Source organism: Kribbella sp. NPDC051718, assembly GCF_040681515.1.
GTDB lineage: Bacteria > Actinomycetota > Actinomycetes > Propionibacteriales > Kribbellaceae > Kribbella.
Genome location: NZ_JBFAYZ010000002.1, coordinates 679,990 through 735,981 on the forward strand (window position 1 = coordinate 679,990; position 55,992 = coordinate 735,981).

The 55,992-nt window shown below is 67.7% G+C and carries 56 protein-coding genes (1 of these 56 only partly in view); 26 read left to right on the forward strand and 30 right to left on the reverse strand.

All coding sequences use genetic code 11. The annotated features are described in order from the left end of the window. The 9 genes from AB0M15_RS09835 to AB0M15_RS09875 all read left to right on the forward strand — a co-directional run. On the forward strand, positions 1–642 hold a 642-nt coding region (locus tag AB0M15_RS09835; protein ID WP_363815859.1), incomplete at its 5' end, for a hypothetical protein. Further along, complete coding sequence (locus AB0M15_RS09840; protein ID WP_363815861.1) at positions 635–1,339, forward strand: carbohydrate-binding family 9-like protein; 705 nt, start codon at positions 635–637, stop codon at positions 1,337–1,339. The genes AB0M15_RS09835 and AB0M15_RS09840, both read left to right, overlap by 8 nt. A gap of 104 nt (positions 1,340–1,443) precedes the next feature. Then, the gene (locus AB0M15_RS09845; RefSeq protein WP_363815863.1) at positions 1,444–1,695 is read left to right on the forward strand and encodes a hypothetical protein; all 252 of its coding nucleotides are present in this window, start codon (positions 1,444–1,446) and stop codon (positions 1,693–1,695) included. 1 nt (position 1,696) lies between these two features. Beyond that, on the forward strand, positions 1,697–2,380 hold the full coding sequence (locus tag AB0M15_RS09850; protein ID WP_363815865.1) for a hypothetical protein: 684 nt from the start codon (positions 1,697–1,699) through the stop codon (positions 2,378–2,380). Between the two features lie 91 nt (positions 2,381–2,471). Beyond that, a complete protein-coding gene (locus AB0M15_RS09855; protein ID WP_363815867.1) occupies positions 2,472–3,797 on the forward strand; it encodes a hypothetical protein in 1,326 nt (441 codons plus the stop codon). Between the two features lie 137 nt (positions 3,798–3,934). Then, entirely contained in the window at positions 3,935–4,693 is a 759-nt protein-coding gene (locus AB0M15_RS09860; RefSeq protein ID WP_363815869.1) for a CoA transferase subunit A, read from the forward strand. Positions 4,694–4,696: 3 nt separating this feature from the next. Beyond that, positions 4,697–5,326: a CoA transferase subunit B gene (locus AB0M15_RS09865; RefSeq protein ID WP_363815871.1), complete on the forward strand. Its 630-nt coding sequence runs from the start codon at positions 4,697–4,699 to the stop codon at positions 5,324–5,326. A 75-nt stretch (positions 5,327–5,401) separates the two neighbouring features. Further along, positions 5,402–6,190 (forward strand): maleylpyruvate isomerase family mycothiol-dependent enzyme, encoded by a 789-nt coding sequence (locus AB0M15_RS09870; RefSeq protein WP_363815873.1) that lies wholly within the window; start codon positions 5,402–5,404, stop codon positions 6,188–6,190. A gap of 114 nt (positions 6,191–6,304) precedes the next feature. After that, complete coding sequence (locus AB0M15_RS09875; protein ID WP_363815875.1) at positions 6,305–7,189, forward strand: carbohydrate kinase family protein; 885 nt, start codon at positions 6,305–6,307, stop codon at positions 7,187–7,189. A 19-nt stretch (positions 7,190–7,208) separates the two neighbouring features. Here the strand turns inward: AB0M15_RS09875 and AB0M15_RS09880 are convergent, their stop codons facing one another. Beyond that, the gene (locus tag AB0M15_RS09880; protein ID WP_363815877.1) at positions 7,209–7,892 is read right to left on the reverse strand and encodes an NUDIX domain-containing protein; all 684 of its coding nucleotides are present in this window, start codon (positions 7,890–7,892) and stop codon (positions 7,209–7,211) included. An 86-nt stretch (positions 7,893–7,978) separates the two neighbouring features. Between AB0M15_RS09880 and AB0M15_RS09885 the strand changes: the two genes are divergently transcribed. Together AB0M15_RS09885 and AB0M15_RS09890 are read left to right on the forward strand one after the other, a co-directional pair. Next, the gene (locus AB0M15_RS09885) at positions 7,979–8,977 is read left to right on the forward strand and encodes an SPFH domain-containing protein (RefSeq protein ID WP_363815879.1); all 999 of its coding nucleotides are present in this window, start codon (positions 7,979–7,981) and stop codon (positions 8,975–8,977) included. After that, entirely contained in the window at positions 8,977–9,852 is an 876-nt protein-coding gene (locus tag AB0M15_RS09890; protein ID WP_363815881.1) for a hypothetical protein, read from the forward strand. The genes AB0M15_RS09885 and AB0M15_RS09890 overlap by 1 nt, the downstream gene beginning before the upstream one ends. Before the next feature lie 70 nt (positions 9,853–9,922). Here the strand turns inward: AB0M15_RS09890 and AB0M15_RS09895 are convergent, their stop codons facing one another. Then, positions 9,923–10,315 (reverse strand): hypothetical protein, encoded by a 393-nt coding sequence (locus AB0M15_RS09895; RefSeq protein WP_363815883.1) that lies wholly within the window; start codon positions 10,313–10,315, stop codon positions 9,923–9,925. A gap of 215 nt (positions 10,316–10,530) precedes the next feature. Between AB0M15_RS09895 and AB0M15_RS09900 the strand changes: the two genes are divergently transcribed. The 4 genes from AB0M15_RS09900 (at position 10,531) to AB0M15_RS09915 (ending at position 14,853) form a co-directional block, all read left to right on the forward strand. After that, positions 10,531–11,613, forward strand: coding sequence for a Shedu anti-phage system protein SduA domain-containing protein (locus tag AB0M15_RS09900; RefSeq protein WP_363815885.1), 1,083 nt, complete (start codon positions 10,531–10,533; stop codon positions 11,611–11,613). A gap of 13 nt (positions 11,614–11,626) precedes the next feature. Continuing rightward, a complete protein-coding gene (locus tag AB0M15_RS09905; RefSeq protein WP_363815887.1) occupies positions 11,627–11,947 on the forward strand; it encodes a hypothetical protein in 321 nt (106 codons plus the stop codon). Between the two features lie 178 nt (positions 11,948–12,125). Beyond that, positions 12,126–12,629, forward strand: coding sequence for a hypothetical protein (locus AB0M15_RS09910; RefSeq protein WP_363815889.1), 504 nt, complete (start codon positions 12,126–12,128; stop codon positions 12,627–12,629). A gap of 217 nt (positions 12,630–12,846) precedes the next feature. After that, positions 12,847–14,853, forward strand: a complete 2,007-nt coding sequence (locus tag AB0M15_RS09915) for a CocE/NonD family hydrolase (RefSeq protein WP_363815891.1) — start codon at positions 12,847–12,849, stop codon at positions 14,851–14,853. A gap of 39 nt (positions 14,854–14,892) precedes the next feature. On the opposite strand, the gene AB0M15_RS09920 is transcribed toward AB0M15_RS09915, so the two are convergent. The 15 genes from AB0M15_RS09920 to AB0M15_RS09990 all read right to left on the reverse strand — a co-directional run bounded on the left by AB0M15_RS09920 (position 14,893) and on the right by AB0M15_RS09990 (position 31,768). Continuing rightward, on the reverse strand, positions 14,893–16,053 hold the full coding sequence (locus AB0M15_RS09920; protein WP_363815893.1) for a glycosyltransferase: 1,161 nt from the start codon (positions 16,051–16,053) through the stop codon (positions 14,893–14,895). A gap of 31 nt (positions 16,054–16,084) precedes the next feature. Then, complete coding sequence (locus AB0M15_RS09925) at positions 16,085–18,694, reverse strand: glycosyltransferase (RefSeq protein WP_363815895.1); 2,610 nt, start codon at positions 18,692–18,694, stop codon at positions 16,085–16,087. Further along, positions 18,691–19,992, reverse strand: a complete 1,302-nt coding sequence (locus tag AB0M15_RS09930; RefSeq protein ID WP_363815897.1) for a nucleotide sugar dehydrogenase — start codon at positions 19,990–19,992, stop codon at positions 18,691–18,693. Before AB0M15_RS09930 ends, AB0M15_RS09925 begins: the two co-directional genes overlap by 4 nt. 25 nt (positions 19,993–20,017) lie before the next feature. Beyond that, positions 20,018–21,196, reverse strand: coding sequence for an acyltransferase (locus AB0M15_RS09935; RefSeq protein WP_363815899.1), 1,179 nt, complete (start codon positions 21,194–21,196; stop codon positions 20,018–20,020). Between the two features lie 4 nt (positions 21,197–21,200). Beyond that, positions 21,201–22,262: a UDP-N-acetylglucosamine 2-epimerase (non-hydrolyzing) gene (gene wecB / locus AB0M15_RS09940; protein ID WP_343967380.1), complete on the reverse strand. Its 1,062-nt coding sequence runs from the start codon at positions 22,260–22,262 to the stop codon at positions 21,201–21,203. Next, entirely contained in the window at positions 22,259–23,293 is a 1,035-nt protein-coding gene (locus AB0M15_RS09945) for a Gfo/Idh/MocA family oxidoreductase (RefSeq protein WP_363815901.1), read from the reverse strand. The genes wecB and AB0M15_RS09945 overlap by 4 nt, the downstream gene beginning before the upstream one ends. 2 nt (positions 23,294–23,295) lie before the next feature. Continuing rightward, the gene (locus AB0M15_RS09950) at positions 23,296–24,387 is read right to left on the reverse strand and encodes a DegT/DnrJ/EryC1/StrS family aminotransferase (RefSeq protein WP_343967689.1); all 1,092 of its coding nucleotides are present in this window, start codon (positions 24,385–24,387) and stop codon (positions 23,296–23,298) included. Further along, positions 24,384–24,995, reverse strand: a complete 612-nt coding sequence (locus AB0M15_RS09955; protein ID WP_363815903.1) for an acyltransferase — start codon at positions 24,993–24,995, stop codon at positions 24,384–24,386. Before AB0M15_RS09955 ends, AB0M15_RS09950 begins: the two co-directional genes overlap by 4 nt. Next, on the reverse strand, positions 24,992–26,215 hold the full coding sequence (locus AB0M15_RS09960) for a hypothetical protein (RefSeq protein ID WP_363815905.1): 1,224 nt from the start codon (positions 26,213–26,215) through the stop codon (positions 24,992–24,994). The genes AB0M15_RS09955 and AB0M15_RS09960 overlap by 4 nt, the downstream gene beginning before the upstream one ends. A gap of 4 nt (positions 26,216–26,219) precedes the next feature. Then, complete coding sequence (locus AB0M15_RS09965) at positions 26,220–26,993, reverse strand: hypothetical protein (RefSeq protein WP_363815907.1); 774 nt, start codon at positions 26,991–26,993, stop codon at positions 26,220–26,222. A 1-nt stretch (position 26,994) separates the two neighbouring features. Beyond that, positions 26,995–28,320, reverse strand: a complete 1,326-nt coding sequence (locus tag AB0M15_RS09970) for a glycosyltransferase (protein ID WP_363815909.1) — start codon at positions 28,318–28,320, stop codon at positions 26,995–26,997. Then, entirely contained in the window at positions 28,317–29,411 is a 1,095-nt protein-coding gene (locus tag AB0M15_RS09975; RefSeq protein ID WP_363815911.1) for a glycosyltransferase, read from the reverse strand. Before AB0M15_RS09975 ends, AB0M15_RS09970 begins: the two co-directional genes overlap by 4 nt. Before the next feature lie 2 nt (positions 29,412–29,413). After that, positions 29,414–30,229: an ABC transporter ATP-binding protein gene (locus AB0M15_RS09980; protein ID WP_328332501.1), complete on the reverse strand. Its 816-nt coding sequence runs from the start codon at positions 30,227–30,229 to the stop codon at positions 29,414–29,416. After that, entirely contained in the window at positions 30,216–31,082 is an 867-nt protein-coding gene (locus tag AB0M15_RS09985; RefSeq protein WP_363815913.1) for an ABC transporter permease, read from the reverse strand. The genes AB0M15_RS09980 and AB0M15_RS09985 overlap by 14 nt, the downstream gene beginning before the upstream one ends. 314 nt (positions 31,083–31,396) lie before the next feature. After that, positions 31,397–31,768: a hypothetical protein gene (locus tag AB0M15_RS09990; protein WP_363815915.1), complete on the reverse strand. Its 372-nt coding sequence runs from the start codon at positions 31,766–31,768 to the stop codon at positions 31,397–31,399. A 362-nt stretch (positions 31,769–32,130) separates the two neighbouring features. On the opposite strand from AB0M15_RS09990, the gene AB0M15_RS09995 reads away from it, so the two are divergent. Next, positions 32,131–33,123 carry a helix-turn-helix domain-containing protein gene (locus AB0M15_RS09995; protein WP_343967361.1) on the forward strand — a complete coding sequence of 331 codons (993 nt, stop codon included), beginning with the start codon at positions 32,131–32,133 and terminating at the stop codon, positions 33,121–33,123. Between the two features lie 97 nt (positions 33,124–33,220). On the opposite strand, the gene AB0M15_RS10000 is transcribed toward AB0M15_RS09995, so the two are convergent. Together AB0M15_RS10000 and AB0M15_RS10005 are read right to left on the reverse strand one after the other, a co-directional pair. Beyond that, positions 33,221–34,315, reverse strand: coding sequence for an aspartate-semialdehyde dehydrogenase (locus AB0M15_RS10000; protein WP_363815918.1), 1,095 nt, complete (start codon positions 34,313–34,315; stop codon positions 33,221–33,223). A gap of 5 nt (positions 34,316–34,320) precedes the next feature. Continuing rightward, the gene (locus AB0M15_RS10005) at positions 34,321–35,589 is read right to left on the reverse strand and encodes an aspartate kinase (protein ID WP_328332491.1); all 1,269 of its coding nucleotides are present in this window, start codon (positions 35,587–35,589) and stop codon (positions 34,321–34,323) included. Positions 35,590–35,847: 258 nt separating this feature from the next. Between AB0M15_RS10005 and AB0M15_RS10010 the strand changes: the two genes are divergently transcribed. Both AB0M15_RS10010 and AB0M15_RS10015 read left to right on the forward strand, forming a co-directional pair. Then, positions 35,848–36,192 carry a metalloregulator ArsR/SmtB family transcription factor gene (locus tag AB0M15_RS10010; protein ID WP_363815921.1) on the forward strand — a complete coding sequence of 115 codons (345 nt, stop codon included), beginning with the start codon at positions 35,848–35,850 and terminating at the stop codon, positions 36,190–36,192. Next, complete coding sequence (locus AB0M15_RS10015; RefSeq protein ID WP_363815923.1) at positions 36,185–36,694, forward strand: SRPBCC family protein; 510 nt, start codon at positions 36,185–36,187, stop codon at positions 36,692–36,694. The genes AB0M15_RS10010 and AB0M15_RS10015 overlap by 8 nt, the downstream gene beginning before the upstream one ends. Before the next feature lie 4 nt (positions 36,695–36,698). On the opposite strand, the gene AB0M15_RS10020 is transcribed toward AB0M15_RS10015, so the two are convergent. After that, positions 36,699–37,913 (reverse strand): MFS transporter, encoded by a 1,215-nt coding sequence (locus tag AB0M15_RS10020; RefSeq protein ID WP_363815925.1) that lies wholly within the window; start codon positions 37,911–37,913, stop codon positions 36,699–36,701. Between the two features lie 91 nt (positions 37,914–38,004). Between AB0M15_RS10020 and dinB the strand changes: the two genes are divergently transcribed. After that, positions 38,005–39,204, forward strand: a complete 1,200-nt coding sequence (gene dinB / locus AB0M15_RS10025; protein WP_363815927.1) for a DNA polymerase IV — start codon at positions 38,005–38,007, stop codon at positions 39,202–39,204. Between the two features lie 2 nt (positions 39,205–39,206). Here dinB and AB0M15_RS10030 read toward each other — a convergent pair whose 3' ends face one another. Beyond that, a complete protein-coding gene (locus tag AB0M15_RS10030; RefSeq protein ID WP_363815929.1) occupies positions 39,207–39,863 on the reverse strand; it encodes a hypothetical protein in 657 nt (218 codons plus the stop codon). A gap of 99 nt (positions 39,864–39,962) precedes the next feature. Between AB0M15_RS10030 and AB0M15_RS10035 the strand changes: the two genes are divergently transcribed. Next, positions 39,963–40,925, forward strand: a complete 963-nt coding sequence (locus AB0M15_RS10035) for a hypothetical protein (RefSeq protein ID WP_363815931.1) — start codon at positions 39,963–39,965, stop codon at positions 40,923–40,925. A 6-nt stretch (positions 40,926–40,931) separates the two neighbouring features. Beyond that, the gene (locus AB0M15_RS10040) at positions 40,932–41,900 is read left to right on the forward strand and encodes a hypothetical protein (protein WP_363815933.1); all 969 of its coding nucleotides are present in this window, start codon (positions 40,932–40,934) and stop codon (positions 41,898–41,900) included. A 9-nt stretch (positions 41,901–41,909) separates the two neighbouring features. Here AB0M15_RS10040 and AB0M15_RS10045 read toward each other — a convergent pair whose 3' ends face one another. From AB0M15_RS10045 to rfbA, 5 genes are all read right to left on the reverse strand, one after another. Next, the gene (locus tag AB0M15_RS10045) at positions 41,910–42,554 is read right to left on the reverse strand and encodes a DUF5063 domain-containing protein (protein WP_328332473.1); all 645 of its coding nucleotides are present in this window, start codon (positions 42,552–42,554) and stop codon (positions 41,910–41,912) included. Then, positions 42,547–43,146, reverse strand: coding sequence for a recombination mediator RecR (gene recR / locus AB0M15_RS10050; RefSeq protein ID WP_363815936.1), 600 nt, complete (start codon positions 43,144–43,146; stop codon positions 42,547–42,549). The genes AB0M15_RS10045 and recR overlap by 8 nt, the downstream gene beginning before the upstream one ends. Position 43,147: 1 nt before the next feature. After that, positions 43,148–43,675: a YbaB/EbfC family nucleoid-associated protein gene (locus AB0M15_RS10055; protein WP_363815938.1), complete on the reverse strand. Its 528-nt coding sequence runs from the start codon at positions 43,673–43,675 to the stop codon at positions 43,148–43,150. A 332-nt stretch (positions 43,676–44,007) separates the two neighbouring features. Beyond that, a complete protein-coding gene (locus AB0M15_RS10060) occupies positions 44,008–46,815 on the reverse strand; it encodes a DNA polymerase III subunit gamma and tau (RefSeq protein WP_363815940.1) in 2,808 nt (935 codons plus the stop codon). A 64-nt stretch (positions 46,816–46,879) separates the two neighbouring features. After that, positions 46,880–47,752 (reverse strand): glucose-1-phosphate thymidylyltransferase RfbA, encoded by an 873-nt coding sequence (gene rfbA, locus AB0M15_RS10065; protein WP_363815942.1) that lies wholly within the window; start codon positions 47,750–47,752, stop codon positions 46,880–46,882. 217 nt (positions 47,753–47,969) lie between these two features. On the opposite strand from rfbA, the gene AB0M15_RS10070 reads away from it, so the two are divergent. Then, entirely contained in the window at positions 47,970–48,743 is a 774-nt protein-coding gene (locus AB0M15_RS10070; protein ID WP_363815944.1) for a nucleotidyltransferase domain-containing protein, read from the forward strand. Here AB0M15_RS10070 and AB0M15_RS10075 read toward each other — a convergent pair. Both AB0M15_RS10075 and AB0M15_RS10080 read right to left on the reverse strand, forming a co-directional pair. Continuing rightward, positions 48,724–50,349, reverse strand: coding sequence for a long-chain fatty acid--CoA ligase (locus AB0M15_RS10075; RefSeq protein WP_363815946.1), 1,626 nt, complete (start codon positions 50,347–50,349; stop codon positions 48,724–48,726). The two genes, AB0M15_RS10070 and AB0M15_RS10075, sit on opposite strands and share 20 nt — an antisense overlap. Before the next feature lie 157 nt (positions 50,350–50,506). Next, entirely contained in the window at positions 50,507–51,514 is a 1,008-nt protein-coding gene (locus AB0M15_RS10080) for a Gfo/Idh/MocA family oxidoreductase (protein WP_363815948.1), read from the reverse strand. Positions 51,515–51,576: 62 nt separating this feature from the next. Between AB0M15_RS10080 and AB0M15_RS10085 the strand changes: the two genes are divergently transcribed. From AB0M15_RS10085 to AB0M15_RS10095, 3 genes are read left to right on the forward strand one after another with little or no spacing between them, the layout of a single operon-like run. Next, a complete protein-coding gene (locus tag AB0M15_RS10085; protein ID WP_363815950.1) occupies positions 51,577–52,383 on the forward strand; it encodes an N-acyl homoserine lactonase family protein in 807 nt (268 codons plus the stop codon). Positions 52,384–52,401: 18 nt separating this feature from the next. Beyond that, entirely contained in the window at positions 52,402–52,866 is a 465-nt protein-coding gene (locus tag AB0M15_RS10090) for a MarR family transcriptional regulator (RefSeq protein ID WP_363815952.1), read from the forward strand. Between the two features lie 6 nt (positions 52,867–52,872). Next, positions 52,873–53,265 carry a hypothetical protein gene (locus tag AB0M15_RS10095; protein WP_363815953.1) on the forward strand — a complete coding sequence of 131 codons (393 nt, stop codon included), beginning with the start codon at positions 52,873–52,875 and terminating at the stop codon, positions 53,263–53,265. On the opposite strand, the gene AB0M15_RS10100 is transcribed toward AB0M15_RS10095, so the two are convergent. Further along, positions 53,224–54,396: an acyl-CoA dehydrogenase gene (locus AB0M15_RS10100; protein WP_363815955.1), complete on the reverse strand. Its 1,173-nt coding sequence runs from the start codon at positions 54,394–54,396 to the stop codon at positions 53,224–53,226. The two genes, AB0M15_RS10095 and AB0M15_RS10100, sit on opposite strands and share 42 nt — an antisense overlap. A 56-nt stretch (positions 54,397–54,452) precedes the next feature. Between AB0M15_RS10100 and AB0M15_RS10105 the strand changes: the two genes are divergently transcribed. Further along, positions 54,453–55,325: an alpha/beta hydrolase gene (locus AB0M15_RS10105; protein ID WP_363815957.1), complete on the forward strand. Its 873-nt coding sequence runs from the start codon at positions 54,453–54,455 to the stop codon at positions 55,323–55,325. A 3-nt stretch (positions 55,326–55,328) separates the two neighbouring features. Here AB0M15_RS10105 and nadE read toward each other — a convergent pair whose 3' ends face one another. Continuing rightward, positions 55,329–55,992, reverse strand: partial view of an ammonia-dependent NAD(+) synthetase gene (gene nadE / locus AB0M15_RS10110; protein ID WP_363815959.1) — the 3' portion only. Its footprint extends 155 nt past the window's final position; the window shows 664 of its 819 coding nt (coding positions 156–819); its start codon lies off the right edge, out of view — the gene reads right to left on this strand; its stop codon occupies positions 55,329–55,331.

The following is a 55,992-nucleotide window of genomic DNA, read 5'->3' on the forward strand; positions in this document are numbered from 1 at the left end:
GTCGACGGAGTCGACGAGGCTTACGCCCGAGCCGACGAGGATCCGGGGCTGCCTACCGAAGTCGACGGAGTCGACGAGCAGGAGCCGAGCTCGGGCTGGGGTTCGAGCACTCCCCTCGACAGCAGCGAGGTTGCCGGAGGCGACGAGCCGGTTGTTTACGCCGAGGGCGAGGCGTATGGGATGCCGGAGGATCTTGAGGAGTATCTCGAGGAAGCTGATGAAGAGGCGGCTGGGGAGGGTGATGAGGGGCGGTACGACGCTCCGCCGTTGCCGCCGGTGCTGATTCTGGGGGTGGTCGGGTTGCTGGCCGGGTTTGTCACGGTTGCGCTTGTGTGGTTGAGCGAGCAGGGGTGTGATCGGGTCCGGGATTCGCCCAACTGCGGTGCGGCGGGGTTTCCGTTGCTGGTGCTTGCCGTGGTGATCACGATCGTGCTCGGGGCGATCACGCTGAGCCGGCTGGCGATGCCGCATCCCGCGCTGGTCGCGTTCCTCGGGGTCGGCTTCATGTTGCTGATCGTGCTCGCGTTCCTGTCGAACGACCTGTTCTCCACCTGGACCCTGGTTGTCGTCCCGGTGCTCACCGCCATCACCTTCCTAGTCGCAAACCTGATCGCCGGACGGTTGGAGCGAGCCGATGCCTGAACTGCCCCGCTACCCCTGCCACCGCACCACCACCCCTCTCCCACTCGACGGCACCCTGACCCACCCCGCCTGGGAGCAGGCCCCGTGGACCAGCGACTTCGTCGACATCACCGGCCCCGACGCGACCACACCGAGGTTCCGGACCAGGGCAAAGTTCCTGTACGACGACCAGTACCTGTACGTCGGCGGCCAACTCCAGGAGCCGCACGTCTGGTCGACGATGACCGAGCCGAACACCTGGCTCTACGAGGAGAACAACTTCGAGCTCTTCCTCGACCCGGACGGCGACGGCGAGAACTACTACGAGTTCGAGATCAACCCGCTCGGCACCATCTGGGAGCTCTCCCTCCCCAAGCCGTACTCCGCGGGCGGCGTCCCCGTCGACCCGGACAACCTGCCCGGCCTGCGTACCGCCCTCCACATCGACGGCACCCTCAACGACCCGTCCGACACCGACACCGGCTGGACGGTCGAGGTCGCCCTCCCCTGGACGGAGCTGGCGAAGTACAACAAGAACCAGACCCCACCGGGCCCAGGCGACGAGTGGCGGATGAACCTGATGCGGATCGAGTGGGACCACGAGGTCGTCGACGGCGAGTACCGCAAGGGCAAGGAGCAGGACTTCTGGGTCTGGTCGCCGCAGTACGTCGTGGACATGCACAAGCCCGACCAATGGGGCGTACTGAGCTTCGAATGACCTCTGGTCGCAGCGGGATGCCGGTGCCAGACTGCGAAGGACGGCTGTTGCCGGCTGGGGCGGATTGACAACGGCCCACGCTGCGACAACCAGGGGGAAACACCATGACTGCAACAGATCCAGTGGACACCTCCGAGTCGACGGAGGTGCTGGACGAGTCGACGCTGCCACCGTTGGCCGACTCACCAGGCATCCAGGCCGACGACCCGGAGCTGGACGACCCGGCCACCGAAGCCGCCTTCCAGGACCCGATCGCGGACACCGATCCGCTCGGGCCCGACGAAGAGCCCGGAGTCGAGCCCGGCCTCGACGACGGCCTCGACGTCGGCATCGAGCCCGGGATCGAGGTCAGGTGAGATGGCCGTCCGGATGGGCAAGGCCGCGGTCGACTTCGCCGCGGCGCAGGCGGCGCACGCGACCAGGGACTGGACGGGGATCTGCCTGATCTTCGTCCGCAACTGCTTCAACGTCGGCCCGCTGGCCACGGACGCGGCGTTGGGATACAAGGCGGCGCAGTTCAAGCACGGTACGGCCGGTACGCCGCCACTCGGCGTACCACTGTGGTGGACCGGCGCGCCCCACGGGCACGTCGCGATCAGCACCGGCGACGGGAGTTGCTTCAGCAGCGACATCCTCCGGCCGGGCAAGGTCGACAAGGTGCCGATCTCGAAGATCGCGCGGTCCTGGGGCAAGACCTACAAAGGCTGGAGCGAGGACATCAACGGAGTCCGGATCTGGCGGCCGGCCGCCCCGACGCTGCCCGCCGTCGACCTCGGCAACGTCCGTGAGGCGGCCGGCAAGGACCAGTTCCGGCCGCCGGGCCAGGGTCTGCACGAGCGCGACATCATCATCGTCGAGCGCGCGCTGCTCAAGCAGGGCCTCAAGGATCCGATGAACGTCGACGGGTTCGCCGGCAAGGACTTCCGCAAGGCCTACGCGCTCTGGCAGAAGGCGACCGTACCGCCGCCGTTCGACGGGATTCCGGGTATCCAGAGCCTCAAGAAACTCGGGGAACGACGCGGATTCCGCGTGATCAGCTGACCAGTACGCCGGAGGTGGTGCCCCGCGTGCGCTGGGCACCACGCCTGCCCCCGTCCGGTGTGCCGATCGCGGTCGGGTGACAATCAGTCATATGGAGTCCGCCAGTCACACCGGGCTCGCCGGTCCTGAGGGCGAGTCGATGCCAGCCGTCGAGCGCGTCGTCGCTGCCCGGCTGGGGGTGTTCTCGGGCGGGCTGACCGCTGAGTCGGTGGCGTCGGTGCTCGAGTTGCCGCAGCCGGTGGCGGGCCAGTTGCTCGATGCGCTGACCGAGCGATCGCTGCTGACTGTGAGCGACGGGCGGTACCAGGTGCTCAAGGCGATCCATCCGTACTCCGACGAGCTGATCACCAGCGCCGAGGCGGAAGACCTGCACGCGCGGCATGCGGCGTACCTGCTGGAGCTGGTACGCCGGGCCGACAAGCACTTGCGTGGACCCGACCAGTTGCACTGGGCAACTTCTGTCCGGCAGGAGAGCGACAATCTGCGCCGGGCGATCGAGTGGGCGACCGAGCACGACCAGCGGCTCGCACTGGAGCTGGTCGCCGGGCTGTCGACGTACTGGTGGATGCACGGGCTGCAGGACGAGGCCGGGCAGGCGGCGCAAGGGTTGCTGGGGATGCTCGGGCCGGTGGTGCCTGACGGGCTTGGTGAGGAGTACCTGCTCGCAGTACTGCATGCAGCCGGCTCCGGGCGGCCGGCTGGTGTTGAGCAGGCGCGGGTGATCGTGGAGGAGCTGGTTGAGCCGTTCCGGTACCCGGTGACGGTGCTGCTCTGGTCGATCGTGCTGGGACCGTTTGTGCCTGCCGAGCTCGTTGCCGACGTACTGGCTCGGCAGGAGCTGAGTACTGATCCCTGGACGCTGGCTGCGGCGCAGCTCTGCGGTACGGGCGCTGAGGCGGCTCTGGCGCAGTTCCAGGCGGTTGGGGACCGGTGGGGCTGTCTGTTGGCGCTGGACGAGCGGGCAGCACGTACGCCGGACTTCAAGAGGGCAGTCGAGCTGACTAGCCAGGCACTGCTGCTTGCTGATGAGCTGGGCGTCGATGAGGAGGCCGCGTCGCTGCTCTGTCGGCGAGGGGACCTCCGGCTGCGGATGGGCGACCTCCCTGCCGCTGCAGACGACTACCGGCGGACGCTGGCACGGGCGAAGCGGGCTGATCGACTGGACCTCTCCGCCGCCGCGCGGATCGGGCTGGCCAAGGCTGCCCGGTTCGGCGGGGATCTGGCGAAGGCGCAAGAGCTGGCGCTGGTGGCGTTGTCCCGCTGCCCGGCGGATTGGGACGAGGCCGACCTCGCCATGACCGAGGCGCTCGCCGAACTAGCCGCCATCGCCGCCGCAGCCGGGCGTACCGACGAAGCACACTCCTGGCGCCTCAAGGCCGGGCTGGCGCCTGAGCAATACCGCGCAGCGGGCCGGTAGCCGACCGGCGCAGGCGGCTCCGAGGCGGGTTGACCGAGCGCGGCCGGCTGTGGCTCTGGCCACAGTGGGTGGATCTCGCCGGATCTGTGGCTGCTGGTTAGAGTCGAGCGGACACCAACCTGCAATGGAGCAGCCTGATGGACAAGACGTACGACTCACCGCAGGCCGCGGTCGACGACATCGGCGACGGCGCGAGCCTCGCGGTCGGCGGCTTCGGGCTCTGCGGCAACCCGATGCAGCTGATCGAGGCGCTCCACGCCAAGGGCGTGGGCGGGCTCAGCGTCGTCTCCAACAACTGTGGCGTCGACGACTGGGGGCTGGGCATCCTGCTCGCCGACAAGCGGATCGCCAAGATGACCTCGTCGTACGTCGGGGAGAACAAGGAGTTCGCCCGGCAGTTCCTGTCCGGTGAGCTGGAGGTCGAGCTGACCCCGCAGGGCACGCTGGCCGAGAAGCTCCGGGCCGGCGGCTGCGGGATCGCCGCCTTCTTCACGCTGGCCGGTGTCGGGACGCAGGTCGCCGACGGCGGGCTGCCGCAGAAGTACAACACGGACGGCTCGGTGGCGAAGGCCTCGGAGCCCAAGGAGACGCGCGAGATCGGCGATACGACGTATGTGCTGGAGGAGTCGATCACCACCGACTTCGGCCTGGTGCATGCGTTGAAGGGCGACACCCACGGCAACCTGGTCTTCGACCGGAGCGCCCGCAACTTCAACCCGCTCGCCGCGATGGCCGGCCGGATCACCATCGCCACGGTCGAGGAACTGGTCCAGCCTGGTGAGCTGGACCCGGACGAGATCCACCTGCCCGGCGTCTACGTCCAGCGAGTAGTTGCCGTTGGCAAGGACATCGAGAAGCGGATCGAAAAGCGTACTGTCCAGCCGAAGGAGGCCTGAGCCATGCCACTCACCCGTGAGCAGATGGCGGCCCGCGCCGCCGCCGAGCTGGAGGACGGCTCGTACGTGAACCTCGGCATCGGCCTGCCGACCCTGGTACCGAACTACATCCCGGCCGGCGTCACCGTCGTCCTGCAGAGCGAGAACGGCATCCTCGGCGTCGGCCCGTACCCGGTCGAGGGTGAGGAGGACCCGGACCTGATCAACGCCGGCAAGGAGACCGTCACGACGTTGCCGGGGGCATCTTTCTTCGACTCGTCGCTGTCCTTCGGGATGATCCGCGGCGGCGCGATCGACGCGGCCATCCTGGGCGCGATGCAGGTCTCGGCCACCGGCGACCTGTCGAACTGGATGATCCCGGGCAAGATGGTCAAGGGCATGGGCGGCGCGATGGACCTCGTGCACGGCGCCAAGAAGGTGATCGTGCTGATGGAGCACGTGGCCAAGGACGGTTCGCACAAGATCCTGGCCGAGTGCGACCTGCCCTACACCGGGCGGGGCGTGGTCAACCGGATCATCACCGACCTCGCCGTCATCGACATCACCGACGACGGCCTGCAGCTGGTCGAGCTGGCCGAGGGCGTCACCTTCGACGAGCTCCAGGAGAAGACCGGCGCGCCCATCAAGCAGTGATCGGAATGTCTGGCCCCGTACGACGGTTGGTGCTGAGTGACCGCCGTACGGGGCCATTCTTCTGGAGGAACGATCTTGAGCAACGCCGACACCGCCATCGCCGCGCTTCGTAGCGGCTATGACGCGCTCGCCGAGCTGGTGAGGAAGTTCGACGACGAGACCCTGGCGGGACCGTCGGCGGCGACCGAGTGGGACATCGCGCAGGTGCTCAGCCACCTGGGCAGTGGTGCCGAGATCATGACCAACACGGTCCAGCTCGCCCTGGCCGGCGGACCCCGCGCCGACGGCGACTTCAACCAGACCGTCTGGGCCCGGTGGGACTCGTCGTCGCGCCGCGAGCAGGCCGACGGCTTCCTGGAGTGGAACGAGAAGCTGGTCGCGCTGTTCGAGTCGCTGACCGAGGAGCAGCGGGAGACCGTGCAGATCGACCTGGGCTACCTCCCGGCGCCGGTCGACATCAGCACCGTCGCCCGGATGCGGCTGAGCGAGTTCACCCTGCACTCGTGGGACATCCGCAGCGCCTCCGAGCCGGGCGCGACGCTCGCCGCCGAGGCGGTACCGGAGCTGCTCGCCCAGCGGACCCTCGACCTCAGCTGGGTCAGCAAGCCGGCCGAGCTGGACGGGAAGTACGCCGTGCTGAACGTGGTCACCACCGAGCCCGCCACCGAACTCACCCTGAACCTGAGCGACCCGGTCAGCCTCAAGGACGGCAGCACCGGCGAGGCCGACGGCACCCTCACGCTGCCCGGCGAAACGTGGCTGCGGCTGATCTCCGGCCGGCTCGGCCCGGACACTCCGGCCGGCCTGGAGCTGACGGGTCCGATCACGTTGGCGACTCTGCGCCGGGTGTTCCAGGGTTACTGATCGAGGTGGTCCATTGACCATGCGTAGAGCGTCCCGCCTGAGCCCTGTCGGCGGGTGCGCTCGATCGCTACCCTTCACCCCTGCCGCTTGTCCGGCTCGGTGAGGATGGACCGCATGGACCTGGATGTGTTCGTCATCGGCGGCGTTGGAATCGACACCATCGTGCGAGTTCCCGCGCTGCCGTTACCCAGCCAGGAGACCATTCCCGTCCAACCTGTGGAGACGTATGTCGGCCACACCGGCCACGGCGTCGTACTCGGCTGCCACCGGTTGGGACTGCATCCCGGCCTCGCTGATGTGATCGGTGACGATGCGGAGGGATGGCGGATCCGGCGGGCGTACGAGGAGCTCGGGCTGCCCTTGACGATCGCGGTCCACCCCAGCGGTACGCGCCGCAGCGTCAACCTGGTGTCGCCCGATGGCAGCCGCGTTTCCCTGTACGACCGGCGGCACCCACCGGGGATGCGGGTCGATCCCAACCTCTGGCGCCGCCGGGTCGAGCAGGCCAGGCACGTCCACGTGTCGATCATGGATTTCGCGCGGCGTGCGCTGCCCGACGTACTGGCCGCGGACTGTTCGTTGTCGACCGATCTGCATGACTGGGACGGGGAGAACGAGTACCACCGGGACTTCGCGCAGTGCGCCGACATCGTGTTCGTCTCGACCAGTGCGCTGCGGGACAAGGCCATCGACTGGATCTTCGCCAGCGGCCGGGCGGAGGTCGTGATCGCGATGGCGGGGGCCGATGGGAGCTATCTGCATGTCCGTGGCGAGGAGCCTGTCCATCTGCCGGCCATCGACATCCCCGGGCGGCCGGTGATCGACACCAACGGCGCCGGGGACGCGTACGTCGCCGCATTCCTGACCACTTGGCTGGATGGTCGCTCGTACTACGAAGCCGCGGAGGCGGGCACCATTGCGGGTGCATGGGCGTGCGGCTCGCGTGGCACTCACACCGACCTGATCACCGCAGAACAACTCATGCTGCTGAAGCGCTAGCCGGCAGGGCTGCTGGGGCTCAGCCGCGGGTCAGTGGGGGGTGGAGGGTGGCGGCTGGGCCTCGGCGGAAGAGTTGGGCGGGGCGACCGCCGTCGCGGGTCGTGGTGGCGCCGAGGGGGATGACGAAGCCGTCGGTCTTGGTGGCCTTGCGGTGGAAGTTGCGGGGGTCGAGCTGGACACCCCAAACGGCCTCGTAGATGCCGCGCAGCTCCGAAATGGTGAATTCGTCGGGGCAGAACGCAGCCGCGAGTGGTGAGTACTCCAGCTTGGCCCGGGCCCGCTCGACCGCGTCCGTGAGGATCCGGTGGTGGTCGAAGGCGAGCCGGTCCTGGTCGGTCAGTACCTCGTCGACCGCGACCCATTCCGCGGAGGCTGCGTCCGTACCGGCTACTGGTGACGGTAGATCCGGGACGAGGGCCAGGTAGGTCACGCTGATGACGCGGCCTCTGGGGTCGCGGCCCGGCTCGCCGTAGGTCGCGACCTGCTCGAGGTGGATCCGGTCGGACAGCAGGCCGGTCTCCTCTTGGAGTTCGCGGCGGGCGGCCTCCTCCAGGTCCTCCTTGGGGCGTACGAACCCGCCCGGCAGCGCCCACCTGCCCCGGTACGGCGCGATGCCGCGGCGGATCAGGAGTACCTGCAGGGATCCCTCGCGGACAGTCAGGATGACGAGGTCGGCGGCTACCCCCAGCGGCTCGAAGTCCATGAGCAGTGACTCTAATCGTCATCTTGACGAAAAGCCATCTCGGGCCTTATCGTCAAAGTGACGACAACGACAGGAGAACGACTCTCATGGCAGACATCACCCGGTTCCGGTTCATCAGCCACCTGCGGGCGAACCCGACCACCCACGTCCGGCACCTGCGCAACGGGAAGGTCGCGCATGACGGTGCGGGGCAGGCGTTCTGGTTCCGGGCGCTCAACTCTTCGCTGAGCGAGGTACCGATCGATGATCGGGAGCAGCCGCTGCTGTTTCACGGGCGGACGCTCGACTTCCAGGACGTCGTCGTACAGGCGACCGTCACGTATCGGGTGACGGATCCGGCGCTGGCGTCGACGCGGCTTGACTTCGGGATCGATCCGGACACGGGATTGTGGCGGGCGACTCCGCTGGAGCAGCTTGGTGGATTGCTGACCGAGTTGGCTCAGCAGACTGCACTGGACTTGCTGGCTCGGTTGAATCTGACCCAGGCGTTGTCGGAGGGGATGGCTTCGCTTCGGCTCGCCATGAGCAGTGGGTTGCGTGATGATCAGCGGCTCACCGGGCTGGGGATCGGGGTTGAGGACGTGCGCGTGGTCGCAGTACGGGCTGAGAGTGATGTCGAGCGGGCGCTGCAGACTCCCACCCGGGAGATGGTGCAGCAGGCGGCCGACAAGGCGACGTACGAGCGGCGGGCGATGGCGGTCGAGCGGGAGCGGTCGATCGCGGAGAACGAGCTGCAGAACCAGATCGAGCTGGCGCGGCGCGAAGAGCAGTTGGTGACGCAGAAGGGCCAGAACGAGCGGCAGCGGGCGACCGAGGCGGCTGCGGCTGGGCGGATCGAGGGCGAGGCTCTGGCTGGTCGGCGGCGGTTGCTGGCTGCGGCCGATGCTGATGCCAAGCGGGTGCTGGGTGAGGCGGAGGCGGCTGCTGAGAAGGCTCTGCTGGATGCTTATGCCGAGCTGGACCAGGGCGTGATCGTCGCGCTGGCGATCAAGCAGGGTGCGCTGCCGGAGATCGGCACGCTGAACCTGACGCCAGATCTGCTCACTCCGCTGCTCTCCAAGCTGACCTCTTCCGGGGCTTCCTGATGAGCCTGCCTCCGCGGGCGGTCGTGGTTCACCGGGCGACCGAGCTCACCGAGCTGGTCGCCCGGCACGGCACTCGACAGCAGGCCGGCTTCTTCCTGTCCAGTCGTGGGCGGTCGCTCGATGCTTTGGATGATCGGCACGAGGCTCAGCACAAGGCTTTGGCTGTGGTCTCGGCGGCGATTCCTCTGGACTGGCGACGGGCTGTTGCCGAGCGCAACGATCTCGACCGGTTCGTGTTCGGGCCCGAGGATGTGGTGATCGCGGTCGGGCAGGACGGGTTGGTGGCGAACGTGGCGAAGTACCTGGACGGGCAGCCGGTGATCGGGGTCAATCCGGAGCCAGGGTGGAATCCTGGCGTGTTGGTGCCGCACTCGCCTTCCGACGTACCGGATCTTCTATCTGTACGTTCGGTCGAAGAACGCACGATGGTTGCCGCACGCACCGATGACGGGCAGAAACTCCTTGCCCTGAACGAGATTTACGTCGGCAACCGCACCCATCAGTCGGCGCGCTACCGCCTGGCGTCGCCCGAAGGCCTGGAAGAACGTCAATCATCCTCAGGCTTGCTGATCGGCACCGGAACAGGTTCCACGGGGTGGTGCCGCTCGGCCTGGCAAGAACGCGGAAGCCTGCTCCGCCTCCCCTCACCCACCGACCCATCCCTGTGCTGGTTCGTCCGGGAGGCCTGGCCCTCCCCAGCCACCGGCACCACCTGCACCGAAGGCCTACTGACCGCCACCGAGTCCCTCACCATCACCGCCGAAGCCGACCTCGTCATCTTCGGCGACGGCATAGAATCCGACACCCTCACCATCACCTGGGGCCAACGCCTGGAGGTCACCATCGCAGAAACCCACCTAAACCTCGTCCGCTAGCTACTGTCATCCCCACGCGCCCGCCACCTACGCTCCTCCGTCGCTCCGGCTCTGGGCGCTCCCACCCCTGTCAGGTCTCACCATCGCGACTCCGCCGGGCCAACTGGCGGGCGACCGCGTCGACGATGTCAGCCAAGTCGCGGTTGAACGCGATCGCGGCGTCTGGGGCGTGCTGGCGGGTGAGGTTGACGACCAACTCGAAGAGCTCGAGCTGTTCCTCATCCTTCCGGATGCCGCCGCCGATCAAGATGCACTCCCAAGGCCGCTCCCGCAGCGCATTCGTGACAACGGCTTCGACGTCGTCGGATCCGTCGAGGCCGATCAGGCAGTTGCTTGCGTCGATCCCGCTGTCCGCGAACCGCCTCACCGCCTCCTCGATCGCGACCGCCACCGGAGTGGGATCCCAGGGCCCAGGCACCCGGTAAGGATCAAGCCCGATCACAAGCACAGCCGGCTCCGTCACCTTCTGACCATAGTCGGCTGCAGGGCCTGGGTCGCGCTGGTTCACCATCGCAGCCGCCACGACCATCTCTCCGCTCTGGACCCGTTCCCGCGTGACCCTAGAGTGACTGGATGCCATTCCGTTCGGGCTTCGTCCTCAGATGCATGGTCGAGGAAGCTAGGTCGTTGACTGATAAGACCAGCGTTTTGCGCCGCATCGAGACAGTCCTGATGATCATGACTGAAAGCCGAAACCACGGTAAGGGCAGACCTTTGGTGATCGCCCTGGAGGATGTCGCTCAAGAGGCCATTCTGATCGGGGCTTTCGAGTTGGCCCAACGGTTCCAGCGGTTCGCGTCCTATGCCGAGGGAAAGCTGTTCCTCGACATCCTCGAGATGTACTACGACGAGAGAGCACGACTCCGCAGCGAAAAGTTCATGCGCAAGTTGGTCGCGGAGGGGGCTGACCGAGCTGTGTCGGCCTTGGATGTGCTGTGCCAGGACAACCCCGATGCCACAGCGGCCGACGCCCGCGACCTCTTCCAGGGAATCGCCCGGTCCGTTGACCATCTCGGTGTGGAGGCCGGTGAAGACGAGATCGCGCTCTCAACTCGGGAGGTGAAGCATCTGCAGCAGTACGGGCACATGCAACTGGTACTGCGGAGCCTGCCGCTGCTGGGCTCCACCGAGGCAGGCCGGCTGCTCAGAGATGTCCTGGCCGATGCAGACACCGGGCTGCTGGCTCAGTTCCTCGAACTCAAGGCCAGGAGGACGAGCTTGGCCGCCCTCCGAGCCGCCGTTGAGGATCCGGACAGCTCCGAGAGCGATCTTCATGCCTGCTTGAGGAACCAGGAGTGGATATTTGGTGGGGCGTACGTCGCCGAACTGGCACGTCGTCAGTACCACTCCACCACGATCCTGGACATCCCGTTGCTACGTGCCGACGGCTCCCTGCACGTCGTCGAGCTGAAACGAGCCAACATCGAGAACTTGGTCATCCGGCGCAGCGGGCATCTGATGCTGGGCGCACAGGCCCATCAAGCCATCTCACAAGCACAGAACTACCTTCGAACTCTCGACGAGAATCGGATGAGCATCCTGACGAGTCATGGCATCGACAGCCGCAGGGCCTCCGCTACGGTGGTGATCGGTCATTCCCAGTACGTGGGCGACCACATCTCTTCTCTTGAGGTCGCGGAGACGCTGCGCACCTACAACACGCACACGACGCGCATCGAAGTGATCACCTACGAGACCCTGCTCGATCGGCGGCTCGGATGGTCGCCCTGTCATCGGCGCAGCAAGATCCAGCGTTGCTGACGGAGCCGGACGCATGACCGGGAACTTCGCCACGATCGAAGACCTTCTCCGTAACCTCTGCGGGGGATCGATCGCCGAGAAGGACTACGTCGGCTATTTCCTGAACGAGTACGGGGAACACCTCGTCTTCGCCCAGCGCCCCGGCGAGAAGACAGCGCGGATCTGGCACAGCGACACGGATTGGGAGATGTACCGCGTTGGGGTTCATTCGATCCGGGTCGGCCAGACGATCGACGGGATGATCACGGTAGACGACAACCTCATCATCAATCAGCACGAGGCCAGCTGGTTGTCGGCCTGCCTTACTGCTTCTCGGCATCTGCGCCAACCGTGAACGCTATATAATGCTCACTATTATGGTTATATCCGTACTAAAGTGGTGATATCGGCACTATAGTGAGTCTGTGGACCTCTCTTTGCCGATCAGTGCTGTGGCGCCGACGCTTGATGGGCCGGTTCTTGGAGTTTTGGTTCGGACGGGGAAGCCACTCACGGGTCGCAAAGTCCATCAGATGGCGGCGACTGGGAGCGAGAGCGGGACGCGGAAGGTTCTGAACCGGCTGGTTGGGACCGGGCTGGTGATCGCCACCGAGGTTGGCGCCAGCATTCAGTACTCCTTGAATCGTGATCATCTGGCCGCCGGCGCAGTGATCGAGCTGACCGGTTTGCGGCAGGAGCTCATCCGGCGGATGCAGGAAAGGATCGCGGGCTGGTCGGTACGGCCGCTTCATGTAGGCCTCTTCGACACAGCCGATGGCGTCGAACTGCTGGTCGTCCACGACGACGCCGACTCGTCACCGACGTGGGCCGGCCAGCTCGACTCGCTCGCCGATCGGTTCCAGGTCTGGACCGGCAACCACCTGCAACTCACCGATCTGAGCGCCCACGATCTCCAGGAACACCTTGCGATCGGCGACCCGACCATCACCACCTGGCTCCGCGCCGGCGAGCACCTGTCGGGCCAGCCCTTCCGCACCCTGCTCAACACCCTCACCATCAACCTCGGCGCGCACTAACAGTCGTCCAGCCGGAAAGAAGCTCCACCAAACCAGCACATCACCACCACCGTGAACCGGGCGAAGTATTTCCCGTGATCTCCACGGAAAGTGATCGGTTGGGTGAGATGTGTGGAGACAACGGTGTCAGGTTCTGCTTAAGGTGCGTTCACCACAACGGCCCTGTCGAGGGAGGGCTGTGGTGCCTTTACCCACCGCCCACAGGGGAGAGACACGCATGCGCAGAACTCGGAACCGATCGAGAACCGCGTTCCGGACCGGGGTCGGCCTGTTCGCCGCCGCCGCGCTGGTGCCGATGGCCTCGCTGACCGCGACCGCCCGGCCCGCCGCCACGCCCGATTCCGCCACCGCCACGGCCGGTACCGTCGCCAAGCAGCCGGCTCCGGTGAAGCCGTTTGTGCAGGGGACGCAGACGGTCGCCGCGTACGACTACGACAACGCCATCCACGAGCGCGTCCAGGTCGACGTGCCAGGCGTCGACGGCGACCAGAACGGGATCACCGACCAGATCACCGTCGACATCATCCGCCCGGGTGAGGCCGCCGCGGCCGGGATCGACGTACCGGTCATCATCCAGGCTTCGCCGTACTACGCGAGCGACCCGAAGTCGTACTTCGACGCCAACGGCACCCGGCAGGTCTTCTCGACCTGGCTGGACAACTACTTCGTCCCGCGCGGCTACGCGTTCGCCTACGTGGACATGCCGGGCACGTTCCGTTCGACCGGCTGCAGCGACGTCGGGGCCGACCTCGAAGTACGCGGTACCAAGGCCGTCATCGACTGGCTCAACAACCGCGTCCCCGGCCACACCCCGGCCGGCGCCGTCGCCAAGGCCGACTGGTCCACCGGCAAGGCCGGCATGATCGGTACGTCCTGGAACGGCACGATCGCGAACTCGGTCGCCAGCACCGGCGTGAAGGGACTCGAGACGATCGTCCCGATCGCGGCGATCTCCAGCTGGTACGACTACACCCGCAGCAACGGCGTCCCGTACTACGACGAGTACATGGGCTTCCTGCACGACTACGTCAGCAACGACCTCAGCCCGCGCTGCGTGCAGATGACCGGCGAGATCGAGCAGGACTCCGACACCCGCACCGGCAGCTACAGCCGCTGGTGGGATCCGCGGAACTACCGCCTCGACGCCAGGAAGGTGAAGGCGTCGGTTTTCGTCATCCACGGCCTCGATGACGAAAACGTCAAGACCCGGCAGTTCGGCGAGTGGTGGGACGAGCTCACCAAGCAGGGCGTACCGCGGAAGATCTTCCTGCACCAGGGCGTGCACCTGGACGGGTTCAGCTTCCGGGACGCGTACGTCGATCAGCTCCACCCCTGGTTCGACTACTGGCTGCAAGGCCTGCAGAACGACATCATGAAGGCACCGCAGGCGACGATCATGCGTGAGGACGGCAGCTACACCACCGAATCCCGTTGGCCGACGCCCGGCGCGAAGAGCACCAAGCTCGCGTTGAGCAAGCCGGCCGGTGGCGACACCGGTGGTCTGTCGATCGCGGCGCCGACCAGCGACCCGATCAGCTTCACCGGCACCGACAAGGAATCGGTCGACTCCGTCGTACTCGACCCGACCGCCCCGAGAACCGACCGCGCGGTGTTCGTCAGCAACGATCTCGCCCAGCCGGTCCGGTTGTCAGGTACCGGCAAGGTGGAGGTCCGGGTCAAGGTCAACAAGGTTGCCGCGGGCATCAAAGCCCGACTGGTCGACTACGGCACGGCGACCCGCTACACCAGCGTCAGCAACATCGCGAACACTCGCACCTGCTGGGGTGACGGCAACGCGCTCGACACCGGCTGCTTCGCCGACACCAAGATCAACACGGCCGTCTCGAACGCCGCGGTCGTGATCCGCACGCTCGCCGACGTCGGCCACTACAAGTCGCTGGACGAGAAGGTCTCACTGCAGTCCGGCAAGTGGTACGACCTGACCTTCGAGCTCAACGCCGACGACGTCCTGTTCGCCGCCGGCCACCGCCTCGGCCTGGTACTGACGGTAGAACCCGACAACCCGTCCGTACCGTTCACCGGCGCCACCATCACCCTCGACCCGACCAAGTCCTCCCTCACCCTCCCGCTCGCCGGCGCAACGGCCAGCCTCAACTCCCCCGAGGCCCCGCAAGCCCGCATCGCGGCCAACCAGCTCGCCCAGCCCGAGCCCGAGAAGGACCCCATCAAACTGATGGAACAGTTCGTCGAAGCCTCGCGCTAAAAGTAAATGGCCCCGGCAGCTCGAAGCTGCCGGGGCCTTTCAGCGCGCGTTGGCGGGTGGTTTGGCCAAGGCCGAGTAGGCCGAGACCAGTACTTCCGCGTCGTGCTCCCAGTTGAGCTCGTCACCGGCGGCCCGTACGCCGTCGACGTAGCCGGTGTAGTCCGCGATCAACGAGCGCACGGCCGCCGCAAGCGAAGCGCCGTCGCCTGGGGTGTACAGCGTGCCCAGGTGGTAGCGGTTGATGACGGCACGCAGTTCGGGTAGGTCCGCGGCGACTACCGGCACCCCGGCGCGCACTGCGTGGAACAGCTTGTTCGGCAAGGCGAGTCGGTGGTTTTCGCAGGTGTTCGTCAGCGTGACAAGGGAAATGCCTGACTCCTGCAGGACCCGGTCGACCTCGTCGATCGACGTCTCCGGGACCTTCTGGACCGGGCCGAGGTCGAGGCGATAGTTCGGATCGACCGAGCCCATCAGCAACGTCGGAAACGGCGCCAGCAGACGGGCCGCCTCGACTACAGCAGGCAGATCGCGGCCGGCGCCTACCCGGCCGGCGTACAGCAAACCGGTAGGCGCTGACGGCAAGACAGGGGCAACAGCCGAGCGTGGGAACGTGTTGCGGATGACCCGCACATCCGGAAGGCCCCGCTCGCGCAGCCGCTGGGCGATCCCATCGCTGACGGTGAAGACCACCGCGGCCTGACGAGCCAGACCGAGCTCGAACCGTCGCCCACGCACCCGCCACAGCGGCGTCGGCCGACCGGGCAGCGCCCGGTCGAACCACAGCTCATGACTGTCGTAGACCAGCGTCGCCGACCACTTGGCAGCAAACGAAGCAGCCAGCTCCAACGTGTTGAAGTCGTGCGCATGCACAACCTCGAACGGCTCTAGCCGGTCGAGAGTAGCGGCAGCCGCAGTACGCCACTGCTTCTCCGTCCGCAGCCGATGCTCCGGCAGCAGCAGCCACCGGCCGAACCGCTGCACGAGCACCTTCACGCCACGTCGCCCATGCCCGACAGCGGGACCACTACCACCGCGCAGACCGGCCGAGCGGGATACCGACTCGACCGTCGCGCCACCCTCGAGCGTGAAGCCCTCCGGCACGTCCCGGCCGACCACGTGCACCACGTGGCCGGCTCCGGTCAGTGCCGCGGCTTCGCGCAGGATGCGCGAGTCCCCGGCGATCGGGGACTGCGCAACCATCAGAACCCGCATTGTCACCGTCCGCCGAGACTCATCGGCCACCGAGGAAGGGCAGCAACGCCTCGACGGACTTCCGGCCGTCGTGTACCTCACGGATGTACCGCGGCCCCGCGTCGGCGACCTTGCGGGCTTCCTCGCGCTCGGCGACGAGCCGCTCGATCACCTCGGTCAGGTCGTGCGGCGTCGCCTCCACGATCGGCAGATCGGTCGGCAGCAGGTCGCGGATGTGATCGGCCACGTGCCCGACGGTGATCCGGCCGGCCGCCATCGCCTCACAGGCGAAGACACCGTACGAACCGAGCAGCAGCTGGTCGACGACGATGTCCGCGTCCTTGACCATCGCCACCAGCTCCGGGTGCGGAACACCCTGCACGCGCTGGTACTTGATCAGGCCGCGAGCATCGAGCTCGGTCAGCACCGGGTCGACGTACGCCGAACCCTTGAGCGCGCTCGCCGACGGCGCGTGCAGCACCACCGGCACCTCACGCTCCAGCACCGGCGTCGTCGAGGCCAGCTCTTCCGGATCCACGACCACCGGCAGCCACTCGCTGCCCTCGATGTACTCGACCAGGTCGGGCGTGGTGACGAACTTGGGCCCGTCGTACCCGGCCAGGTGCTCGCGGAGCAGGTCGTTGGCCGCCTGCAGCCGGACGGTCAGCTCGTCGTTGCGATCGGCGAACGGCGAGAACTGGTACCGCGCACGGTGCCGGGCCGGGTCACGCACCTCGGAACCGTGGAAGACCAGACCGTGCCGGATCCCGGCCGCGTCGAGCATCGGAACGTCCAGGGTCCACATCTGACCCTTCAGCTGACCGAACATCGGCCGGCCCGCCTCGAACAGCACGTGGGTGACGTTCTGCAGCGCCCAAGCGGTCAGCTCCAGCTGCCAGCGCAGGTCGTCGCGGTACTGCTCGAACGTCCCGCTGCGGTGCACCTTGAAGTCGAACTTGCCGCTGTTGGTCGACAGCGACTCCGCGGCGATCGACGGGACCTCGCGGGTCACGGCGGTCGTCCACAGGTACGCCTGGCCGGCGCTGTTCGTCGGCCCGATCAGCAGCCGCCGGCCGGGAGCCTCGGAGTCGACCTCCATCGACGGCTCCAGCTGCTTGCGGCCGAGCATCTCGGTGTAGAGCGCGCGCAGGCTGTCGGCCTGCCCGCTCCACGCCGAGGTCTGCTTGTACGCCGGGTCCGCCAGCCGCTCGCGATACGTCTCGGTCCGGCTCAGCAGCAGCTTCGCCTTCTCCGCGAAGCTCGCCGGGTTCGCGGCCTCGAAGTACTCGCCGATGCCGTGCCGGGTGACCCATTCCTTCATGCTGGCCATGTCGCTGACCAGCACCGGCAGACCGCCCAGGCTGTACTCGAACAGCTTGTTCGGCATCGCCATCTCGTGGTTCGGCGCCCGCAGCATCGGGATGATGCCGGCGTCGGCCGTGGAGAGGAACGCAGTCACCTCGTGCGGCGCGACCGGGGACAGGTAGTGCATCCGGTCCTCGACCCCGAGGCTCTCCGCGAGCTTGCGGAGCACATCGACGGCCGGCTGCTTCGGCGACGGTACGGCGACCACCGCGAGGTGCACGCCGGGCATGCTCGGCATGGCCTCGATCGCGGTCTCGATCCCGCGGACCGCGGTGATGCCGCCGCTGTAGACCAGCAACGGAACCTCGCGCGGCAGCCGGACCTTGGCCCGGATGTCCCGCTCGATCTCGACCACTTCCGGGATGTCCGGGGTGTTCAGGATGACGGTCGGCTTGAGCGGGAGCTTGTGCTCCTTCTCCAGCCGGTCGGCGATCGCGGTGCTGACCGTGATGACCCGGTCGGCCGCACCCATGTACTCGCTCTCGTGCTTGGCCCAGGCAGCGATGAACTTCCGCGTGCGCGGTCCGTACAGCGCGATGCCGGGCACGTACTCGTGCGCGTCGTAGACGACCTTCAGGTCCTTGCCACGCAGCTTCGCGCGGCCCGCCGCACGAGCGGCCACTCCGATCACGTGCATGTCGTGCGCGTGCACGACATCCGGCTCGAGCCGGTCGATCAGGTCGCCGAACGCGTACTCGTAGTCGAGCGCATCCGGGTGCACCCGGCGCCAGCGAGCCGGCCAGGTCAGCCGGTGCGCCACGCCGTCGTACGCCCGCCAGCCCGCGCGGAACGGCTTGTCGATCGCGTTGCCCAGACCCTTGCGCAGCCAGATCCCACGCCGGGCGGCCTGCCAGCCGCTCCGGCGGACCAGGCGGCCCACGACGCCGACCTTGTAGGCCAGCGGTCCGGTCTTGCCTGCCTTCCGGGCGCCGACGGCGTGGCCCGAGTCGGCCTTGATCTCCTTGAGCCCGGCCTGCACCCGAAGGCTGCGGGCCCGGTAGGCGCGCGGAGTCTTGTAACCGAAGAACGGCGGACGCCACTCACGGTGCTTCTTCCGCGCGAACTTCTTCTCCTCGCGCAGGGTGAACGGCACCGCGACGCGCACGACCATCGCACCGTCGAGCATCTCGCGCGACTGCGGTTCACCCCAGCTCGCGACCCCGAGCACAGTCACCTGTACTCCGGCCTGGGCCAGCGCCGCTGCCTCTTTACGGACCCGGCTGTCGTTGGTGACCGCGTTCGCGACGAGCATCACCACCCGAAGTTGCTCCGGGGAACGCGTCACTGGCGGACCGACCTTCCGATCACGATCCGACGGACACCCGCCCAGCGCGCGGCGTCGGTCGCGTCGCGACCGTCCACCAGCACCTGCACGCCCGGCAGCTCGGCCCGGGTCAGCTGCTTGTACTCCGGGTGGTCGGCCTGCAGCACCGCCGCGTCGACCGGCTCGCCCAGGTGGTACGCCGTGAAGCCCAGGCCCTGCAGCTCCTCGTCGGAGTACATCGGGTCGTGCACGAACACCTCGGCGCCACGGGACTTCAGCGCCTCGACGGCCGGGAAGACACCCGAGAACGCGGTCTCCTTCACCGCACCGCGGTAGGAGGCGCCCAGGACGACGACCTTCGCGCCGGCCAGGTCGCCGTACGCGCCCTCGAGCAGACCGATGGTGTACTCCGGCATGTCCAGGTTGGCCTCGCGGGCGGCCCGGACCACGGTGGCCTCCGGGTCGGTCCACAGGTACAGCCGCGGGTAGACCGGAATGCAGTGGCCGCCGACGGCGATGCCGGGACGGTGGATGTGGCTGTAGGGCTGGGAGTTCGAGGCCTCGATCACCTGGTGGACGTCGATGCCGTTCTGCGCGGCGAACCGGGCGAACTGGTTGGCCAGGCCGATGTTGACGTCGCGGTAGGTGGTCTCCGCCAGCTTCGCCAGCTCCGACGCCTCGGCCGAGCCGAGGTCCCAGACGCCGTTGCCGCGCGGCAGGTCGGTGCGCTCGTCGAAGTCGAGAACTGCCTCGTAGAACGAGATGGCGCGCTTGGCGCCTTCCTCGGACAGTCCGCCGACCAGCTTCGGGTACTTGCGCAGGTCCGCGAAGACGCGGCCGGTCAGCACCCGCTCCGGGGAGAAGACCAGGTGGAAGTCGGTGCCCTCGGTGAGGCCGGAGACCTCTTCCAGCAGCGGCTTCCAGCGGTTCCGGGTGGTGCCGACGGGCAGGGTGGTCTCGTAGCTGACCAGGGTGCCCGGGGTCAGGTGCTCGGCCAGCGAGCGGGTGGCGCTCTCCATCCAGCCGAACTCCGGCTCACCGGTCTTCTCGTCCACGAACAGCGGGACGACGAGGACGACCGCGTCGGCGCCGGGGATGGCGTCGGCGTAGTCGCTGGTCGCCCGCAGGCGGCCGTCCGCAACGGTCTCGGCCAGCAGCTCGCCGAGGTGAGCCTCACCCGGGAAGGGCTCCTTGCCCGCGTTGACCAGGTCGACGAACGCCTGGTTGATGTCGACACCGACGACTTGGTGTCCCTTGGTCGCGAACTGGACCGCGAGCGGCAGTCCGATCTTGCCTAGGGCAACTACTGCGATACGCACGAAAACTCCACTTGGTATGAATCATTCATCGGGGACCTCGCAGCCGCTTCTCCAGCGGGTGTTCAACACACTTGTAGAGCAAGGCTGAGGCGGCGATCGAGAGCGCCAGCACCCCGGCGTACCAGGTCAGGTTCGACCAGCTGGCCGGAGCGGAAACGCCGTGGAACTCACGGATCGCGTAAAGGATGGTGGCGTGCACCAGGTAGAAGGAGTACGACCACTGGCCGAGTGCGACCAGCGGCTTGCTGCGCAACAGCGACCGGCCGCCCCGCATGTCCCGGGCGGCCACCGAGAGGATCAGCAAGCCGTACAGGACGGTGAGGATCTCCTTCTGGGTGAGCGCCATCGTGGTGGCGAAGGGGACCGTCCGGTGCAGGCCGGAGTAGTACAGGGTGTAGAGCCCGGCCGCGAAGATCGCGAACGCCACCGGGAACGGGAGCCACGGCCGCCAGCCCGACCGCAGCGCGATCGCCAGGCCGATGCCGAACAGGAACGCGACCGAGTGCCAGACCGGTTGCGGCAGCGTCGGCAGCGTGTGTGGGTTGTGGAACAGCAGCAGCTTGTACCCCGCGCCGATCACCACCACCGACGCGCACAGGATCAGCCCACCGGTCAGCTTCAGCCGCTGGGTGGCCCGCCAGACGAACGGGAAGTACGCGTAGAAGAAGGCCTCCACCGACAAGGTCCAGGACGCCGGGTTACCGGAGTACAGGACCGTCGGATCGTTGGACCAGCCGTGCAGCAGGACCAGCGACAGCAGCAGGACGCCGATGTCGAACGGCTTGATCCAGCTCTGCGCCGGGTCCGGGTGGAAGCGGTAGAAGACGAAGACCGCCGCGAGCAGGGCGACCGCGTGGGCCGGCCAGATCCGGGCGAACCGGCGCCGGTAGAACGTCCGCACCTTGGTCCCGGGCTGCGCCGACCACGTCAGCACGAACCCGGACAGGACGAAGAAGAACGTGACTCCGGAGGTGCCGTAGGTGAGGAACTTGAAGATCGGCAGCGGAGCGAGGTTCGTCATGTGGTGGGTGAACACGAAGAAGGCCGCCCACCAGCGCAGGCCGGTGAGCGACTCGACTCGTGGCAGCCGCTTCTTGGGCGGCGCGTCGGCAGTGCCGACCGCCACCGGCGCCGCCGGCTCGTCCTGAGCCGGCGGTGCGGTGGCGATCGGTTCCTGCGACTTCTCTTCGGCTGCCTTCGTCATCGTCCTATCCTGCGGCGAGTGCTGCGACGACCCGGCCTGCGGCCTGGCCGTCGCCGTACGGCGCGGCCTGGGCTGCCGTCGGTACCGGCCGGACGGCCAGCTCGGGCAGCTTCGACAGGTCCGTGGTGAGCACGTTCCAGCCGTCTTCGATGGTCTCGGTCCACTCGGTCTCGGTGCGCAGCGTGGTGCACGGCGTACCGAGCAGGAAGGCCTCCTTCTGAAGGCCTCCCGAGTCCGTCACGACGCCGACCGAGCCCAGGACCGCCGCCACCATCTGCGGGTAGGCCAGCGGCTCGGCGGTGTGCAGCGAACCACCCGGACGCTCCAGCTTGATGCCGAACTCGGCGCAGCGCGCGACCAGCCGCGGGTGCGCGAGCAGCAGCACCGGGGTGTCCAGCGCGGCCAGGCCGTCGACGATCGCCGCCAGCTGCTCCGGGTCGTCGGTGTTGTCGGCCCGGTGGATGGTGGAGACCAGGTACTCGCCGCGCTTGAGGCCGTCCGGCAGCTCCAGCGGCTGGTCCTTCACCGCGTCGCGAACCCGGAAGCAGACGTCCGTCATGACGTCGCCGACCAGCCGCGAGCGGTCCTTCAGACCCTCGTTGGCCAGGTGCCCCATGGCCACCTCGGTCGGCGCCAGCAGGATGTCGGCCGCGTGGTCGGTGAGAACGCGGTTGTGCTCCTCCGGCATCGAGCGGTTGAAGGAGCGCAGACCGGCCTCGAGGTGCGCGACCGGCAGGTGCATCTTCACCGCCGACAAAGTGCCGGCCAGGGTCGAGTTGGTGTCGCCGTAGACCAGCACCCAGTCCGGGCGGTGCTCGTCCAGTACGGCGTCCATCGCCGACAGCATCGCGCCGGTCTGGACACCGTGGCTGCCCGACCCGACGCCCAGGTGGACGTCGGGGGCCGGGATCTTCAGGTCGGCGAAGAACACGTCGGACATGTTCTTGTCGTAGTGCTGCCCCGTGTGCACGATCACGTGCTCGTGGTCGGTGGCGGCGAACGCCTCCGCGATCGGGGCCAGCTTCACGAACTGCGGGCGGGCGCCCACGACGCTCAGAACCTTCATGACTGGGCGGTCTCCGTACCGAGTACGCCGTTGACCGCGTCGGTCAGCGCGACCGACTTGCCGTCCTCGGCGGCGGACTGGATGACGGCCTCGGCGACGACGACGGTGGCCAGACCCTGCTGCAGGGTGACGATGTCGGTCTCCTTGCCCAGGATCGCGTCCCGGAACGCCTCGTGCTCGGCCTTCAGCGGCTCGGGCTTGGCGATCGCGTAGCGGATCATGTCGCCCTCGGAGACACCGCGGAAGTGCGCGACGTCGTCCCAGGCGGTCTGCACGGTGCCGTTGGCGTGGAAGGACAGGTCAGCCGTCAGGGTGTCGGCGATGAACGCGCCGCGCTCACCGGTGACGACGGTCAGCCGCTCCTTCATCGGGGACAGCCAGTTGACCAGGTGGCTGGTCACGGTGCCGTCCTGCAGCTTGCCGGTGACGGCGATCAGGTCCTCGTACTGGCGACCGGACTTGTGCGCGCTCTGGGCCGAGACCGACGCGAACGGCGACTGGGTCACCCAGGCGGTCAGGTCGATGTCGTGGGTGGCCAGGTCGAGCACCACGCCGACGTCGGCGATCCGGGCCGGGAACGGGCCCTGCCGGCGGGTGGTGATCTGGTAGATGTCGCCCAGCTCGCCGGCCTCGAGGCGGACCCGCAGCGCCTGCAGCGCCGGGTTGTACCGCTCGATGTGACCGACGGCGCCGATCACGCCGGCGGCCTCGAAGGCCTTGGCGATCTCAGCGGCTTCGGAGGAGGAGCCGGCCAGCGGCTTCTCGATCATCGCGTGCACGCCGGCCTCGGCCAGCGCCTTGGCGATCTCGGTGTGGTACTGGGTCGGGACCGCGACCATGCAGTAGTCGATGCCGGCGGCAATCAGCTGCTCGACGTTCTCGTGCACCGGCAGGCCGTTGGCCACACCGTGCTTGTCGCCACCCGGGTCGGCGACGGCGACCAGGTCGACGCCCTCGAGGGAGCCCAGGACGCGGGCGTGGTGCCGGCCCATCATGCCCAGGCCGATCAGTCCAGCGCGGAGGTTTGCCATGATCACGCACCTGCCTTGGCGACGGTCGCGACCGCGGTCACGATCCGGTTCAGGTCTTCCTCGGACAGCGAGGGGTGGACCGGCAGCGAGAGCACCTCGGCGGCGGCCTTCTCGGTCTCCGGCAGGTCCAGCTCGCGCTGGAACGACGGCAGCCGGTGGTTCGGGATCGGGTAGTAGACGCCGCAGCCGACACCGTGCTCGTTGCGGAGCGCGTCGGCGAAACCGTCGCGGTCGTCGGTGACCCGGATCGTGTACTGGTGGTAGACGTGGGTCGCCTCGGCGGCCACGGTCGGGATCGTCACGCCCTGCAGGTTCGCGTCCAGGAAGGTCGCGTTCTCCTGCCGCTGCTTGGTCCAGCCGCCGACCTTGGTGAGCTGGACGCGGCCGATGGCGGCGTGCAGGTCGGTCATCCGGTTGTTCAGGCCGACGACCTCGTTCTCGTACTGCTTGAGCATGCCCTGGTTGCGGAACAGCCGCATCCGGCGCTCGAGGTCGGCGTTCGCGACCGAGTTCATGCCGCCCTCACCGGACGTCATGTTCTTGGTCGGGTACAGGGAGAACATCGCGAACTCGCCGAAGGTACCGACCGGGGCGCCGTTCCAGGTCGCGCCGTGCGCCTGCGCGGCGTCCTCGTACAGGTGCAGACCGTGCTTCGCGGCGATCGCGCCGAGCTCGGTCATGTTGGCCGGGTGGCCGAACAGGTGCACCGGCATGATCGCCTTGGTCTTGTCCGTGATCGCGGCCTCGACGGCGGCCGGGCTCAGGCAGAAGTACGTCGGCTCGATGTCGACGAAGACCGGGGTCGCGCCGGTCAGCGCCACGCTGTTGGCGGTGGCGGCGAAGGTGAACGACGGGACGATGACCTCGTCGCCCGGACCGACGCCCGCGGCCAGCAGGCCCAGGTGCAGACCCGAGGTGCCCGAGTTCGTCGCGACGCAGGCTCGGCCGGAGACCAGCGCTGCGCCGAACTCCTGCTCGAAGGCAGCGACCTCAGGACCCTGGGCGAGCATTCCGCTGCGCATCACACGGTCGACTGCCTCCCGCTCCTCCTGCCCGATGATCGGCTTCGCGGCCGGAATCGGCTGCACCATCAGTTCTCCTCCTGGTTTTCGTCGGCCGGCCGCAGCCGTCCGTCGGTTTCGATGTACATCTCGCCCGTCTGCGGGCACTTCCAGTCGCCGTTGCCGATCTCCTGCAACGGAACGCCTGCTTTGCCGACCCACTTGATCCGGCGGGCCGGTACCCCCGCGACCAGCGCGAAGTCTGGCACGTCCTTGGTGACGACCGCACCCGCGGCGACGGTGGCCCAGCGGCCGATCGTGACCGGCGCCACGCAGACCGAACGGGCGCCGACAGCGCTGCCCGTGCGCAGCGTCACACCGACGGCGTCCCAGTCGGACGCGCTCTTCAGCGTGCCGTCCGGGTTGATCGCGCGCGGGAAGTGATCATTGGTCAGCACGACGGCGGGTCCGATGAAGACGCCGTCCTCGAGCACGGCCGGCTCGTAGACGAGGGCGTCGTTCTGGACCTTGCAGTTGTCGCCCAGCGTCACGCCGGTGCCGATGTAGGCGCCGCGGCCGATGATGCAGTTCTTCCCCAGGACCGCGTTCTCGCGGATCTGGGACAGGTTCCAGACGGACGATCCGTCGCCGATCTGCGCGGTTTCGTCGACGTCTGCCGACGCTGCGATCCGGGACGTCACAAGCTCTCCTTCGGGTCAAACCAATCGGTGAGTGCACGGGCGGAACGCCGCCCGTCGTGCAGCTCCGCCACGAAGGCGGGGCCCGCGGCAGCCTGCTCGGCGGCCGCCGTACGGTCGGAGAGCAGGTCGGTGACGACGCTTGCGAGCGAATCGGGATCCGCCTCGACGATCGGCACCTCGCGCCCAGTCAGACTACGCACCCGATCGCGAACCGCCGAACCGACGTAAGAAACGCACAAACGGCCGGCCGCCAGCGCCTCGACCGCGGCGACCCCGTACAGGCCGATCCGCAGCTGGTCTACGACGATGTCCGCGTCGCCGATCACGGCCGGCATCTGCTGGTGGGTGACGCCGCTGATTCGCCGGTACTCGATCAGGCCGCTGTCCGCGAGCCCGGTCAGTACCTCGTCGATCCGGTCACTGCCCTTGAGCTGCGCGCTCGACGGCACATGCACGACGACCGGCCGGTCGGTAGAGAAAAGTGGTCTACCTGCTTGGGCCCACGGCGCCGGGTCGATCGCGACGGGCAGCCAGTGCGCCTGCGGTACGTCGTCCAGCAGATCGACCGTGGAGACGAACACAGGTACGTCCGCCGCATCGACCAGCTCGGCGAACCGGGCCGCCTGCGTCTCCAGGCGATCGGTCAGCGGGTCGCCCGGGATGAACGGGGACCAGCGCTCGCGCTTGGCGTGACGGCTCGGGAGGCGGATGTCGGAGCCGTGGAAGAGCAGCGCGGGCTTGATACCGGCGTCCTTGAGCTGCTGGAGCTCGGTGAAGCCGTCCTTCAGGCCGCGGGCGCCGAACAGCGGGCGCAGCGACTCCATCAGGACATGGGTGTACGAGCCCAGGACGTGCTGCTCCTGGGCTCGCTGCCAACGCGGCTGACCGAACCAGACCAGTGGTACGCCGTAGTCGTCCTTGAACTGGAACTGACCCTTGCGGTGCACCGAGAAGCTCACCGCGGAAACGCCGTCGATGGTGTCGGCCGCGCGGGCCCAGGCGTAGCCCTGGCCGGCGCTGTTGGTCGGGCCGATGAACAGCCGGACCGGGGTGTCTGCCACCTGCGGGAACTCCGGTAGCTGCGCGTAGCTGTAGCGCAGCCCCTTCAGCCGTCGCCGTACCGCACCCGCGGTCCTGGCGATCGGCGTCGGCAGGTGGTCACGAAGAGTTCGCGCAGAAGTCACCTGCTGCACGTCCACTCCACCAGCCCGGTCCGGCATTTCGTCACTCCTGCCCCGCTCCGACCAGCCGGTCGAGCTCGCGGCGGGCGGCGGGGAGGCCGAGTACCACTGGGGTCTCGGTCCGGACCTGGCCGATCTGCCAGCCGGCCCACACGGATCCGCCGTCCAGCGCGATGATCACGTCCGCCTGGGCGATCGTCTTCATCACGTCGGCGCGGGTGTTCACCCTGCTCCAGTACGTCTTCGCGAGGTTGTCGGCCTTGCGGTTCTGGGTCAGCTTCTTCACCGGCCCGGACTTTTTGATTGCCGAAGGCAACATCTTCCCCCCGGCCCGCCGCAACTTCCGCGCCCGCCACTGCGCAGCCTTCACAACCCGCTTCGCCCCAGTAGGCCGAGGCTTGGCAACCGGCTTAGGAGCAACTGGCGCAGGCTTCGGCTCGTTGATCGCCTCGGGTTCGGCGGCCACCGTTCCCTCGGTTGCCTCGGCGACCTCGTCGGCTTCGGTGTCGGTGGACTCGACAGCCTTCTCGTCAACGACTGCCTCGGGGGCCGGGGCCTTTGCCGACTCCGAGACGGCTACTGGGATCTCGTCAGCGTCAGCGGCTGCTTCTACCGGCTCTGCGGGCGGGACGACGGCGACGGGCATCCGGCCGGGGCCGACCAGGGTGAAGCTTTTGACCAGGCCGTCGACGGGGCCGGAGGGTGGGACCCAGGCGACTACGTCGAGGTCCAGGTTTTCGGGGCTGCCCAGGTCGGCGCGGACCGTGTCGAAGTACGTCGGCGGGAGCCGCCGGGTGCTCAGGAGTACGACCTTCATGTCAGACCACCGCCCCTACGCGCTCGCTCAGTGCCTTGATCCGCGGGTCCAGCTGGAGATCGCGGCGGTAGCTCGCGCCGAACTCCCGTGCCTTCGCACGGATGCCTTCGTCCGCGGTACGAGCCGCCCGGGCCGCCTCGATCAGCGCCTCCGCGATCGTCTCGGGGTCCGACACGTCCTTCACCGGGAACCAGAGCGGATGCCCACGCAGTACGTCGGACGCAGCGTTGATCGGGTCGTGCACCGAGACGATCGGCAGCCCGGTCGCCAGGTACTCGAAGACCTTGCCGCTGGTGACGTACCGGCCCTTGCCCAGCATCAGCAGCTGGACGTCGAACTCGTCGTACGCCTTGGCGATCTCCGCCTTGCCGACCGGGCCCTCGTAGCTGACCTGGTCGTCGGCGGCGTTGTTGATGATGGCGAGCATGTCGGCCCGCGGCTGCGCGTAGTACCCGAGGTAGCCGTGGATCTTGACCTTGGCGTCGCGCAGGTCGTCGGACTGCTGCTTGGCCAGCTGCCAGCCCTTGACGAAGTCGCCGAGCGGAACCTTCGGCGACACCGTGCCGACGTAGCCGAAGACCAGCGGGCGATCGGTCACCGCGCCGCGGTCCTGGGTCGACGGCACCAGGTCGGGATCGAAGCCGTTCGCGACCGTGTGCATCTTGCCGGCGTGCTCGGGGTAGAGCTCCTTGTGCCAGTCGAGGATCGGGTCGTTGACGAACCAGACCTCCCGCGCGTCCTTGACCAGCTTGCGCTCCCAGCGGGCGGCGCGGCTGTTCGGCTCGTGCAGGCGGTCGCCGCTAAAGACGTCCAGCAGCCACGCGTCGCGGTAGTCCATCACGTACGGCACGTCGAACTTCTTGAACAAGTCGTACGCCGCTGCGAACGTCACGTGCGGGTTCGCGGTGGCGACCGTCAGGTCGACCTTGTTCGCCTGGTGGATCTGCTCGGCGGCCTTCTCGATCGTGCTCCGCCACGGGCCGTAACCCGTTTCGGGGAAGGGGATCTGGTCGCGCCGGGTGCGCCACTTGCTCCACAGCTTCGGGTTCTGCGCCCGGGACTTCGACCACTCGCGCAGGTCGGCCTCCAGGATCGGCCACTCGAACGGCACCCGGACAATCTCGATGTCGGGGTGGATCCGCTCCTCGAGCGTCAGGTCGGCGCCGGTGAAGCGGTGGAACGTCTCCTTGTCCGCGGTCAGCACGGTGACTTTCCACCCTTGCTCAGCGAACCGGTTCGCCGTCGCCAGCGCGCGGTAGACGCCACCGCCTCGGCAGGGCGGGTAGCCCCAGCAGACGTACAGCATGTGTGGGCGGGCCTGGTTCATGCACTTCCTCGCAGCAGGTCTTGGATGGCGTCAGCCATTTCGTCGTACGGCGTCGTCGAGGGCAGGTGGTCGGCGGCCCACTGGAGTGCGCAGTCGCGCAGTTTCTCCAGCTCACCCGGGTCGTCGGACCACCGGCGCAACGTCTCGGCGGCCTCGGCGACGGTGTCGATCAGCACACCACCGCCGGATTCCTCGATGATCCTCGTCTGCCGGGGCAGCCTGGTGGAGACCACCGGCAGTCCGCTCGCGAGGTACTCGTAGATCTTGGAGGGCATCGCCTCGATGAACGCCGGGGTCGGCTGGAGCAGCGCGAGGCTGGCCCAGGCTCCCTCGGCGATCCGCCAGGCTTCCGCCGGTGGCTGGCGGCCGTGCAGCCGGATCCGGCCGTCGACGTCGGGCTGGGCAATCCGGCGTTCCAGTTCGTCGCGATCGGCGCCGGCCACCGGACCGATCAGGTCCAGCGACCAGCCTGGTGCGGCGGCGATGGTGGCGACCATGTCGAACAGCCCACGGCTCACCCGCAGGTCGCCCACGTAGACGACCCGGGGCTCACCGGCCGGCGGTGCCGGGGCCAGAAAAGCCGCGACCGGCTGGTTGGTGACAACCATCCGGTGCTTGGCCTGGTGGGGCGAGAGGTGGGAATCGGCGACGACCGTGAGGTCGGCCCCGGCGGCCAGCCGGGTGCTCAGGGCCACCATCAGCCGGGCCGGCAGCCCCACCGGCCCTCTCGCCCAGGCCCGGTCGCGGAGCAACCGGCCGTAGTCCTCGTGCACGTCGGCCACCATTTTGCGGCGGCGCAGCTTCGTGACGAGGCGGGTGATCGGGATCATGTCCGGATCGACGGTGACGACCACCTTGGCGCTGGTGCGCCAGGGCAGTACGGCGGTCCGGGCCAGTCGCTGGACGAGACTGCCCCGGTCGCCGGCGTGAACGACAGCTCCGGCCGGTCCTCCGGCCGGGTCGCCGAGCCCCCACAACTCGACGTTCAGACCTCGCTTCTGCAGGGCTGCGGTGATCTTGTGCAGCCGCGCGTCGGCGACGTCGTGGCCGGACGTGATGATGCCCACGTCCGGCACGGGGGTGGATCGCATCGTCAGAAGTCCTCGAGGGTGGCAGCGCTCTTGGCGCTGACCTGCAGGAACTTCGTGTACTCGGCGATCACTTCGTCGGGGGTACCGCGCATCATCAGCTTGCCGTGGTCCAGCCAGATGGCGTCGTTGCACAGGTCGCGCACGCTGCTCATCGCGTGACTGACCAGGAACATCGTCCGGCTGTTGGTGACGAGTTCCTTCATCTTGTCCGCCGCCTTCTGCTTGAAGGAGGCGTCACCGGCCGACAGTGCCTCGTCGATCAGCAGGATGTCGGGGTCCATGTGCACGGCGACCGAGAACGCGAGCCGGCTGAACATGCCGGACGAGTACGTCCGCATCGGCATCTCCATGAAGTCCCCCAGCTCGGCGAACGCGGCGATCGCCTCGTACCGCTCCTGGATCGCCTTGCGGCTGAGTCCAGCCGCCAGCCCACCCAGTACGACGTTCTCCTTGCCGGACAGGGCGGCGTTGAAGCCGACGCCCAGCGACAGCAGCGTGCTGACCCGGCCGTGCACCTCGATCCGGCCGCTGGTCGGCGGCAGGATGCCGGCCAGCGAACGCATCAGCGTCGACTTGCCGGCGCCGTTCGCGCCGATGATGCCGATCGTGGTGCCGTGGTCGACGTCGAAGGAGACGTTCTGGACGGCCTTGACCTCGCGGACCGCGCGCTCACCGCGGCCCAGCCGGACCAGGGCGCTCTTGAAGGTCGGCACCCGCTCGAACGTGGTCCGGTAGGTGATGGAGACGTCCTGGACCTTGACGGCCGGACCCAGATCCTTGTTCTGCATCGACTTCTTCTCGGCCTCAGAGACGGACAACGAACTCACGCTCCCTCGACATGAAGAACAACGAGCCGACCACGCCTGCCAGGACGGCGAAGAAAACGGCGCCGATCCACATCTTCAGCTCCGGGACGTCGCCCCGGACCAGCAGGTCGGTCCAGCCACCGATCAGCGAGTACAGCGGGTTGTACTGGATGAAACCCTTGAACTTGGCCGGGGCCTGGTCGGCGTACCAGAGCACGGGCGACAGGTAGAGCCAGATCCGGACGAAGTAGGGCAGGAAGCTGGTGGTGTCGCGGAAGTACACCTGCAGCGCACCGAAGATCATTCCCATCCCGGCCGCGAAGACGGTCAGGCAGATCAGGAAGACCGGCGCCAGCAACATCACCCAGTGCCACTTCTGCCGGGTGACCAGGTGGATGCCGAGGTACACGACCATCGTCGGCAGGAACCGGAAGAACGCGGTCCGCAGCGCGGCCAGCGGCAGCAGCATCCGCGGGAACGACATGTTCATCAGCAGCTTGCCGCCACCGACGACGCTGGCCGCCCCGGACAGCATCGCGCTGGAGAAGTAGTAGAAGACGAACAGCCCGCCACACATATGCGCGAAACGCGCGCCTGCACCGTCCTTGCCGGCACCGCCCGCGATGATGTCCACCAATAGGTAGTACACAGCGGCCAGCAGCAGCGGGTTCAGAACCAGCCACACCTGACCGAAGAAAGTGTTCGTGTTGGCCGCGCGGATGCCGGTCCGCGACATCTCGGCCGCGAACTCCCGCCGCTCCCACAACGCCTTGAAGTACGGGCGTAGGGGCGGTAGGCCCACCTTGTGCGGTTCGTACACATGCACCGACGGGTTGAACTCCTCGTCGACGCTAGTCGCGTTCATTCAGGCGACGCCTCTCTGGGGACGGTCGTAGTCATCGAAATTCCGAACGGGTCCACGGCGAAGGGGCCACGCAAACCGGAAGCAGAGTAGCGGATTGGCGTCGGGACCGACGACACAGCGTGCCTCCTGGGTGAGCAGCGACGCACAGACGGCTACCGAACGTCGCAACCGACCGAGGAGTCACCTCCGCCGATCGTTATCTGGAATATACATTTGACTCCACATGCGAAGCCAATCAACGTACCGCCGTCACGCCCGCAAACGTAATCGACGCAACAGAATTGACCTCGTTCAGAGGTTCTGCCAGCCCTCGTTCAGAAGAGGTGACTGACGGAGCGGTACGCCGGAACCGAGGCGAGCAAGGGCCGCCGGGTGGTGGACGTCACGGCGGTACCGGTGGGATCCACCCAGGGCCTGTCTCCCGTGGACAGCCTCACCATCCACGGAAGTTCGTCCGGCACTGCATGGATCCCACCGGGGACGACCCGGGAGCCCGGCCCACCGGAGGAGACTGCGTCTCCCTGGGCGGAGGTGGTCCGGGCACGAGCCGAGTGCACCGGCACGATGACCAGGGCGGCGGTCATCGCACCATGGCCGAAGGCCCGGCGATGATGCCTGGGCAGTACCTGACGCAGTTGCTGCGACACGGTGGTCTCCTCCTCATCGGCCTCACGATGGAGTTGCACAGTTTGTACACCCTCCGGCACAGCGGGTGATGGCACGGAAGTGCGAGGGCACCGATACGCCGGGATCGAGACCCAACCGAAACGGCGTTCGCTGACGGGAAAGCGAACTGGGGCCAGAATTGGAACAGCAGCCCGGCGGCGCTCAGGTGGTCCGTCGCCGGGCTGCTGGACCTCAATTCTCGCTCACAACTGCGCAGAAATGGTGGCCAGATGGTGACACGGCACAAGAATGCTGACAGAACAACAATTATCGCTGGGTGCAGTTGCCGCAATACGGACAGTGCTGAACGAATTTCACCGTTCGTTCTACCCTGGTGCGGCGGTAGCGCACGGTGAGCGCGCTCGGGAGGGAAGGGAGAGTCGTGAGCTCTACCGACACGGAGCGTGCCGACCATTTACGGGTGCTCGGCCTGAATGACGACGAGATCCGGGTCTACCAGCATCTGCTGCGGGCCGGGCCGGCGTCGATCACCGAGCTGGACGAGGCCGTTCCGGGCCAGGCGGTCGGCATCGACGCGACGCTGGGCGGGCTGGTCCAGGCCGGGCTGGCGCGGCGGTCGGGATCGGACCACTCCAGGTTCCTCCCGGTGCCCCCTGACGCCGGTCTGGAGGCGCTGACGCTGCGCCGGGAATCGGAGCTCAAGCAGGCCCGGATCGAGGTCCTGAACGCGTACGACGAGTTCCGCCGGACCGTGCACAACGAGGCGACCACGCACCTGATCGAGGTGGTCAGCGGGACGGCGATCGTCGAGCGGATCAACCAGATCAAGGGCAGCGCGCAACGCGAGATCCTGGCGATCGACTCGCCGCCGTACTTCCTCGGCGCGGGGCCGAACCAGATGGAGATCGAGCAGCTCAATCGCGGCGTCACCTACCGGGTGGTCTACTCGCCGGAGTCCGTCGAGGTGCCCGGGTACCTGACCGAGAACATCCTGCCCTGCGTGGAGGCCGGCGAGCAGGCGCGGGTGCTGCCCGACGTACCGGCCAAGCTGACGATCATCGACGGTTCGATCGCGTATGTGTCGATGTCGGTGCGCGACACCGATGTGAACCGGTCCCTGCTGATCATGCGGCCGAGCAGTCTGCTGACCGCGCTGATCGGCATGTTCGAGCTCTGCTGGCGCAACGCGTTGCCCCTGCACGCGTCCGTCGGCACCGAGGACGACCGGCTGGAGCCGATCGAGCGCCGTCTGCTGGCCCTGCTGGCGACAGGGGCGGCCGACGACACGATCGCGCGCACACTGGGCATCAGCCGCCGGACCTTCTTCCGGTACCTCGAACGCCTGATGAACCGCACCGGCGCCAGCACCCGCTTCCAACTGGCCCTGCACGCCGCCCGCGAGAACTGGCTGTAGAACAAGTCACCTTGAACACCAAACGGCGACCTTGAACAAGTTATTACGTGTTCAAGGTCGCCGTTGGGTGTTCAAGGTGACCGTGGTTGCCCGGGAGTTACTTGGCCGGGGTGAACTCCTTGGCGACGACCTCGGCGATCTGGGCCGTGTTCAGCGCGGCACCCTTGCGCAGGTTGTCGCCGCAGACGAAGAGTTCCAGGGCCTGCGGGTCGTCGAGCGAGCGACGGATCCGGCCGACCCAGGTCGGATCGGTGCCGACGACGTCCGCCGGGGTCGGGAACTCGCCCTCGGCCGGGTTGTCGAAGACGAGCACGCCCGGGGCGTCGCGGAGTACGTCGCGAGCCTCGTCGACATCGACCACCTGGCTGAAGCGTGCGTGCACCGACAGCGAGTGGGTGGTGATGACCGGCACCCGGACGCAGGTTGCGGAGACCTTCAGGTCCGGCAGGTTGAGGATCTTGCGCGACTCGTTGCGGACCTTGAGCTCCTCCGACGACCAGCCGTCGTCCTTGAGCGAGCCGGCCCACGGCACCACGTTCATCGCCAGCGGCGCCGGGAACGGGCCGAGCGCGTTGCCGATCACCCGGCGGACGTCGCCCGGGGTCGTACCGAGCTCGCGATTGCCGGCCACCTTCATCAGCTGGTCGTAGAGGGCGTCGATGCCTTCCTGGCCCGCACCGGAGGCGGCCTGGTACGACGCCACGATCAGCTGCTCCAGCTCGTACCGGTGGTGCAGCGCGCCCATCGCGACGATCATCGACAGCGTCGTGCAGTTGGGGTTGGAGATGATCCCCTTCGGCCGGTTGCGGGCCGCCTCGGCGTTCACCTCGGGCACCACCAGCGGTACGTCGGGGTCCATCCGGAACGCACCCGAGTTGTCCACCACGACGGCGCCCTTGGACGCTGCGATCGGCGCCCAGTGCGCCGACACCTCGTCCGGTACGTCGAACATCGCCACGTCGATCCCGTCGAAGGCGTCGGCGCTGATGGCGACGACCTCGACCTCCTCGCCGCGGACCTTCAGCCGTTTGCCTGCGGAGCGCTCGGAAGCGATCAGCCGGATCTCGCCCCAGACGTTCTCTCTGGTGGAGAGCAGGGTGAGCATCACCGTGCCGACGGCGCCGGTCGCGCCGACCACCGCCAGCGAGGGGAGCCCGGTCCGGTCGTCGGTCTGATCGTAGGAAGCACTCACAGGGGTCACCGTCCAGTTCCTCCGTACACGACAGCTTGGGTGTGCTCGTCGTCCAGGTCGAATGCAGTGTGCGCCGCTGTGACGGCCACGTCCACCAGGTTCTCGTCGACGACCACCGAGATCCGGATTTCGGATGTCGAGATCATCTCGATGTTCACGCCGACCTCGGCCAGCGCGGAGAAGAACTTCGCCGAAACACCGGGGTGCGAACGCATCCCGACGCCGACGACGGAGATCTTGCCGATCTGGTCGTCGTACAGCAGCTGCTCGTAGCCGACCTCGTCCTTCAGCCGGGCCAGCGCGGACATCGCCCGGGCGCCGTCGACCCGCGGCAGCGTGAAGGAGATGTCGGTCCGGTTGGTGGCGACCGCCGACACGTTCTGCACGATCATGTCGATGTTGGTCTCGGCGCCGGCCACGGTCTCGAAGATCCGGGCCGCCTCACCCGGCTTGTCCGGCACCCCGACGACCGTGATCTTGGCCTCGTTGCGGTCCTGGACCACGCCGGAGATGATCGCCTGTTCCATGTCTGTCAATTCCTTCGCATCGACAACCCAGGTGCCTTCCTTCTGGGAGAAGGAGGAGCGCACGTGGACGGGGACGTTGTAGCGCCGCGCGTACTCGACGCAGCGCAGGTGCAGCACCTTGGCGCCGCAGGCGGCCATCTCGAGCATCTCCTCGTAGGAGATCTTCGGGATCTGCTTCGCGGCCGGCACGATCCGCGGGTCCGCGGTGAAGATGCCGTCCACGTCGGTGTAGATCTCGCAGTAGTCGGCCTCCAGCGCGGCGGCCAGCGCGACCGCGGTGGTGTCGGAGGCGCCGCGGCCCATCGTGGTGATGTCCTTGGTGTCCTGCGCGACGCCCTGGAAGCCGGCCACGATCGCGACGTGGCCCTCGCCGAGGGCCTCCTCGATCCGGCCCGGCGTGATGTCGATGATCCGGGCGTTGCCGTGCCGCGAGGTGGTGATCACGCCGGCCTGTGAGCCGGTGAAGCTTCTCGCCTCGTAGCCCAGGTTGGCGATGGCCATCGCCAGCAGCGCGGCGGAGATCCGCTCACCCGAGGTGAGCAGCATGTCCAGCTCGCGCGGTGGCGGCAGCGGTGAGACCTGTTTGGCCAGGTCCATCAGTTCGTCGGTGGTGTCACCCATCGCGGAGATCACCACCACGACGTCGTTCCCGGCCTTCTTCGTCGCGACGATCCGTTGGGCCACGCGCTTGATGCAATCGGCGTCAGCGACCGAAGAACCGCCGTACTTGTGCACGACGCGTCCCACAGAGTCTCCTCATAGCTTGAATCCCCAGCGGTACTGCGCTGGTTGCGGTACGCCGTGCGGCGCTGCACCGGGCGTAGTCGTTCGACTCATTCTAGCCGTGATCTCTTCGTTGCCTACGGGCCGACCACCGACTGGTCCGGCCGTCCTGCGCCGCGCCGACGGCCCCGCAGGAACCACAGCGACCCGGGCGGCTGACCGCAGACCTTCCGTTCGTTCAGACCTGTTGCTTATATAAGCCATCACTGAAATAGTCGATCCATGCACGCCTTCGACATTCTCGGCGATCCGGTCCGGCGCCGGATCCTGGAGCTGCTCGCCGACGGCGAACGGCCGGCCGGCCGGATCGCCGCCGCGATCGGCGACGAGTTCGGCATCAGCCAGCCGGCCGTCTCCCAGCACCTCCGGGTACTGCGCGACAACGGCTTCGCCACCGTCACCGTCGACGGCACCCGCCGCCTGTACGCGGTCAACCCGGTCCCGCTCCAGGAGATCGACACCTGGCTCGAACGCTACCGCCAGTTCTGGACCAACCGCCTGGACGCCCTCGACACCGAACTCCGCCGCGGCCGCCACACCCCTCGCAAGGACACCGACAATGCCTGACCCCACCACGCTCTTCGGCCCCACCGAGCGAACCGTCACGCGCTCCGGCGAGCGTCGTACGGTCCGCTTGCGACGCCCGTACGACGCGACGCCGGCCGAGGTCTGGTCGGCCTGTACCGAGCCGGAGCGGGTCACCCGCTGGATCGGCGAACTCACCGGCGACCGCATCCTTGGCGGCGAGCTGCGATTGCGGATGACAGCAGACGAGACCGTCGTACTGCGAATAGAAGCCTGCGACGAACCCCACCGGCTGCAGGCCACCTGGTCCACCGACAGCGAGCCGGACTCCCGGATCGAGCTCACCCTCGAGGAGCAGGGCGCTGGGACGGTACTGACCTTGGAGCACTCACTCCTGAGCGACGAGCAGGCCGCCGGGAAGGGGCTCGGCTGGGAGGACTTTCTCAACCGGCTGCACGAGCTCCTGGCCGGACGGGATCCGGCCGCGGTGTCCTGGGACGACGCTGAGCGACACCTCGGACCGGCGTGGCAGGCGTTGGCTTGATCCGCTACACGGCCTCTTGAAGCAGCTCGGCCTCTGCTGGCGCCTCGGTCGGCTGGTGCGGTGGGATGTGTAGCAGCGATGCCGCCGCGGCCAGGGTGAGTAGTGCGGCCATCACCCAGACGTAGCGGACGCCGAAGGTTTCTACGACCAGGCCTGCGACCGCTGAGCCGACTGCACCGCCCGCCATGCCTGCACTGCCCATCCACCCGAACACCTCGGTCTTGACCGAGTCGGGCGTCATCGCGCCGAGCCGCTCGTACAGTGCGCCGACAGTAGGCGCCAGCGCGAGTCCCGACAGGAACAGGGCGATCCCCAGCGAGATCGGCGACCAGGTAGCGAAGACACAGAGCAGCATGCCGGCCGAGACGAGCACTGCCCGCCGCCAGACGTATGACTTGCGCCGAGCGGGCAGTGCACCGACCAGTACGCCGCCCGCGAGGCTGCCGATCGCCCAGACCGTCTCCAGCACACCGGCGATCAGCCGGTTGCCGTGCGCGTCGGCGAACGCGACGATGCCGAGCGAGACCGACGCGAAAGCCGTTACACAGAAGGCGAAAGACACGATCATCGGCAGCCTGTGCCGGTGCCAGAGCAACTGCGGAGCCGTCAGCCGCGCCCCCTTCGACTCGTCATGCGGAATCCCCGGAGTCTGGAGCAACCCGAACCACCAGATGGTGATCGCAGCCGCCACAGCCGCACCCAGTACGCCGGCCCTCGGACTGGCGAAGCTGACCACCAATGCCCCCGCCATCGGACCGATCGCGAACAGCACCTCCGCCGCGGTCGCGTCCAGCGCATAGACGGCCCGTAGCCGCGAACCCTGGACGATGCGAGGCCAGGCGGCCCGCATGATCGCCGTCACCGGCGCCACGAACGCACCGGCGAGGGCGGAGAGGACCGGCATCAGGCGGTACCAGTCGGCGGGCATCAGACCGAGGACGGCCATCACCACTCCCCAGGCCACACCCACGGCGATCACGATCCCCCGGCCTCCGCGGCGGTCCGCAACCCGAGTCCAGATCGGGCCGCCGACGGCCATCCCCACGGAGTACGCACCGGCGACGACACCGGCCCAGCCGAAGTTGCCCGCCGCATCTTTCGCCAGGAAGGAGAGCGGCACGAGAGAAGCGATCACCGGGAGCCTGGCGAAGGTCGCCGCGGTCAGCAGGGCGAAGACGCCCGGCGTCTGCCAGAGCGCGCGATATGCCGTCAGGTCCATAACCCGCATTCTTTCCTGTCATACCGGCGGTGCGCCTCGGGATTTCTCCCTATTCTGAGGCTGTCCGCAAAGCTTGAGAGTATGCGAACATATGTTCGTGCCCGACGGCGAAGCGACCATTCTGCATGCCGACCTGGACGCCTTCTACGCGTCGGTCGAGCAGCGGGACGACCCACGCCTGCGCGGCCGGCCGGTGATCGTCGGCGCCGGCGTCGTGCTCGCCTGCAGCTACGAGGCGAAGGCCTACGGGGTCCGGACCGCGATGAACGGCGGCCAGGCATACCGGCGTTGTCCACAGGCGATCGTGGTGCAGCCGCGGATGTCGGCGTACTCGGAGGCGTCGAAGGCCGTTTTCGCCGTCTTCGAGAACACCACCCCGCTGGTCGAGGGGCTGTCGATCGACGAGGCGTTCCTGGACGTCGGCGGGCTGCGCAAGATCGCCGGTACGCCACTGGAGATCGCCCAGCGGCTGCGTTCCGAAGTACTGAGCGAGGTCGGGTTGCCGATCACTGTCGGGATCGCGCGGACGAAGTTCCTGGCGAAGGTGGCCAGTGGGGTCGCGAAGCCGGACGGGTTGTTGCTGGTACCGCCTGACCGGGAGCTCGAGTTCCTGCATCCGCTCGCGGTCGAGCGGCTCTGGGGTGTCGGCGAGGTGACCGCGGAGAAGCTGCGCAACCGCGGACTGACGAAGGTCGGCGACGTCGCGATCCTGCCCGAGGCGGCGCTGGTCGCGATGCTCGGGCGGGCGTCGGGGCGGCATCTGCATGCGCTCGCGCACAACCGGGATCCGCGGCCGATCGAGGTCGGCCGGCGCCGGCGGTCGATCGGGTCGCAGCGCGCGCTCGGGCGGTCGCCCAAGTCGGCGGAGACACTGGACGCGGTACTGGCCGGGCTGGTCGATCGGGTCACCCGCCGGATGCGGTCGGCCGGGCGGGCCGGGCGGACCGTCACCCTGCGATTGCGGTTCGACGACTTCACTCGGGCGACCCGCTCACATACGTTGCCTCAGGCAACTGGTCAGACGCGGGCGATCCTGATCACCGCCCGCTCGCTGATGGCGACGGCCCGGCCGATGATCGAGAAGCAGGGCATCACCATGGTCGGCATCTCGGTCGGCAACCTGGAGAGCGAGGCCGGCCTGCAACTGGCACTGCCCTTCGACAAGGCCGCCAACGACGAGCTCGACTCGGCCCTCGACGGGGTCCGCGACAGATTCGGGATCAACGCCGTCACCCGCGGCAACCAACTAGGCCGCGACCAAGGCCTCACCGTCCCGATGCTGCCCGACTAGCTTCAGGACCGGGGATAACCGATCTCCGCGATGTCATCCTTGAGGTCCTTGAGCATCACCTCGGGGTTGAGCGCCGTGACGATCTCCTCGGTCAGCGGCATCAGCGCGTAGACGTGCGCGACCGCGTCCAACTCGAGGGCGACCTCGTAGTACTCCTCCGCAAACGTCAGGTAGGCCTCTGGCCTGCCATCCACCAGCAGGTCGAACAGCCAGTTCGCACCGTCCTGCTCGACTCCCTCGACCGGCCCACACTGCCAAGCCACGTCGCCGGTACGTCGCCAGAAGCCGACCGTGGCCATCGTGACACCGTCGAGCTTGAAAGCAGGCTCGTCGGCCGCTGCGGCGAGCGCGTCCGGTACGCCGTCGAGCAGGCCCGGCCACACCTCGACCCGGCCGTCGTCACGATGCGGAGAGACCGGCGACTCGTGGTCGAACCCGAGACCGAAGGCACCCTCAGGCGAGAACACGATCGCGTAGTTGTCACCCGACCCGTTGTTCATCAGGGCAGCCTCCTCGGTGTCGGACCAGCGCCCGTCGAAGCTGTAGTAGCAATAGGCCGGATCGCGCGACAGCACCGCATCGAGCATCGCGAGCGCGCGACTGCCGCGGCGGACCCGGTCGATGTCGGGCAACCGGGCGATCAGTTCGTAGACGGACACCGGGCCATTCAACCGGTTCGCGGCCGGGATTATCTCGCTGGGGCCGAGCGGTTGGGTCGGGAGAACGGTCGTTTTCATCTGTTGAGAGGGATGACTGGCATGTCCGCCGGTAAGACTTTTCCGTTGAACCAGTTCGGGATCGCTTTCGGTTTGTCCGGCCTGGCCGGCACCTGGACCGCGGCCGGTGAGAAGCTCGGGGTGGACGCCGCCGTCGCCAACGCGTTCTGGATCCTTGCGGCCGTCGCCTGGGCGATCAGCGTGACCCGGTACCTGCTGGGCGCCCGAAGCGTGCGGCAGATCGTGGCAGACCTGGGGCATCCTGTTCTCGGCCCATTCGCGGCTTTGGCGCCGGTGAGCGGGATGCTGCTCGGGGCGAGGCTCAGTCACTACGCGCCGACGGCGGGCAAGACGGTCGTGGTGGTCATGTTCGTGCTCACCATCGCCGTCGCGACGATCTTCGTCCGCAAGCTGATGCTCGGCGGGCTGGACATCGACAAGCTGCACCCGGGCTACCTGTTGCCCACCGTGGCGGCCGGCCTGATCGGCGGCCAGAGCCTCGCGACGGTTGGGCTGCACTCGATGGGTATCGCGTCCTTCGCGGTCGGCATCCTGATGTGGTTGCTGCTCGGCGCCGCCCTCACGGCTCGCCTCGCCTTCCGACCTTCGTTGCCTACGGCACTCATTCCGACGATCGCGATCTTCGCGGCGCCACCGGCGGTCGGCGGGAACGCGTGGTTCGCGCTGTCGGGTCGCACGGATCTCTTCCAGCACGCGCTTCTGGGCACCTTCGTGCTACTCATCCTGGTGCAGCTGGCGCTGATTCCGACGTACGCGAAGCTGCCGTTCGGGTTGGGTTTCTGGGCACTGACCTTCACGACGGCCGCGAGCGGGACGTACGGCATCCATTGGCTGACCACGTCTGGCGTCGCGTTGGGCGGCGTGTGGACCGTCGTGATCCTGGCCGCCGTCACCCTGCTGATCGGCTGGATCGCGGTCCGTTCGATCGTCCTCGTGACAGTCAATCGACGGAAGACCGCGCTGGTACCCGTCGCTGTACGGTGACAGGACATGGTCGCCGCTAAAGCATTTCCGTTTCCGTTGTTCGGGATCGCGTTCGGTCTGTCCGGTCTGGCCGGGACGTGGACCGTCGCGGCAGACGCTCTTGGGTTCACCCAGGCTTGCGCCAACGCGCTGTGGATCATTGCCGCGAGCACCTGGGTGATCAGCCTGGTCCGGTACGGGCTCGGCGCCCGTACCGTGCGGCAGCTGCTCGCGGATGTCCATCATCCGGTGCAGGGCGTCTTCGTGGCGCTGATCCCGGCCAGCGGCCTGTTGCTGGGCGCACGGCTGAGCCAGTACGCGTCGATCTCCGGCAAGACGGTCGTGGTGATCATGGCGGTGCTGACGGCAGTACTGGCCGCGTACTTCGTGCACCGGCTGATGCTCGGCGGGCTCGAACTCGATCAGATCCACCCGGCGTACCTACTGCCGACGGTCGCGATCACCTTCATCGGCGGGCAGATGCTGACGACGGTCGGACTGCACGAGCTCGGCTTCGCGTCGTTCGGCGTCGGCGTCCTGCTGTGGCTGGTGGTCGGCGCCGTGATCACGGTCCGGCTGGCGACCCGACCGGCGATGCCACATCCGCTGGTCCCGACCTTCGCTGTCTACGCGGCGCCGCCTGCGGTCGGTGGCAATGCGTACTTCGCCCTGACCGGACATCCCGACGCCTTCCAGCACGCCTGGCTGGGCACGTTCATCCTGTTCCTGCTGGTCCAGCTCGCGCTGATCCCGACCATCGCGAAGCTCCCGTTCGCGCTGACTTTCTGGACGATGACCTTCACCACCGCGGCCGCCGGCACCTACGGCATCCACTGGCTGGTCGCGACCGACGCACCCCAGCGCGACCTGTGGACGATCGTCATCCTCGCGATCGTCACCTTGTGGATCGGCTGGGTCGCGGGCCGCTCGATCCTCCTCGTCGCAGCCGAACGCGCGGCGCACCGCCCGGCAGGGGGCGGAGCCGCGCGTTCGTAGTACGGAGTATCAGCGGCGCTGGACGGCTTCTTCGGCTACCTCGACGAGCTCGCGGTCGGTTGCCTCGGTCTCCGGGTCGTGGGCCGGCTCGAGCCGGTCGTGCGCGATCAGGGACTGGATGGCGCGCAGTACCGCGCTCGCCGCCGCACCCCAGGTGGAGACGTAGGAGAACTGCCACCACCACAGCGCCTCGACGACCCGGCCCTCTTCGTAGTGCGCGAGGCCGTGCACCAGGTCGGTCGCGATCGCGGTCAGGTCGTCGGAGAGCCGGTTGACGGTGATCTCCGGCGGAGCGGCGTACGGGTCGAAGACCTCGGCGTACTCGTCGAGGCCCTCGAACAGGATCGCCAGCCGGTCGCGCATCGCGTCCAGGTCCGGATCCGGGCCCGCGTCGCTCTCGAACCGCTCCTCCGGGACGAAGTCCTCGAAGGCGCCCAGCCGCCCGCCGGCCAGCAGCAGCTGGCTCACCTCGAGCAGCAGGTACGGCAGCGAGGCGAGTCCCTCGTCGACGCCGTCCTCATCGGGTTGCGCGGCGATGTCGCGCACGGAGATGAGGAAGCTCTGCACCTGGTCCGCGATCTGTTCGGCGAATTCCAGCAGGTCCTCGGAATCCGTCGCCAAAGCGCGCTCTGCAATATCGGTTGATTCAGTCATCGATCGATCGTCGCCCTTCAAACGCCCGTCCGAGTGTGACCTCGTCGGCGTACTCGAGGTCACCGCCTACTGGAAGTCCACTAGCCAAACGGGTGACGCGCAACCCCATGGGCCTTAACAACCGGCTCAGGTACGTCGCTGTCGCCTCACCCTCGAGGTTCGGATCGGTGGCCAGAATGATCTCCGTCACCGATCCGTCGGCCAGCCGCTGCATCAGTTCCCTGATCCGCAGCTCGTCCGGCCCGATCCCCTCGATCGGCGAGATCGCGCCGCCGAGGACGTGGTAGCGGCCGCGGAACTCGCGGGTCCGCTCGATCGCCACGACGTCCTTGGCTTCCTCGACCACGCAGATCAGCGCGAGGTCGCGACGCGGGTCGCGGCAGATCCGGCACTGCGTCTCCTCCGAGACGTTGCCGCAGATCTCGCAGAACTTGACCTTCTCCTTGACCTGCACGAGCACGTGCGCCAGCCGGCGGACGTCGGTCTCGTCGGTGGAGAGCAGGTGGAAGGCGATCCGCTGCGCGGACTTCGGACCGACGCCGGGGAGCCGGCCGAGCTCGTCGATGAGGTCCTGGACGACCCCCTCGTACACGTCAGCCCGGGTTCTGACCGGCTTGACCGGTCGATCCGCTGGCGTTGCCGTCCGAGTTCCCGGCACTACCGCTCGAGTTGCCGCCGTTGCCGCCGTTGCCGCCGTTGCCGCTCGGGTTGCCGAAGCCGATGGCGGGCTTGGGCGCCTCGTCCTCGCCACTGTCCGCCCCGCCGAACATGCCGTCGAGGCCGGGCAGACCGCCGCCGAGACCACCGGCCAGCGGGCCCATCGCGTTCGCCGCGAGCTGCTTGGCATTCTCCGAGGCGTCCCGGACCGCGGCGACGACCAGGTCGGCCAGCGTCTCGGTGTCGTCGGGGTCCACGGCTTGCGGGTTGATGGTCAGGCTGAGCAGCTCACCGGTACCGGAGACGAGCGCGGTCACCAGCCCACCGCCGGCACTGCCCTCGACCTCCTGGCTCTCCAGGTTGGCCTGCGCCTCCATCAACTGGCTCTGCATGGCTTGTGCCTGGGCGAGCAGGTTGGACATGTCGAACCCACCAGCGCCCTGCGAACCGCCACCGTCGAACACCGCGATCTCCCGTCCGAACTGCTTCCCAGTTCCACTTGCTCCCCGAGCCTAGCCGGTCCCCCCGACAACCCCGCCCCCCGGTGGAAACCGATGAGTCTCCCAAGCCTTCTCCACAAGTTGTGGACACCTTTATCCACAGCCTGTGGACGACCGTCCCGCCAGAGCCTGCTCACTCACTCGCACTCTGTGGATGAACAACACCCAACCTGTGAATTCGAAAAGAGTTCACTTCCGCCCCCTTCCCTCGCGGGCGGGCGTGCGTTCCCATCACGGGCAGGCGTGCGCCGGCACACCCCGCGGACGGAAGGTGCCGTGGTGCCTGAGTGGACCAGCTAGTTGGTTTCTTCGCTGATGATCTGCGCGCCAAGCGTCTCGGCCAGCAGATCGGTATGACTCCGCGAATCCTCTTCGAGCACGATGTCGTCCTCGGCGACGGCCTCCGCCTCCTCCTCAGGAGTCAGCGGCGCCTCTTGAACCTGTACTTGGGCAGCCCGCCGACTCTGCTCGGCCGCCACAGCTGCCTCAGCCGCCCGCCGTTTACTAGCCGCCTGCTCCCGCCGGTCCTCTGCAGGCTCAGGCGTCGCGGCCGGCGCCGGAGGACCTCCGGCCTGCTGGTCCGCTTGCAACCCACCCTGGTCGGCCACCAGCGGAGCTTCCTGTACTGCGACCGCCGCTCCACCGCCAGTCTGTACGCCGACAGCCTGGGCATCCGAAATTGCCCCCGACTCGCGCACCGCCGTGGCCACCGCTCCCGGCGGAGTGTCCGCACCAGTCGCAACGACTACCGGCGCGCTGCCATCACCGGCACCGGGCACACCCGCTTCGTACCCGGCCCTGACTCCACCATCGCCACCAGCACCACCTACCCCTGCTGTCCCCGAGATGCCCGAACCCGGGTCGCCTGCCCCCGGGGCTGCCGATCTCTGGGCACCTGGACCAGGCCCTTGCTGGCTGTTCGATGGGCCGGCGCTCGTGCCGGGCGCGTTCCCACCGGAGCCCGTGCCAGGCGCGTTCCCGCCCGGGCCCGTGCCGGGTGCGTTCGCGCCGGGGGCTGCGGTGGGTGCGTTCGTAGTACCGGGAGTTGGGGAGTCCCAGGAGGAGGGCGGTGGGGAGCTGGGGGGTGGTGCTGCGGGCGGGGTGGCGCCGGGGTCGCTGGAGGGGTCGACGACGGCTTCGATGCGGCGGTTGAGGCCGATCGTGTCGATCATCGCCTGCTGCAGGATCTCGTCGCTGCCGGAGCGCGCGAAGCTCTCCCGGGCGCCGGCGTTCACCAGTCCGAGGGTCAGCGTCTGCTCGTCGATCGCGATGACCTGCGCGTTCTGGCTCAGCATGATCCAGGCGAACCGCCGCTTGGCCTTCACCGCCTCGAGAATCTCCGGCCACAACCGCCGAACATCAATCAACCCAACCGAGCCCGAAGAAGTCCCCGCCGCAGGCCCAGCCCCCCGAGCTGGAGCAGCTTGCGTGGGCACGCCACTCGGAGCGGAAGCAGGCGCGTCAGCACTAGGTGCTGAACGATCGCTCTGCGCGGGAGCAGCCTCAGGCTCATCCCCCCACGCACCAGACCGCGAACCGGTGTTGTCCACACGAGCCGGAGCCGCAGGCTGTGTGCCTTGTGACGCCTGCTCCTGGCGGACGGCCGCAGGCTGGTCCTGAGCTTGCGGCGAGCTACCTGCTCCGGCCTGCTGCGAGCCAGCCACTTGAGCCGACTGCGAAGCGGCAGCCCCACCCGCAATACCCTGCGAAGCTCCCGGCTGGATACCGGCTGGAGCACCCTGCGGGTTCGCTGGCTGGATACCGGCTGGAGCACCCTGCGAGTTCGCTGGCTGGACACCGACGTGGGCGCCCTGGGGAGCTGCTGTCTGGCCCTGGTTGCCGACCGGGGCCGTCGGCTGCTGGTGGGGAGCTGCCTGCGGTTGGTGGGTGGGTGCCGCCTGGACGATCGGAGTACTAGCTGGGATGGAGCCGCCGGTGATGGTCAGGCGGCGTTCCATCCGGTCCAGGCGGGCTTGGATGCCGTTGGTGGAGTCGTCGGCGCCGGGGAGGAGGACCTTGGCGCAGATCAGTTCCAGCTGGAGGCGGGGGGCCGTCGCGCCGCGCATCTCCAGGAGGCCGGCCGCGACGATGTCCGCCGCACGGGTCAGCTCGGCCGCGCCGATACCTGCCGCCTGCGTCTGCAGCCGCTCGCCTTGGTCCTCGGCCGCCTCGATCAGCCCGGAGGCGACTGCATTCGGCACCGCCGACAGGATCACCAGGTCGCGCAGCCGCCGCAGCAGATCCTCGGCGAAGCGCTTCGGGTCCTGCCCGGTCTCGATGACCTTCTCGATCGTCTCGAAAACGGCCTTGCTGTCATGCGCCGCGAACCCGTCCACACACGCATCGAGCAGCGAGTCCGGCGTGAAGCCGAGCAACTGCACAGCCAGCCGGTACGTCACACCGTCCGCGTTCGCTCCACCGATCAGCTGATCGAGCACGCTCAGCGAGTCGCGCACCGACCCGGCACCCGCCCGAACCACCAGCGGCAGCGCGGCCGGCTCGATGGTGACGCCCTCAGCGTCGCACAGGGTCGCCATGTACTCGGCGAGCGCCTTCGGCGGTACCAGCCGGAAGGGGTAGTGGTGCGTGCGGGACCGGATCGTGCCGATCACCTTGTCGGGCTCGGTCGTCGCGAAGATGAACTTGAGGTGCGGCGGCGGCTCCTCGACCAGTTTCAGCAGGGCGTTGAAGCCCTGCGTCGTGACCATGTGCGCCTCGTCGATGATGTAGATCTTGTAGCGGCTCTCGACCGGCGCGAAGAAGGCCCGCTCGCGCAGGTCACGCGCGTCGTCGACACCACCGTGCGAGGCGGCGTCGATCTCGATCACGTCAATGCTGCCGGGACCGCCGCGGGCCAGGTCGGTACAGGACTTGCAGACCCCGCACGGCTCGGCGATCGGGCCCTTCTCGCAGTTGATCGCGCGGGCCAGGATCCGGGCGCTGGTGGTCTTGCCGCAGCCGCGTGGACCGGAGAACAGATAGGCGTGGTTCACCCGGTTGTTGCTCAGCGCGTTCCGCAGCGGAACGGTGACATGGTCCTGCCCGATCACCTCGGAGAAGGTCTCCGGGCGATACCGGCGGTACAACGCAAGGGGTGCTTCCACGACGGCAACCCTAGCGCCGAGCGCCGACAATCCACTCTCCCCCGTGCACAGGCCCGCGCTCGGGTCAGTGCAGACCTTCCTCCAGGAGCCCGAGCAGGTAGTCCCCGTAGCCGGACTTGGGCAGGGCGTCGGCGCAGCGCTGCAGCCCGGCGTCGTCGATGAACCCGCGGCGCCAGGCGATCTCCTCCGGGCAGCTGATCTTCTGTCCTTGCCGCGTCTCGACGGCACGGACGTACTCGCCGGCCGACATCAGCGCGTCGAAGGTGCCGGTGTCGAGCCAGGCTGTGCCGCGGGGCAGCACCTCCACCTGCAACCGCTTGTCCTGCAGGTAGCTGGCGTTGACGGCGGTGATCTCCAGCTCGCCACGCGCCGACGGCCGGACCTCCTTGGCGACCTCGACGACATCGCTGGAGTAGAAGTACAGCCCCGGTACTGCGTACTTGCTCTTCGGCCGTACCGGCTTCTCCTCGATACTCAGCGCCCGCCCGTCCGCGTCGAACTCGACCACCCCGTACGCCGACGGATCCGCGACCCGATACGCGAAGATGACCCCGCCATCCACCTCGTTGAACCGCTGCAGGTGCAAACCGAGTCCCGGGCCGTAGAAGATGTTGTCGCCGAGGGCCAGCGCGACCGGGTCCGAGCCGATGAACGACTCCCCGATCAGGAACGCCTGGGCGAGGCCGTCCGGGCTGGGCTGTTCGGCGTACGAGATTTCCATCCCGAACTGCGAACCGTCGCCCAGCAACCGCCGGAACTGCGCGGCGTCGCCGGGCCGGGTGATCACCAGCACCTCACGGATGTTCGCCAGGATCAGCGTCGACAGCGGGTAGTAGATCATCGGCTTGTCGTACACCGGTAGCAGCTGCTTGCTGACCCCCATGGTCAACGGATGCAGCCGGGTACCGTCACCACCGGCCAGGATGATCCCTCGCATTCCCGTCACCCTACCGACGCCCGCAGCCTTCCGCGCCCGCCCGGCGATTCGACCGGCCAGGGCGGAATTCAGCTGACGCCGACCAACTCTGCGCCCTACTCTGACGCGGACGGCACGGACGAAGGGCACGGACCGGACGACGCGGACGACGATGCCGACACGGACCACGCGAATGGCACCGACGACACGGCCCGGCGCCCGGCGACGACGAGGAGGCATGCTCGTGCTGGACGACGAAGAGTTTCTCGCTCAGGTTGTCGCCAAGCTCGCGGGACTGCCCGGGGTGACGGCGGTTGCGCTTGGTGGCTCGCGTGCTCAGCGAATACATCGGGCTGACAGCGACTGGGATCTGGGGATCTACTACCGGGGCTCCTTCGATCCGCAGGATCTCAGGGAGCTGGGCTGGTCCGGTGAGGTCTTCGAACTGGGTGCCTGGGGTGGCGGGATCTTCAACGGGGGTGCCTGGCTCCAGATCGACGGTCGGAAGGTCGACGTCCACTACCGCGATCTCGCAGTGACCGAGCACGTGATCGCGGAGGCCGAGGTCGGTCAGTTCACGATCGAACCGCTGATGTTCCACCTCGCCGGTATCCCCAGCTACCTCCTCATGGCCGAGCTCGCCTTCGCCCAAGTCCTCCACGGCGACCTCCCGCGCCCCACCTACCCGCCCAAACTCCGAGAGCAAGCCTCGACGAACTGGTGGAACCGCGCTGACATGCTCTTCGGCTACGCCGAGAACAGCTCCACCTCATCCGGACGAGTCACCCAATGCCTGGGGTTGCTGGCTCAGGCGACCATGATGGCGGCCCACGCGGTGATGGCCGCCGAGGGTCGATGGGTGACCAACGAGAAGCGGCTGATCTCGGATGCCGGCCTCGGCTCGGTCGATGACCTCCTGACTGATCTCGGCAAGTCCCCGGAGAACCTTGCCTCGTTGATAGTTGCCGCACGCAACGCCTGCGGCTCCCGCCTCACTCGAGGTGGTAGTTAGCGAAGCGGGTCCGCAGGTCCTTCTTGGAGAACTTGCCGACACTGGTCTTCGGCACCTCGTCGATGAACTCGACCGCGTCGGGCAGCCACCACTTGGCGACCAGCGGCTCCAAGTACGCAAGGATCTCTTCGGACGTCGCCGTCGAACCCTCTTGCAGTACTACGCACGCCAACGGCCGCTCGTCCCACTTCGGGTGCGGTACGCCGATAACCGCCGCCTCCCTGATCGCGGGGTGGGCCATCAGCAGGTTCTCCAGCTCCACCGAGCTGATCCACTCGCCACCGGACTTCACCAGGTCCTTCGTCCGATCGACGAGTCGCACCGAGCCGTACTGATCGATGGCGGCGACGTCGCCCGTCTTCATCCAGCCGTCCTCGGTGTTGAGCTCGACCCCTGCGTCGGGCCGGTAGTACTCCGCCGCGATCCACGGCCCACGGACCTGCAGCTCACCGGTCGCCTCGTCGTTCCACGGCAGTGGAGTGATGGATCCGGGCTCGACGATCCGGACCTCGACTCCCGGCAACGGCAGTCCTTGCCGGGCCCGGAGCTTGGCCTGCTCCTCCTCGGGCAGGCCTTGGTCGCGCGTCGGGATGTGGGACGCCGTCGCCACTGGGCTCGTCTCGGTCATACCCCAGGCCTGCAGGATCGGCTTGCCGAGCTTGCTCCGGAACGCCTCCGACAAGGCGAGCGGCACGGCCGAACCACCACACGGGATCCGCCGGAGCTTTGGCAGCTCCACGCCGTCCAGCAACGGCAACAACCCCTGCCAGATCGTCGGCACACCCGCGGCGACCGTGACGTCTTGCTCCTTCAGCAGCTTGAGGATCCCCTGCGGCGACATGTCCGGGCCGGGGAAGACCAGGCTCGCGCCGGCCATCGGTGCGGCATGCGCGAGACCCCAGGCATTGGCATGGAACATCGGCACCACCGGCAGCACCGTGTCGGTCTCGTGCAGCCCGATGGCGGCGTTGGTGAGCACACCGATCGAATGCAGCCAGGTCGACCGGTGGGAGTAGACGACGCCCTTGGGATTGCCTGTCGTCCCACTCGTGTAGCACATCGCGGCGGCTTGGTTTTCGTCCTCGACGTGGAACTCGACCGGCTCAGCGGCGGCGAGCAGCTCCTCGTAGTCGTGGAAGCGGTCGTCGGCCGGCAACTCGACGCTCGGGGCGCCGGCCGGCAGATCGTCCATCACCACGATGTGCCGGAGCAGCGGCAGCCGGTCGAGCAACGGCAGGAACAGTCCGAGCAACGACCGGTCGACGAAGACCACCTCGTCCTCAGCGTGGTTCGCGATGTAGACGACTTGATCCGGGAAGAGTCTGATGTTGAGCGTGTGCAGCACCCGCCCGGTGCAGGGCGCCGCGAAGTACAGCTCGAGGTGGCGGCCCGAGTTCCAGGCGAAGGTGCCGACCCGGCCGTCGGAGCTGATGCCCAGCGTGTCGAAGACGCCGCCGAGCCGTCTCGTCCGCGCTGCCCACTCCGCGTACGTAGTACTGGTAGGTGCTGGACCGCCGGTGTAGACGGTCTTGTCGGGGAAGAATTGCTCCGCGCGACGGAAGATCGTGTCCAGGGACAGCTGGGAATCCTGCATCAGACCCTTCATGGACACACTGTGCCAGTCCCGATGTCAGGTTGACCATGACCGCGCACTGACCTGCAACTGCACTGAGAAGGAACTCACACCGCCTCCGACCACCCCTCCGGAGCAGTTTCCACCGCCGCGCCGCCCAACCGAACCGACTCGGAGATCGCCAGCGCGATCAGATGGTCTGACTCGCCGAAGCCAGCGGATACGGCGGCTCGCCCACACCCCGGCACCAATTCGCCATCCCGGCCAGCAACGACCCGATCGCGATCTCCTCATCAGCCAGCCGGACCCCGGGAAACGGGTTCCGGTAGACCACCGAGCCGTCGAGGCTGAGATGGTCGAGGGCGAACCCCTCCAGATTCGCTCCGAGCCCCGTCTGCCGCCGAACCAGCTGCGACTCGACAGCGGTCACCGGATCGACGAGCCGAACCACCCGATCGTCGACGAGCTCACCATGACTCCCACGAATGACGATCCGGCTGCTGCGCAAGGGGTTGTGCCACTGATTGTCGGTGAAGTCGTACACCCCGACCCGACCGCCGAAATCCAGCGTCGCCAAGGTGTTCACGGCCGAACGCGCCGACTCCGAGCCGGTCCACCCGTCACGCGTCATCGGATCGACCAGCGGCGCCACGAACTCGCGCGCCGAAACCGTCACCGGCTCCATCCCGACCCCGAGCAGCGCCCGAATCACCGACACCGCGTGGTACAGATGCGTCGACGACAACTGAACAGACCCGACCTCCCCGAGCGCACCACTCCGCACCAGGGACGACTGCGCCGCATGCAAAGGCAGGAAGGGATTCTGCTCGGCCACCTGCACCAGCCCACTGGCGCCCACCGAGGACCAGAGCCGCCGCAGCCCATCGACTGATGGCGCCGGCGGCGTCTCGGTCAACACCGGGATGCCCTCGGCAACCAACTCGGCCGTCACCCCCGGCGCGACCTCCCACGGCACCGACACGACCACGAAGTCCGGCCGCCCAGCCGCCAGCAACGAGCCCACCGACCGGTACGCCGGTACGCCCCACCGCCCCTCGATCTCCTGCCCCCGCTCGGCAGTCCGGGTGACCATGCCACTCACCGCGAACCGTGACGGCATCACCTCCGCCAACCGGAGGAAGAACTCGCTCCGCCACCCGCTACCAACGACCCCGTACCGCCCCGGCTGCTCAGACATGCGTCAAGTCTCCCCTCGAACCATTAGTTGATACGACATACGTGTCGTGTAATGTATTGATCATGAAGATCAGCAAAGTGAGCACCCTCAGCACCGGAAGCGTCCGGATCCGGCCCGAGCACGTCGGCCCCACGGACAAGAGCACGTACGTCTGGCTCGCGACCTCGAAGACCTGGACCCCGCCGCGACCGATCAACGTCTACGTCGTGGAGCACAGTGACGGCCTCGTCCTGTTCGATACCGGCCAGGACCGCGCCTCCGTCACCGATCCGAACTACTTCCCAGGCGGCCTCAACCGCATCGTGTACGACCGGCTGGCGACTTTCGAGATAGCGCCCGAGCAGACCCTCCCCAACCTGCTGACCGCAGCCGGGTACGACATCGCCGACGTACACACGGCCGTGCTCTCGCATCTGCACCAGGACCACATCGGCGGACTGGGAGACCTCAGCAAGGCCCGGATCGTCGTCGCGGACGAGGAGTGGAGGTCGATGCGCCGGCCGCTCGCCGCCGCCCGCGGCTACCTGCGACGACACATCGAGCGCCCCGACCTGCGCTGGGAGCGCATCCACTACGAGGGCATCGACCCGATCGGGCCGTTCGAGCAAGGACACGATCTGCTGCCGACCCCGGGTCACACCGCCGGCTCGCTCTCCATGCTGGTACGCCGTACCGACGCGCCGCCGCTGCTGATGGTCGGCGACCTCACATACGACGCGGAGCTACTCGCTGCCGGCGAGATCCCCGGAGTCGGCAAAAAGCAGGACCTGCACCGCGCCGTCGCCAAGGTCAACCAGCTGCGCGAGCTGTTCCCTGACCTGGTCATCCTGGCCGCACACGATCCCGCCGCACACCTCGCCTTGCACTAGCAGGGAGGATGTCGCTTCATGAAGGTTGCTGAAGAACTCCGGTACCTGATCCTCGCGATCCAGCGAGAGGGCAACCGGCTGCTCGCCGCGGAGCTCCGTCCCCTGGGCATTACCCCGTCTCAGGCGGAGGTACTGCGCGTACTACGCGACCACGGCCCCCTCACCCTGAGCGCGCTCGGCGGACTGCTCGTCTGCGAGACCGGCAACAGCCCGAGCCGCCTGGTGGACCGCCTGGTCGCGCAGGGCCTGGTCCAGCGCGACACGGACCCGGACGACCGCCGGTACCTCGCCCTGAGCCTCACTGCCGAGGGCAAGTCCCTCAGCAAGCGCATAGACGCCGTCGAGGAGAAACTGCACGCCGGCATCGATCACCTCGTCGCCGGCCAACCAGTAGCCGAGACCATCACCACCCTGCGCGCCATGGCCGGCGCCTTCCCCGCCGGAGAGGCACTGGCAAGGCGGCGCACAGCAGAGAAGGAGTAAAGCCCAATGGAACAAGCAACTCTGCACATCATTGGCACACCCGCCGAAGTACTACTCGACCCGCTAGCCCTGCCGTCGTGGAACGAGGCGTTCCTCAGCATCGACGGCCCTGAGACACCAGTGGCCGGCCAGCGCTACCAGCTGCGTGTACGGCCGGGGTTGGCCGGCTGGCTCGAGTACACGGCCATCTCGCCGACCCGCATCGACATCACCTGGCAGGTCCCGGGCTTCCACGAGTCCGGGGTCTGGCAGATCGACCAAAGCAGAGTCACCCACTCGTTCGAGCACACCGGCCCGCTGGCAGCCGTACTGCGACGTGCTTACCGTGGCATCGCCGCAGTACGGCTGCAAAGGCTCTCAGTTGAAGTGGGCGCCCGGCTTGCGGTAGCCGCGCAGTAGGTCGCGCGAGATGATCAGCCGCTGCATCTCGTCCGTCCCCTCGAAGATGCGCCACAGCCGCACCTCACGGAACCAGCGCTCGATCGGCAGCTCCTTCGTGTACCCCATCCCGCCATGGATCTGCAGCACCCGATCGGCGACCCGATTGACCGTATTGGTCCCGTAGAGCTTGGCGATCGCACTGTCGTGCTGCGGCGGCCGCCCCTGATCGACAGACCACGCAGCATAGAAGACAAGCCAGCGCGCCGCCTCCAGCTCGACCTCGGAGTCCGCGATCATCCACTGGATCGCCTGGTTGTCACCGATCGGATTGCCGAACGTCTCCCGCGTGGTCGAATGCTCGATCGCCAACTGCAGCAGGCGTTCACACGCACCGATTCCGCGCGCCGGAATGATGAAACGCCCCTTCATGATCCACCGCATCGCCAGCTCGTAGCCCTGCCCGATCTCGCCGAGCACATGATCGTGAGGCACCCGCACGTCATCGAAACTCAAAGTCGCCGGCACTGCCTGCCCCATCGTCACGATCGGATCGGAGGTCCAGCCGCGGTCCCGGTCGACCAGGAAAGCAGTGAACCCACCCTTCGACCCCTTCTCCGCATCGGTGACCGCGATGACGATCGCAAAATCCGCTTCGTTGCCGCCGGTGATGAAGGTCTTCTCACCCCGGATCACCCACTCGTCACCGTCGCGGCGGGCGGTGGTCCGGATCGCCCGGGTATCGGAGCCGGCTCCCGGCTCGGTGATCGCGAAACACGACTTCCGCTCACCCGAGATCGTCGGCAGCAGGTACTCCTTGCGCTGCTCCTCGTTGCTTTCGAAGAGAATGTTGTCGGCCTCCCCGCCGAACGAGAACGGCACGAAAGTACGCCCGAGCTCACTCGTGATCAGCGCCTGATCGACCGCCGACAGGTCCATCCCGCCGTACTCCTCGGGCGTGCTCAACCCCCAGAACCCGAACGATTTCGCCTTCAGCCGCAGCGCCTTCACCACGTCCGGCTCGATCCCCGGCAACCCTTCCCGCTCCCGCTTGAGCACCTCGTTCTCCAGCGGCATCAGCTCCCGGCGGACGAACTCCCGCGTCGTCTCGCGGATCGCCCGCTGTTCCTCACTGAGCGAGAAGTCGACCATCAGCCCTCCATCGAATGGGTTTTCAACCCACCGTAGGCGTTACTACCCTCGCTCACATGCTGATGGAGATTCGCGGCACCCGCCTGTACGTCGACCAGCGCGGCCCGAAGGACGCGCCGGCCCTCCTGTTCCTGCATGGTGGGCCGGGCTCGGGTACGTACGACTTCCTCTCTTTCCAAGGCGATGCGCTGTCCAGGCATCTCCACCTGATCGCCGTCGACCAGCGCGGCGTCCAGCACTCCGATCCACTCGAAGGCGAAGTCACCGAGCAGGACCTGGTCGCCGACTTCGAGGCGGTCCGGCAGGCGTTGGGGATCAGTACCTGGTCGCTGCTCGGCCACTCGTTCGGCGGCCGGCTGGCGCTCCGGTACGCCGTACTGCATCCCGCGATCGTCGAGCGGGTGATCTTCGAGAACCCGGCCTGGGACTTCGAACTCGTCACCCGGACGCTCGTCCAGGCGGGGCTGCCGCTGTTGCGCGAACTCGGTCTGGACGACGGCGTGGAGGAACTGCTCGACAATCACGGCCCGATGACCGTGGCGCTCTGGCAAGAGCGGATCAGCGCGATGCATCGGCTCGGCGACCGCAGGATGGAGATCTACTACGGACCGAACTCGAAGGACCTGAAACTGCCCGCCGACGAGCTACCCGACGAGATCCAGAGCCGGGCGGGCCGATTCGCCGAGAGCATCATCCACTCGCCCGGCTTCCTCGAATCGCTACTGCCGCTGCTCAGCCAGGTACCGCAGGCCGCCCTGCTCATCAAGGGCGGCTACGACCCCGTCACCAGCCCAACGGAGATCACCCGCTTCCAGCAGGACGTCCGCAACGGCTGCTACCGCTACTTCGAAGCCGCCGGCCACTTCGTCCACGCGGAAGCGGCCGACGCCTACACCTCTTTGGTGACCTCGTTCGTACTGGACCGATAGCTATCAGGGGGCGGTCGGGACCGTGCGCTTGTGGATGGTGCGGCGGTGGTAGCCGATGATCGTCTCGGCCGCCTTGTCGCTGACCTGCTTGCCCTCGAGGAAGTCGTCGATCTCGTCGTACGTCACCCCGAGCACCAGCTCATCCGGCACCCCCGGGTTGGCCGTCTCCAGATCAGCCGTCGGCACCTTGCCAGTGATCAGCTCGGACGCACCGAGCTTCGCGCCCACCGCCCGCACCCGCCGCTTGGTGAGCCCCGTCAGCGGGGTCAGGTCGCAGGCGCCATCGCCGTACTTCGTGAAGAACCCCATCACCGCCTCGGCCGCGTGATCCGTCCCGACCACGAGCCCGCCGCGCACACCAGCGACGGCGTACTGCGCGACCATCCGCTGCCGCGCCTTGACGTTGCCGCTGTGGAAATCTTCGCGATCCCCGAGATCGGCATGCCGAACCGACTCGACCAGCGCGTCCGTGGCCGGCTTGACGTCGACCGTGAGCGTCTCGTCCGGGCGGATGAATTCGAGCGCCCGCTGCGCGTCATCCTCATCAGCCTGTACGCCGTACGGCAGCCGCATCGCGATGAAGCTCGCCTGGCCGCCCTCCGCTCGGACGCGCTCGACGGCTAGCTGGCAGAGGCGGCCCGCAGTACTGGAGTCGACGCCGCCGGAG

Bases quoted from the DNA above. Each gene is read 5' to 3' on its own strand.
- AB0M15_RS09970 (WP_363815909.1), bottom strand. From the start codon at position 28,320: ATGAACCAGGCCCGCCCACACATGCTGTACGTCTGCTGGGGCTACCCG.
- AB0M15_RS10045 (WP_328332473.1), bottom strand. From the start codon at position 42,554: ATGACTGAATCAACCGATATTGCAGAGCGCGCTTTGGCGACGGATTCC.
- dinB (WP_363815927.1), top strand. From the start codon at position 38,005: ATGTTCGTGCCCGACGGCGAAGCGACCATTCTGCATGCCGACCTGGAC.
- AB0M15_RS10090 (WP_363815952.1), top strand. From the start codon at position 52,402: ATGAAGGTTGCTGAAGAACTCCGGTACCTGATCCTCGCGATCCAGCGA.
- AB0M15_RS09865 (WP_363815871.1), top strand. From the start codon at position 4,697: ATGCCACTCACCCGTGAGCAGATGGCGGCCCGCGCCGCCGCCGAGCTG.
- AB0M15_RS09860 (WP_363815869.1), top strand. From the start codon at position 3,935: ATGGACAAGACGTACGACTCACCGCAGGCCGCGGTCGACGACATCGGC.
- AB0M15_RS10035 (WP_363815931.1), top strand. From the start codon at position 39,963: ATGTCCGCCGGTAAGACTTTTCCGTTGAACCAGTTCGGGATCGCTTTC.
- AB0M15_RS09905 (WP_363815887.1), top strand. From the start codon at position 11,627: ATGACCGGGAACTTCGCCACGATCGAAGACCTTCTCCGTAACCTCTGC.
- AB0M15_RS09960 (WP_363815905.1), bottom strand. From the start codon at position 26,215: ATGCCGGACCGGGCTGGTGGAGTGGACGTGCAGCAGGTGACTTCTGCG.
- AB0M15_RS10040 (WP_363815933.1), top strand. From the start codon at position 40,932: ATGGTCGCCGCTAAAGCATTTCCGTTTCCGTTGTTCGGGATCGCGTTC.
- AB0M15_RS09885 (WP_363815879.1), top strand. From the start codon at position 7,979: ATGGCAGACATCACCCGGTTCCGGTTCATCAGCCACCTGCGGGCGAAC.
- AB0M15_RS10095 (WP_363815953.1), top strand. From the start codon at position 52,873: ATGGAACAAGCAACTCTGCACATCATTGGCACACCCGCCGAAGTACTA.
- AB0M15_RS09875 (WP_363815875.1), top strand. From the start codon at position 6,305: ATGGACCTGGATGTGTTCGTCATCGGCGGCGTTGGAATCGACACCATC.
- rfbA (WP_363815942.1), bottom strand. From the start codon at position 47,752: ATGCGAGGGATCATCCTGGCCGGTGGTGACGGTACCCGGCTGCATCCG.
- AB0M15_RS10020 (WP_363815925.1), bottom strand. From the start codon at position 37,913: ATGGACCTGACGGCATATCGCGCGCTCTGGCAGACGCCGGGCGTCTTC.
- AB0M15_RS09975 (WP_363815911.1), bottom strand. From the start codon at position 29,411: ATGCGATCCACCCCCGTGCCGGACGTGGGCATCATCACGTCCGGCCAC.
- AB0M15_RS10015 (WP_363815923.1), top strand. From the start codon at position 36,185: ATGCCTGACCCCACCACGCTCTTCGGCCCCACCGAGCGAACCGTCACG.
- AB0M15_RS09850 (WP_363815865.1), top strand. From the start codon at position 1,697: ATGGCCGTCCGGATGGGCAAGGCCGCGGTCGACTTCGCCGCGGCGCAG.
- AB0M15_RS09880 (WP_363815877.1), bottom strand. From the start codon at position 7,892: ATGGACTTCGAGCCGCTGGGGGTAGCCGCCGACCTCGTCATCCTGACT.
- AB0M15_RS09840 (WP_363815861.1), top strand. From the start codon at position 635: ATGCCTGAACTGCCCCGCTACCCCTGCCACCGCACCACCACCCCTCTC.
- AB0M15_RS09890 (WP_363815881.1), top strand. From the start codon at position 8,977: ATGAGCCTGCCTCCGCGGGCGGTCGTGGTTCACCGGGCGACCGAGCTC.
- AB0M15_RS10105 (WP_363815957.1), top strand. From the start codon at position 54,453: ATGCTGATGGAGATTCGCGGCACCCGCCTGTACGTCGACCAGCGCGGC.
- AB0M15_RS10075 (WP_363815946.1), bottom strand. From the start codon at position 50,349: ATGAAGGGTCTGATGCAGGATTCCCAGCTGTCCCTGGACACGATCTTC.
- AB0M15_RS09965 (WP_363815907.1), bottom strand. From the start codon at position 26,993: ATGAAGGTCGTACTCCTGAGCACCCGGCGGCTCCCGCCGACGTACTTC.
- AB0M15_RS10080 (WP_363815948.1), bottom strand. From the start codon at position 51,514: ATGTCTGAGCAGCCGGGGCGGTACGGGGTCGTTGGTAGCGGGTGGCGG.
- AB0M15_RS09845 (WP_363815863.1), top strand. From the start codon at position 1,444: ATGACTGCAACAGATCCAGTGGACACCTCCGAGTCGACGGAGGTGCTG.
- AB0M15_RS09855 (WP_363815867.1), top strand. From the start codon at position 2,472: ATGGAGTCCGCCAGTCACACCGGGCTCGCCGGTCCTGAGGGCGAGTCG.
- AB0M15_RS09985 (WP_363815913.1), bottom strand. From the start codon at position 31,082: ATGAACGCGACTAGCGTCGACGAGGAGTTCAACCCGTCGGTGCATGTG.
- AB0M15_RS10085 (WP_363815950.1), top strand. From the start codon at position 51,577: ATGAAGATCAGCAAAGTGAGCACCCTCAGCACCGGAAGCGTCCGGATC.
- AB0M15_RS09935 (WP_363815899.1), bottom strand. From the start codon at position 21,196: ATGACGAAGGCAGCCGAAGAGAAGTCGCAGGAACCGATCGCCACCGCA.
- AB0M15_RS09900 (WP_363815885.1), top strand. From the start codon at position 10,531: ATGACTGAAAGCCGAAACCACGGTAAGGGCAGACCTTTGGTGATCGCC.
- AB0M15_RS10010 (WP_363815921.1), top strand. From the start codon at position 35,848: ATGCACGCCTTCGACATTCTCGGCGATCCGGTCCGGCGCCGGATCCTG.
- AB0M15_RS09915 (WP_363815891.1), top strand. From the start codon at position 12,847: ATGCGCAGAACTCGGAACCGATCGAGAACCGCGTTCCGGACCGGGGTC.
- AB0M15_RS09910 (WP_363815889.1), top strand. From the start codon at position 12,126: ATGGCGGCGACTGGGAGCGAGAGCGGGACGCGGAAGGTTCTGAACCGG.
- AB0M15_RS09920 (WP_363815893.1), bottom strand. From the start codon at position 16,053: ATGGTTGCGCAGTCCCCGATCGCCGGGGACTCGCGCATCCTGCGCGAA.
- AB0M15_RS09945 (WP_363815901.1), bottom strand. From the start codon at position 23,293: ATGGCAAACCTCCGCGCTGGACTGATCGGCCTGGGCATGATGGGCCGG.
- AB0M15_RS10100 (WP_363815955.1), bottom strand. From the start codon at position 54,396: ATGGTCGACTTCTCGCTCAGTGAGGAACAGCGGGCGATCCGCGAGACG.
- AB0M15_RS10070 (WP_363815944.1), top strand. From the start codon at position 47,970: ATGCTCGTGCTGGACGACGAAGAGTTTCTCGCTCAGGTTGTCGCCAAG.
- wecB (WP_343967380.1), bottom strand. From the start codon at position 22,262: ATGAAGGTTCTGAGCGTCGTGGGCGCCCGCCCGCAGTTCGTGAAGCTG.